Consider the following 49599-nt stretch of genomic DNA (forward strand, 5'->3'; position numbering starts at 1 on the left):
ACAACTTGCCGATGTGACCAATGGCCTGGCCATATTTCTGCGTGTCGCTAACGGCAAACGCGAAGCCTGCGCCTTTCAGCTCACCCTTGTCGCCAACCTGACCACCAGATTCCGCATAGAACGGAGTCTGATCCAGTACGACAACGGCATCCTGATCTGCGTTAATTGCGTCTACCGCTTTACCATCAACAAACAGCGCGGTCACTTTGCCGTTCAGTTCCAGGTGCTCGTAGCCTTTAAATTCAGAGGCGCCATCAACGCGAATCATCGCATTGTAGTCTGCGCCGAAGCCGCTGGCTTCACGCGCACGACGGCGCTGTTCTTCCATTGCAGCTTCAAAGCCCGCTTCATCAACCTTAATGTTACGCTCGCGGCAAACGTCTGCCGTCAGGTCAACCGGGAAACCGTAGGTGTCATACAGACGGAATGCGGTTTCGCCATCCAGCGTATCGCCAGACAGTTTTGCCAGTTCTTCGTCCAGCAGCGCCAGACCACGCTCCAGAGTACGCGCAAACTGCTCTTCTTCGGTTTTCAGAACCTGTTCAACCATAGCCTGCTGACGCTTCAGTTCTTCACCTGCAGAGCCCATGACGTCCACCAACGGACCAACCAGCTTGTAGAAGAAGGTATCCTTCGCGCCCAGCATGTTGCCATGACGTACCGCGCGACGAATGATACGGCGCAGCACATAGCCACGGTTTTCATTCGACGGCACAACGCCATCGGCAATCAGGAATGCACAAGAACGGATATGGTCGGCGATAACACGCAGAGACTTGTTGCTCAGATCGGTTGCGCCAGTGACTTTCGCCACGGATTCGATCAATGAGCGGAACAGGTCGATTTCATAGTTGGAGTTAACGTGTTGCAGCACGGCCGCAATACGCTCCAGACCCATACCGGTATCCACGGACGGTTTCGGCAGCGGTTCCATGGTGCCGTCAGCCTGACGGTTGAACTGCATGAAGACGATGTTCCAGATCTCAATGTAGCGATCCCCATCTTCTTCTGCGCTTCCCGGAGGTCCACCCCAGATATGGTCGCCGTGGTCGTAGAAAATTTCTGTGCATGGACCGCAAGGACCGGTATCACCCATCTGCCAGAAGTTGTCTGAAGCATAAGCCGCACCTTTGTTATCACCGATACGGATGATACGTTCGCGCGGAATACCGACTTCTTTTTCCCAGATTTCATAGGCTTCATCGTCAGTTTCATAGACGGTTACCCACAGACGCTCTTTTGGCAGGGCAAACCAGTTTTCACCGGTCAGTAGTTCCCATGCATATTGAATAGCGTCGTGTTTGAAGTAATCGCCGAAGCTGAAGTTGCCCAGCATTTCGAAGAAAGTGTGGTGACGTGCAGTGTAACCGACGTTTTCCAGGTCATTGTGCTTACCGCCCGCACGTACACAACGCTGCGAGGTGGTTGCGCGGGAATAATTACGCTTGTCGAGGCCAAGGAAAACATCCTTGAACTGGTTCATCCCGGCGTTGGTAAACAACAAAGTAGGGTCATTGTTCGGTACCAGGGAGCTGCTGGCAACTACCTGGTGTCCTTTACTATGGAAAAAATCGAGAAACGCCTGACGGATCTCAGCGGTGCTCTTGCTCATAATTATCCTGAAGAAATCAAGCTAACGAAATGTCATTACCAGCATCGGCACGCAAACTGCGCCTCTGGCAATCGAAAAGTGGGAATAAGATAAGTTTTCTTTACTGGGAAGTAAAATCCCGTATGCGGTCAATCGTCAAAATTTCGCCATATTGCCTGAATATCTTCCATCAGATAGCCGCGATAGAGCAAAAAACGCTGGACCTTTATCTTATCTGAAAAATCGACAGGTAAAGGTTTACCGTACTTCCGAATGGCCTGCTCGCGTGCAAGCACTGCCCAGTCAACTTCGCACTCACGCATGGCCCGCTCGATAGCTTCACGTGCGATCCCTTTTTGGTTTAATTCCTGGCGCACTCGGGCTGGTCCATAACCTTTGCGGCTACGGCTGGCGATAAACTGCCGCACGAAACGATCATCATCCAGATAACGACTTTCAATACACCAGGCGATGACCTTGTCGTAATCCTCCGGCGTGGCATCAATTTCTTCTGGTCCATTTTTCCCCATCACCGGAGCGGCCAGCTTGCGCCGCAGTTCCTGCTCGCTGTGGTCGCGCATCGCCAGAATACGTACGGCGCGGTCAAGCAGTCGGGAATAAGCAGAACGGCGGGAAGTTGCTTCTGTCATAGTAAGCCTTCAGAAATGAAAAAGGGCTGCATGATATGCAGCCCTTTACTATATGTGATTCACAACATGCGATTCAAAACAGATTATCAGAAATCTTCGTTCGTTTCTTTTACGTCTTCGCCGCTGTCATCAACGGAGAAATCAGGCGTTGAATCCTGGTTATTGAGCAGTAACTCACGTAATTTCTTCTCAATTTCTTTCGCAGTTGCCGGGTTCTCTTTCAGCCAGTTGGTCGCATTCGCTTTACCCTGACCGATTTTCTCACCGTTATAGCTGTACCATGCACCGGCTTTTTCAATCAGCTTCTCTTTCACGCCCAGGTCAACCAGTTCGCCGTAGAAGTTGATGCCTTCACCGTAGAGGATCTGGAATTCAGCCTGTTTGAACGGCGCTGCAATTTTGTTTTTCACAACCTTAACGCGAGTTTCGCTGCCGACCACGTTGTCGCCTTCTTTCACCGCGCCAATACGACGGATATCCAGACGAACAGACGCATAGAATTTCAGGGCGTTACCACCGGTGGTGGTTTCCGGGTTACCGAACATAACGCCAATCTTCATACGGATCTGGTTGATGAAAATCAGCAGCGTGTTGGACTGCTTCAGGTTACCGGCCAGCTTACGCATCGCCTGGCTCATCATACGCGCCGCAAGGCCCATGTGAGAGTCGCCAATCTCGCCTTCGATTTCTGCCTTCGGCGTCAATGCGGCAACGGAGTCGACAACGATAACGTCAACCGCACCGGAGCGCGCCAGCGCATCACAGATTTCCAGCGCTTGTTCACCGGTATCCGGCTGAGAACACAGCAGGTTGTCGATATCAACGCCAAGCTTACGGGCATAGACCGGATCCAGCGCGTGTTCCGCATCGATAAATGCACAGGTTTTACCTTCACGCTGCGCAGCGGCAATAACCTGCAGGGTCAGCGTTGTTTTACCGGAGGATTCAGGCCCGTAGATTTCGACGATACGGCCCATTGGCAGACCGCCCGCGCCCAGTGCGATATCCAGAGAAAGCGAACCGGTGGAGATAGTTTCCACATCCATGGAACGGTCTTCACCCAGGCGCATGATGGAGCCTTTACCGAATTGCTTTTCGATCTGACCCAGCGCTGCCGCCAACGCTTTCTGTTTGTTTTCGTCGATAGCCATTAATTACTCCTGTCATGCCGCTTTCGGGTTAAACCGCGAAACGTGGTAGATAATGTTCTGTTGAGGCAATTATACTGTATGCTCATACAGTATCAAGTATTTTGTAGAAATTGTTGCCACAGGGTTTGTAACGCGTAGACGGTCGCCTGTCGACGTACCGCGTCGCGATCGCCGCTGAAGCATTCCCGGCGGGTAATCCCCTCGCCGCTCACGCTGGCAAAGGCGAACCATACGGTACCCACGGGCTTTTCTTCACTGCCGCCATCCGGACCCGCAATACCGCTGATCGAGACCGCGAAATGCGCGCGGGCAGCTTTTAGCGCGCCAATCGCCATTTCCACCACCACTGGCTCGCTCACCGCCCCATGCTGGGCCAACGTCTCTTCGCGCACGCCAATCATCTGCGCTTTGGCTTCGTTGCTGTAGGTCACAAACCCACGCTCAAACCAGGCGGAGCTTCCGGCAATATCCGTAATCGCTTTGGCCACCCAGCCGCCGGTGCAGGATTCCGCCGTCGTAACGGTCGCCCCACGCGCTTTCAGCGCCAGGCCAACCTGCTCGCTTAACTGCATCAGTTCACTGTCAGTCATTTCAGCCTCTGTCAGTTAAAAAATATGCCGGACAAGATAGCACTTTCATAACCAATGTGGGGATGGAGAGAACGTTTTACGAGGGGGATTCCAAAAATTGCTCCGTTGCAGAAATAAGACCTGCCGGATGACGATGTCAGGGCATCTTATCCGGCCTACAAGCGATATCGTCCTGTAGGCCGGTGGAGCGGTTACTGCACGCGCGCCAGCGCGACCGCCTGACCCAGTTGCCACACGGCCATCGCGTAGTGGGTACTGTGGTTGTAGCGGGTGATGGTGTAGAAGTTCGGCAATCCATACCAGTACTGATAGGCGGTACCAATATCCAGGCGCAGCAGGCTGGCCTGCTGATGATTACCCAACGACTGCTGTGGCGTCAGACCCGCGGCAGCAAGCTGAGAAATGCTGTACTGGGTTTTAAAGCCGTTCGCCAGCCCTGGTGCCTGACCATTTGCCGGAACCGCGACCGTATCGCCTTTCACCCAGCCGTGGCCCTTGAAATAGTTCGCCACGCTACCGATGGCATCAACCGGATCCCACAGGTTAATGTGGCCATCACCATTAAAATCAACGGCATATTGTTTATAGGAAGACGGCATAAACTGGCCGTAACCCATCGCGCCGGCAAAAGAACCTTTCAAATCGAGCGGATCGTCGCTTTCATCTCGCGCCATCAGCAGGAAGGTTTCCAGTTCACCAGAGAAGTATTCCGCACGACGAGGATAGTTAAACGACAGCGTCGCCAGCGCATCCAGAATACGGGTTTTGCCCATCACGCGGCCCCAGCGCGTTTCAACGCCGATAATGCCAACGATAATTTCCGGCGGAACACCATATACCTGCCACGCACGGTTCAGCGCATCTTCATATTGATTCCAGAAGGCTACGCCATTTTGCACGTTGTCAGGCGTGATGAACTGTTTGCGGTAGCGCAGCCATGCGCCGTTAGGACCGGCTGGCGGTTGAGTTGTCGGTGCCTGGCGGTCCATCAAACGCAATACCGAGTCCAGACGCTTGGCCTGCGACAGGATCTCCTGCAACTGCTGGCGGTCAAAGCCGTGCTTGTTCACCATTTTCTCGATGAACTGCTGCGCGTTCGGATTATTGGCAAAATCACCGCCCGTTTGCATGACGTTGTGCTGTGGCTCAAGCAGGAAGCCGCCGGATGGCGCCCCCGTAGTCGTTTGAGTCTCTGAAGGTTTAGGTTTGCTGCTACAGGCAGCGAGCAGTACGAAAAGGGGGAGTAACGCTACATAACGACGCTTGAACATGAGACATCCATTAAACAAATTCAGCCTGGGAGAAGTATGGTAAAGCATCCTCCTCCATACAAGGAAGTAGTAGTCACTCTCCTTCACAGAATTTCCCCCCTCTTGCCCCCCCGGCCGGCACATTTGCGAACTCTTACGCACAACCTTTCAAATTAAAATATTTATCTTTCATTTTGAGATCAAAATAACACTTTTAAATCTTTCGATCTGATTAAAATTAGTTACCGTTTGGCAAGATAACTAAAAACCCTACAGGAGAGAATAATGATCGACACCATCACACTCGGTGCTGAGTGGTTTATCGGGTTGTTCCAGAAAGGCGGAGAGGTCTTTACCGGCATGGTAACCGGTATTCTGCCTCTGCTGATCAGTCTGCTGGTCATCATGAATGCGCTAATTAACTTTATCGGTCAGCAGCGCATTGAACGTTTTGCCCAGCGCTGCGCCGGAAACCCACTGTCCCGCTATCTGCTGCTGCCGTGCATCGGCACATTTGTATTTTGTAACCCGATGACGCTGAGTCTGGGTCGCTTTATGCCAGAAAAATACAAGCCCAGTTACTACGCCGCCGCCTCATACAGTTGCCATTCCATGAACGGCTTATTCCCACACATCAACCCTGGTGAACTGTTCGTCTATCTGGGGATCGCCAGCGGACTGACCACGCTGGGGCTTCCGCTTGGCCCGCTAGCGGTGAGCTATTTGCTGGTCGGTCTGGTGACCAACTTCTTCCGCGGCTGGGTGACTGATTTCACCACCGCCATCTTTGAGAAAAAAATGGGCATTCAACTTGAGCAGAAAGTGCATCTGGCGGGAGCAACATCATGACGCGTATTCGTATTGAAAAAGGCACCGGCGGCTGGGGCGGCCCGCTTGAACTAGATGCCGAACCGGGCAAGAAAATTGTCTATATCACCGCCGGAACTCGTCCCGCAATCGTCGACAGGATAGCAAGCCTGACCGGTTGGCAGGCTATTGATGGCTTCAAAGAAGGCGAGCCGCCGGAGAACGAAATTGGTGTGGCGATCATCGACTGCGGCGGCACGCTGCGCTGTGGGATCTATCCCAAACGCCGTATACCGACGGTGAATATTCACGCTACTGGTAAATCCGGCCCGCTGGCTCAGTACATTGTCGAAGATATCTATGTCTCTGGCGTGAAAGAAGAAAACATCACGATTGTCGGCGATGCATCCGCTGCGCCGCAACCTGCAAGCAGCACTATCGGTCGCGATTACGACACCAGTAAAAAGATTACCGAACAAAGCGACGGCCTGTTGGCAAAAGTGGGAATGGGCATGGGTTCAGCCGTTGCGGTTCTGTTCCAGTCCGGGCGCGACACCATCGATACCGTCCTGAAAACTATTCTGCCATTTATGGCGTTCGTCTCGGCACTGATCGGCATCATTATGGCTTCGGGTCTGGGAGACTGGATTGCCCATGGACTCGCGCCGCTGGCCAGCCATCCGTTGGGACTGGTTACTCTGGCGCTGATCTGCTCTTTCCCGCTGCTGTCGCCTTTCCTCGGCCCCGGTGCGGTTATCGCCCAGGTTATCGGCGTGCTGATCGGTGTACAGATTGGTCTGGGGAACATTCCTCCGCATCTGGCGCTACCTGCCCTGTTCGCCATTAACGCCCAGGCTGCATGTGACTTTATTCCGGTTGGATTGTCGCTGGCCGAAGCGCGTCAGGACACGGTCCGCGTCGGCGTGCCATCCGTACTGGTGAGCCGTTTTCTGACCGGCGCGCCTACCGTTCTCATCGCCTGGTTTGTTTCTGGCTTTATTTACCAATAAGGGGCACTCAAAAATGACCGTAATTTATCAAACCACCATTACCCGTATCGGCCAGAGCGCCCCGGATGCACTGTGCGACCAGATGCTGATTACCTTTCGTGAAGGCGCGCCAGCGGATATCGAAGAGTTTTGTTTCATCCATTGCCACGGGGAGCTGAACGGCTCTTTGCAAGCCGGGATCCAGTTTGAACTGGGCCAGCACCACTACCCGGTCACCGCCGTTGGCAGCGTTGCGGAACAAAACTTACGTGAACTCGGGCATATAACCCTGCGCTTTGACGGGCAGAGCGAAGCGGAATTCCCCGGCACTGTACACGTTGCGGGCCCCGTCCCGGACGGTATCGCCCCGGGCTGTATTTTGAAGTTTGTTGCTTAAGATTGAAGGAGATAAAAATGAATCAGGTTGCCGTTGTCATTGGTGGAGGCCAGACCCTGGGGGCATTCCTTTGCCGTGGGCTTGCGACAGAAGGATACCGCGTCGCGGTGGTGGATATTCAAAGCGATAAAGCTGCCAACGTCGCGCAAGAAATTAACGCCGAGTTTGGCGAAGGTACCGCGTACGGTTTTGGCGCAGATGCCACCAGCGAACAGAGCGTGCTGGCGCTGTCGCGCGGAGTGGATGAAATATTCGGTCGTGTCGATCTGCTGGTTTACAGCGCGGGTATCGCTAAAGCCGCGTTTATCAGCGACTTTCAGCTTGGGGATTTCGACCGCTCGCTGCAGGTCAATCTGGTCGGCTACTTCCTCTGTGCACGTGAATTTTCACGCCTGATGATCCGCGATGGCGTGCAGGGACGCATTATCCAGATCAACTCCAAATCAGGGAAAGTGGGCAGTAAACACAACTCAGGTTATAGCGCGGCAAAATTTGGCGGCGTGGGCCTAACCCAGTCGCTGGCGCTGGATCTGGCGGAATACGGGATTACCGTGCATTCGTTGATGCTCGGTAATCTGCTGAAATCACCGATGTTTCAGTCGTTATTGCCGCAATATGCGACCAAGCTGGGTCTTAAGCCAGACGAAGTTGAGCAGTATTACATTGATAAGGTTCCGCTCAAGCGCGGCTGCGATTATCAGGACGTACTGAACATGCTGCTGTTTTACGCCAGTCCAAAAGCCTCTTACTGCACCGGGCAGTCCATCAACGTGACCGGCGGTCAGGTGATGTTTTAATGTTGAATTGCCGGATGGCGGCTGCGCTTATCCGGCAAAATCAAAGGAGTACATAATGGTTTCCGCACTGATTACCGTCGCCGCTATCGCCTGGTGCCTGCAACTGGCGCTTGGTGGCTGGCAAATATCCCGCTTTAACCGGGCGTTTGATCAACTCTGTCAACGGGGTCGGGTTGGTGTTGGTCGCTCCGGTGGGCGTTTTAAACCGCGCGTGGTGGTGGCCATCGCGCTGGATGAGCAGCAGCGGGTGACCGATACGTTGTTTATGAAAGGTCTTACGGTATTCGCCCGACCAGGCAAAATTGCCACGATAATCGGCAAACATCTTGATGATTTACAGCCTGATGTGATCTTTCCCCATGATCCGTTAGCGCAGAATGCACTATCATTGGCGCTTAAACTGAAACATGGGTAATTTCGTTGTGAATGCTAATAGCTTGCGAAATTATCATTTTGCAACTTATTAAGTCAGGGTAATCACGCCTATGAAACCTCGTCAGCGTCAGGCTGCCATACTGGAGCATCTGCAAAAGCAGGGCAAATGCTCGGTTGAAGAACTGGCCCACTACTTTGACACGACCGGCACGACCATTCGCAAAGACCTGGTCATTCTGGAGAACGCTGGAACCGTCATTCGTACCTATGGCGGCGTAGTATTAAATAAAGACGAATCCGACCCGCCAATTGATCATAAAACGCTAATCAATACGCATAAAAAAGAGCAGATTGCCGAAGCCGCCGTCCGTTTTATACACGATGGCGACTCTATTATTCTGGATGCGGGTAGCACCGTATTGCAGATGGTGCCGATGCTCACCCGCTTTAGCAATATCACCGTCATGACCAACAGTCTGCACATTGTTAACGCCCTTTCGGAGCTCGACAACGAGCAAACTATCCTGATGCCCGGCGGGACCTTTCGCAAAAAATCTGCGTCATTTCACGGTCAGCTGGCAGAAAACGCCTTTGAGCAGTTCAGCTTTGATAAACTCTTCATGGGCACCGACGGCATTGACCTCAATGCCGGCGTGACCACCTTTAATGAGGTGTTTAGCGTCAGTAAAGCGATGTGCAATGCCGCTCGCGAAGTGATTCTGATGGCTGACTCGTCAAAATTTGGGCGCAAAAGCCCTAATGTTGTATGCAGTCTGGAAAGCGTCGACAAGCTGATTACCGATGCGGGCATCGACCCTGCGTTTCGTCAGGCGCTGGAAGCAAAAGGGATTGAAGTGATCATAACCGGAGAAACCAATGAGTGATGCACTACTGAACGCGGGCCGTCAGACGTTAATGCTGGAACTACAGGAAGCCAGCCGACTGCCAGAACGCCTGGGCGATGATTTTGTCCGCGCCGCCAATACGATTATCCACTGTGAAGGCAAAGTCATTGTCTCCGGTATTGGTAAATCAGGTCATATTGGCAAAAAAATTGCGGCGACCCTCGCCAGTACCGGCACACCCGCCTTTTTTGTGCATCCGGCGGAAGCGCTGCACGGCGACTTAGGGATGATCGAAAGCCGTGATGTCATGCTGTTTATCTCCTACTCCGGCGGTGCGAAAGAGCTGGATCTCATCATCCCACGCCTGGAAGACAAATCCGTCGCACTGCTGGCAATGACCGGAAAACCGACCTCACCGTTGGGTCTGGCAGCCAAAGCCGTGCTGGATATTTCCGTTGAGCGCGAAGCCTGTCCGATGCGCCTGGCACCGACGTCCAGCACCGTAAATACGTTGATGATGGGCGACGCGCTGGCGATCGCCGTAATGCAGGCGCGCGGCTTTAACGAAGAAGATTTTGCCCGCTCACATCCGGCAGGTGCGCTGGGCGCTCGTCTGTTGAATAAAGTGCATCATCTGATGCGCCGTGACGATGCCATACCTCAGGTGAAGCTCACCACCAGCGTGATGGACGCGATGCTGGAACTCAGCCGCACGGGTCTTGGCCTGGTCGCGGTCTGCGACGATCAGTCACTGGTGAAAGGGGTCTTTACCGACGGCGACCTGCGCCGCTGGCTGGTTGGCGGCGGAGCGCTTACCACCCAGGTTAGCGAAGCTATGACTCAGAATGGCATTACGCTACAGGCGCAGAGCCGCGCGATTGACGCCAAAGAGATCCTGATGAAGCGTAAAATCACTGCCGCACCGGTGGTCGATGAAAACGGTAAACTCACCGGTGCTATCAACCTGCAGGATTTTTATCAGGCCGGTATTATCTAATCCTTCAGACCCAGACGTTTCGCCAGCCGGTGCAGGTTGGCGACGTCTGTTTCCAGCGCCCGCGCACTTGCTGCCCAACTGTGATTATTTTGCACCAATGCCCGGCGGATCATCTCCCGCTGGAACGACTCTGTTGCTTCACGCAGATTGTGATGTTGCGGGATCTCCGCAACAACTTCCGCCGCCTGCGAAGCCGGACCTTCGTCCTGCAGGGCAAAATGCTGCGTCTCCAGCACCACTTCATCACCTGCCCTGGTAGCCCTTGCCAGAACAACCGCCCGGTGAATGGCATGTTCCAGCTCGCGCACATTTCCGGGCCAGCCGTAATTCAGCAGATGACTACGCGCGCCGGGGCTTAGCACCACGCGGGAAAGACCCAGCCGCAGTCGGCATTGCTCGCAAAAATAGCCGGCCAGCAGCACCACATCTTCGCCGCGCTCGCGAAGAGGCGGTACAGAAAGGGGGAAGACGCTCAGACGGTGGAACAAATCCGCGCGGAAATTCCCGGCCAGCACCTCTTCGCGTAAATCACGGTTCGTCGCCGCCAGCACCCGCACATCCACACGCAGGCTGCGATCGTCACCCACGCGCTGAATATCGCCGTACTGCAATACGCGCAGCAGCTTAGCCTGTAGCGCCAGCGAGAGTTCGCCTATCTCGTCGAGAAACAGCGTCCCATTGTCGGCCATTTCAAACTTACCGCTACGATTGCTGATAGCCCCGGTAAATGCGCCTTTTACGTGACCAAACAGCTCACTTTCGGCTACGGTTTCCGGCAACGCCGCACAGTTCAGATACACCAGTGGATTCACCGCGCGCGGCGAACCTTCATGGATAGCTTTAGCCACCAGCTCCTTCCCGGTACCTGTTTCGCCGCTAATCAGCACGTTGAGATCGGACCCCGCCACAATCTCAATTTCTTTTTTCAACTGCATCATATTGGGCGACAGGCCAATCATCTGGGTTTCCGTCACCTGCTCAAAAGCCGTTGATGAGCCTGGCAGCATATTCTGGCTTTCCAGTTGTTCAATCAGCAGCGCATTGCTCAGCGCGCCCGCCGCCAGCGCGGCAATCAGCCTAAGCTCCTCATCGCTGAAAATATCGAACTGATCGGGCTCCATGCCATCCAGGGTTAACGCACCAATCAAATTTTGACCGGCGAACAACGGCAGCCCAATACAGGCATGCACTTTCAGACTCTCCTGCCCCGGAATCAGACCATCATATGGGTCTGGCAAATCGCTGTCGGCAGGGAAACGAACCACGTCTCCGGCGCGGGCAATCGCCTCCAGACGCGGATGCCCTTCCAGAGTAAAGCGTCTGCCGAGAACATCCTGCGCCAGCCCATCGATCGCCAGCGGAATAAACTGTCGCGACTCGTAGCGCAGCAGTGCCGACGCGTCGCACTCCAGCACCTGACGCAAAGTGGTTATCAGACGTTGAAAACGATCCTGATGTCCAATACCGCTTTGTAATTCAATGGCGATGCCCGCCAGCACGTCTACGGAAAAGCTCATGACTACCTCATTGTCATTTTGACAATTTATATTGTCATATTGACAATAAAATTAATAGTCATTTTGACTACCACCTAATAAGCAGAAAACAATAAAACCATTAAAATCAATAAAATAAAAAGTTGGCACGCAACCTGCAATAAGCAAAACATCTTTTTTAGAAAAACGCTGAATTAATTACTGAGGTTGCTATGTCTATTCTGGTTAAAAATAACATTCATTGGGTTGGCCAACGTGACTGGGAAGTTCGTGATTTCCACGGGACTGAATACAAAACGCTGCGCGGCAGCAGCTACAACAGCTATCTCATCCGTGAAGAAAAAAATGTCCTGATCGATACAGTAGACCACAAGTTTAGCCGTGAATTCGTACAGAACCTGCGCAGTGAAATTGACCTCGCGGATATCGACTACATCATCATTAACCACGCGGAAGAAGACCATGCAGGGGCGCTGACTGAGCTGATGTCCTGCATCCCGGACACGCCGATTTACTGCACAGCCAACGCCATTGACTCCATCAACGGGCATCACCATCACCCGGAGTGGAATTTCAACGTGGTGAAAACCGGTGATTCACTGGACATTGGTAACGGCAAACAGCTGATCTTCGTTGAAACGCCAATGCTGCACTGGCCTGACAGCATGATGACCTACATGACCGGCGACGCGGTGCTGTTCAGTAACGACGCCTTCGGTCAGCACTACTGCGACGAACGTCTGTTTAACGACGAAGTTGACCAGACCGAACTGTTCGAACAGTGCCAGCGTTACTACGCCAATATCCTGACGCCGTTCAGCCGTCTTGTTACACCGAAAATCACTGAGATCCTCGGCTTCAACCTGCCGGTCGATATGATTGCTACTTCTCACGGCGTGGTATGGCGCGACAACCCAACGCAAATCGTTGAGATGTACCTGAAATGGGCGGCGGATTACCAGGAAGACCGCATCACCATTTTCTACGACACCATGTCCAACAATACCCGCATGATGGCGGACGCCATTGCCCAGGGCATCAACGAAGTTGACCCGAACGTGGCGGTGAAAATCTTTAACGTCGCCCGTAGCGATAAAAACGAAGTTCTGACTAACGTCTTCCGCTCTAAAGGCGTGCTGGTCGGTACTTCGACGATGAACAACGTGATGATGCCAAAAATCGCCGGTTTGGTGGAAGAGATGACCGGCCTGCGTTTTCGTAACAAACGCGCCAGCGCCTTTGGTTCACACGGCTGGAGCGGCGGTGCAGTAGACCGTTTGTCCACGCGTTTGCAGGATGCAGGTTTCGAAATGTCGCTGAGCCTGAAGGCGAAATGGCGTCCGGACCTGGATGCGCTGGAACTGTGCCGCCAGCACGGCCGTGAAATCGCTCGTCAGTGGGCACTTGCTCCGCTGCCGGAAGCAACCGTGAAAGCAGCTTCCAAAGAAGAAGAGTGCGCTTGCGCCGCTGCGGCTGCCGCCGATCTTGGCCCTAGCATGCAGTGCAGCGTGTGCCAGTGGATTTACGACCCAGCAAAAGGTGAACCGCTGCAGGATGTCGCGCCGGGTACACCGTGGAGCGACGTGCCGGATAACTTCCTGTGTCCAGAATGTTCATTAGGTAAAGACGTCTTCGACGTACTGGCAACGGAGGCAAAATGAGCCGCGGAATTGTCATTATTGGTTCGGGCTTCGCCGCCCGCCAGTTAGTCAAAAATATCCGTAAGCAGGATGCAAATGTCCCGCTGACCTTGATTGCTGCGGACAGCATGGATGAGTACAACAAGCCCGATCTCAGCCATGTTATCAGTCAGTCACAGCGTGCAGACGACCTCACCCGCCAGTCGGCGGGAGAGTTTGCCGAACAGTTTAATTTGCGCCTGTTCCCGCACACCTGGGTAACCGACATCGATGCTGATGCCCACGTAGTGAAAAGCCAGGATCAGCAGTGGCAGTACGACAAGCTGGTGCTGGCGACGGGCGCTTCAGCCTTTGTACCGCCGGTTACCGGACGTGAGTTAATGCTCACATTGAACAGCCAACAAGAGTATCGCGCTTGTGAAACACAGCTGCGTGACGCCCAGCGGGTGCTGATTGTCGGCGGCGGCTTGATTGGCAGTGAACTGGCGATGGATTTCTGTCGTGCCGGTAAAGCGGTGACGCTTATCGACAACGCCGCCAGCATTCTGGCTTCACTGATGCCGCCGGAAGTCAGCAGTCGCTTACAGCATCGTCTGACCGATATGGGCGTACACCTGCTGTTGAAATCACAGCTTCAGGGGGTGGAGAAAACGACGCCAGGTATTCGTGCCACGCTCGATCGTAGCCGCAGCGTGGAAGTCGATGCGGTGATCGCCGCCACCGGCTTACGCCCGGAGACCGCACTGGCGCGTCGCGCCGGATTGAACATCAATCGTGGTGTCTGCGTCGATAGCTACCTGCAAACCAGCCACCCGGATATTTATGCTCTCGGCGACTGTGCGGAGATTAACGGTCAGGTGCTCCCGTTCCTGCAGCCGATTCAGCTGAGCGCCATGTATCTGGCGAAAAACCTGCTCGGCAGCAATGCGCCATTGAAACTGCCAGCCATGCTGGTAAAAGTCAAAACGCCAGAACTGCCTCTGCATTTGGCCGGGGAAACCCAGCGCCGCGATCTGAACTGGCACATCGCCGCCGAAGCGCAGGGAATGGTCGCCAGAGGGATGAACGACGAAGGCCAGCTGTGTGCATTTGTCGTCAGTGAAGACCGCATGAAAGAGGCCTTTGCGCTGCTGAAAACGTTGCCCGTGTAAGTCTGTGATGCCGGATGGCGCCGCTTCGCGTCTTATCCGGCCTACGACCTGCCCGGCAACGCTGCTACTGATTTATTAACCTCACGCACATGGATGTGCGTTGCCACTTGTCGGTATGCCCCGACATGTTTTTCTTGCCCCGCCAGTCCCGGGGCTTTTTTTATTTTTGCGCCAACGCTCGCGCCGCGGCAATCACGCCCTGCCCCAATGACAACCCGCCGTCGCCAGCCGGTAAACGCTGCGGGAACAATAAGGTAAAATCACGCAGATAAAACGCCAGCCGTGCCGACAATAAGCGGTTATGCATCACGCCACCACTGAATACTAACGTCTTGATCCCGCGCACTTCAGCCTGCTTTCGCATCAGAGTGGCAAACCCACACGCCAGCGCGTCGTGAAACGCCCATGCCCTTTCTGCTGGTTTGGCCTGCCAGTTCAGCCATTGCTGCCAAAAAACCGCTAAGTCCAGCTGAGTGTCATCAAGCGGCAGCGTGACCGGATGATCAACACCATCACATTGCGATGCCATCGCCTCAAGCGCACAAGCCGCTTCACCTTCATAACTCAATGATTCCGGTGCACATTGCAACGCGGCGGCAACGGCATCAAACAGTCGTCCGCACGATGACGCCAGCGGAGCGTTAATTCCCCGTTCAATCGCGCGCACCAGCACGTTCCAGTTTTGATGTTGCAGCACCGATGTTTCCGGATAACGCTGCCAGTCAGGAACAAAACGCAGGCACTGCGCGAGCAGATTACGCCACGGCTGTTTTGCCGCCAGATCGCCGCCCGCCAGCGCTACCGCCGGTAAGCCGCCAAGGTATTCGCATTCACGATAGTTGACCCGCAAACACTCTCCACCCCACAGCGCGCCGTTTTCCCCCATACCGATACCGTCTAGCGTCAGGGCAATCACATCACCGCCATTGAGCGGCCAGCCGTGCTCCGCAAGACACGCAGCGGCATGCGCATGGTGATGCAGCACCGTTTCAGTTGGCAGCTCCATTTCACTGGCCCACTGACTGGAAACATAGCCAGGGTGTGCATCATGCACAATACGCTGCGGCATAAAGTCATAAATGTTCTGGATCAGGCGTAGCGCATCACGCCACTGTTGCTGAATGCCGTCATCGCTGAGATCGCCCAAATGCTGGCTGATAACCGCCTGCTCGCCGCGCACCAGACAGAAAGTATTTTTCAGATCCGCCCCTAAGCACAGCATTGGCGGCACGTCGCGAAATCCTGGCGGTAGTGCGACCGCATCTGGCACATATCCTCGGGAACGACGCAGCATTTCCCCACTGTCGCGCACCACGGAGTCATCCATCCGCTGCACAATTTCGCGATTATGCAGCAGGAAACCGTCGGCAATGTCGTGTAAATCTTCCAGCGCCTGGGCGTTGGTAATGGCCGGAGGCCTGCCGCTGAGGTTGCCAGAGGTCATCACCAGCGGACAATTCATCTCTTGTAAGAGCAAATGCTGTAACGGATTCGCTGGCAGCATGACGCCAACCTCCGTTAACCCTGGCGCAATACCCTCGCTCAATGCAGCGACATAGCGTTTCTGCACCAGCACGATCGGCGCAGCAGGGGTAGTCAGCAAACGACGAGCGGGTTCAGGCAATCCTTCATCAGAGGGCAGCATCACTGCCAGAGGTTTCGCCGGACGGTGTTTGCGCAGCCTGAGTAGCGCTACGGCGTTATCATTTCGCGCATCGCACACCAGATGAAACCCACCAATGCCTTTAACCGCCACAATACCGCCTGCTTTCAGCCGCGATACCGCCGCCTGCAGCGCCTCTTCTTTCTCCGCTCGCTCACCCGCACAGAACCACTCCAGATGAGGGCCGCATGCCGGACAAGCCACTGGCTGGGCGTGGAAGCGACGGTCGTACGGATCGCGATACTCTTTGTCACATTGCGCGCAGAGTGGGAATGATGCCATTACGGTAAACGGACGATCGTAGGGCATGGCGCGGATAATCGTAAAACGCGGACCACAGTGGGTGCAGTTGATAAAGGGGTATCGGTAACGACGTTCGCCGGGGGTGTTCATTTCTACAAGGCATTCGGGACAGGTCGCGGCGTCCGGAACGATTTGCGTATTCATCGTACCGCCAGCACTTTGACGAATCGAGAAATCGGCAGGCTGCTGCGTCCAGGCGAATGGTTCGCTTTCAACGCTGTCAATGCGCGCCAGCGGTGGGCAGTGTTGATGCAACTGCGCAATAAATTCCGCTGGATCTTCCTGTAAGCGCACAACCACACCGTCACCGTCGTTACACACATCGCCATGCAGTTGTAAGCGCTGCGCCAGTTGCCAGACGTAGGGGCGAAATCCGACGCCCTGTACCTTACCGCGAATACGCAGCTGTACGCCGGAGTGGTTGTTTATTGTCATTAAGTCGTTCCCGCAGTCATCTATCCCGGTTTGCCTGATAGCGCTACGCTTATCAGGCCTACGTGGATGCGAACAGTAGGCCGGATAAGGCGAAGCCGCCATCCGGCATAAGTACTACCGTATTTTACGCGGATTTTCAGATATCAGAACAGCAAAGATGCGGTGGAATCCAGCGCAGCGCGACGACGTTTTTCCGCGCTCAGTTGCTCAAGCTTATTGCGATCCACATAAATCAGCGCGTGAGTCGGGCACACTTCCATACAGGCAGGACCGGCCTCACGATGGTGGCACAGGTCGCACTTATTGGCTTCCGCTTTTTCTGCACGGACGTTCAGACCCGCGCCGCTGTTACGCACAACCGGACGCACGACCACTTCCATTGCGCCGTAAGGACAAGCCACAACGCAGGTTTTACACCCAATGCAACGTTCCTGCATTACGTGGACAAAGCCTTTATCACGGCTGATCGCACCGTTCGGGCAGACGTTAGCGCACGGCGCGTCTTCACACTGGCGGCACAGCGTCGCCGTGGAGACATTAACGCCTTTGATGACGTGAATGCGGGGTAAAAAGGTTTCAGGGGTCAGCGATGCGCAGTCCTGGTTATCCTGATGGGATACCACGCAGGCCACTTCACAGGTACGGCAACCAATGCATTTATTGGCGTCTGCAATGATGAAACGGTTCATCAATTTCTCCAGCAATGACAGAATATCTGCCGAAACATACACAAATCGTGCCAGAATTTAATTTGCTGTTATTAAAGGAATTTTGTTTTGAAGTACGCAAGAAGGGTGTGTCATCGTCACTAGTGACGATGACAAATGACAGCCGTCAGCGCGAAGCGGGAGGCGCAACTGAGTCGCGCGCAATGAGTTCACCGGTGAAAGTTTTTGGCGGCGTAAACGCCCCGTCACCCAACATAAAGATCAGGCGCCCAATCGTTTCCTGAATCATTTCTGTTACCGGAATTTTAACGCTGGAAAGCGCCGGAATAGTGTATGGCGCGAGGGCGATATCATCAAAGCCAATCACCGACACCTGTGCGGGAACGCTCACACCATGCCCGTGCAACTGCTTCATCGCGCCGATCGCCATATCGTCATTGCTGGCCACCAATGCGGTAAAATTGACCTTGCGCGAAAGCAAAGTATCCACACCCGCAGCGCCGCAGGCTGGCGTCCATTTCCCTTTAACAATCAGATCATTATTTAGCGCGAGACCATGATGTGCCAGCGCGTCTTTATAGCCTGAAAGTCGCCCCACGCCGGTTGGCGAATCCATCGAGCCGGTAATAAAACCAATCTCTTTATGCCCGGCGGCAATGAGCTGAGTAACGGCGTTAAAGCTGGTCTGCTTTTGATCGCACCATACGCTGTGGCTACTGTTTTTCCGCAGGCGTCGATTAAGCACCATAATCGGCTGGCTGTGGGCATCGATGATATCGTCTATCTCATCCACGCTGAGAAAACGCGGATAAATCATAATCGCGTCACAGCGCAGGTCGAGCAGGTACTGGATCGCCTGGCGCTCTTCCTCAGCGCTGTGCTTACCGTCAGCCAGTAACAGCTGGCGTCCTTTATCTTCCGCCATCCGCGCGGTATGAAACAGCAGCTCGCTGAAATAGACGCCGTGATAAAGGGTATTCGTTACCACCAGACCCAGCGTCTGCGTGGTTTTCGCCGCCAGACTGCGCGCCAGCAAATTTGGGCGGTAACCACTCTCTTTAATGGCCTGAAACACGCGGTCTTTGGTTTCCTGGCTGACATAGCCGTTTCCGGAAAGCACCCGGGAAACCGTCGCTTTCGACACCCCGGCACGCTTCGCCACCTCCAGCATCGTGGTCATATTACTCATCCCTTTTCTCTCAATGTGACGCAGTGTACTTCACCGTTTTGCCGCTGTCCTTGCTGCTAAATCACAGACGCTGACATCTGGTGATCGGAGTCACAATTACAAAAAATGATCAAAATTAAACCTTGATCAATTAATGCAATTTAAACATGATTTTGTGGAACCGGTTTCCCATCTGCGTTTCATCAACTCAGAAAAGCGACCCACGTAAACGGATAAAACATAACGTACTCTACTGATAAAACAGGATTAAATCCGATGTCCAAGAATTATGCGGCGCTGGCGCGCTCCGTTGTGACGGCTCTGGGAGGCGTCAACAACATCACAGCAGTGACCCACTGTATGACCCGTTTGCGTTTCGTTCTCAAAGATGACTCGCTGGTCGACAGTGCTACGCTGAAAACCCTCACTGGCGTGCTCGGCGTGGTGCGTAACGAGAACCAGTGTCAGGTGATTATCGGCAACACCGTTTCGCAGGCGTATCGTGAAGTGGTCAGCCTGTTGCCTGCCAACATGCAGCCTGCTGAGCCGCAAATCAAACCCCAACTGACGCTGAAGCGGATTGGCGCGGGGATCCTTGATGCGCTGATCGGCACTATGTCGCCGTTGATCCCGGCGATTATCGGCGGATCAATGCTCAAGCTGCTGGCGATGGTTCTGGAAATGACTGGCGTGCTGGTGAAAGGATCGTCCACGCTCACCATTCTGACCGTTATCGGTGACGGCGCATTCTTCTTCCTGCCGCTGATGGTCGCCGCGTCGGCCGCTATCAAATTCAAAACCAACATGTCGCAGGCTATCGCCATCGCGGGCGTACTGGTGCATCCCAGCTTTATCGACCTGATGGCGAAGGCCGCGCAGGGTGAGCACGTTGAGTTTGCCCTGATCCCGGTGACGGCGGTGAAATACACCTACACGGTGATCCCGGCGCTGGTCATGACCTGGTGCTTGTCATACATCGAACGTTGGGTCGATCGTATAACTCCGGCGGTGACCAAAAACTTCCTCAAACCGATGCTGATCGTGCTGATCGCCGCCCCGCTAGCCATCGTCATCATTGGCCCGATCGGTATCTGGATCGGTAGCGCGATTTCAGCGCTGGTCTATACCATCCACGGCTATCTCGGCTGGCTGTCGGTAGCCATTATGGGCGCGCTGTGGCCGCTGCTGGTAATGACCGGTATGCACCGTGTCTTTACGCCAACCATTATTCAGACCATTGCCGAAACCGGAAAAGAAGGCATGGTAATGCCATCGGAAATTGGCGCCAATTTGTCGTTAGGTGGTTCATCGCTGGCAGTGGCATGGAAAACCAAAAACCCGGAGCTGCGCCAGACGGCGTTAGCGGCCGCCGCCTCAGCCATCATGGCGGGCATTTCCGAACCCGCGCTGTATGGCGTGGCAATCCGCCTGAAACGTCCGCTGATTGCGAGCCTTATCAGCGGTTTTATCTGCGGTGCTGTTGCCGGAATGGCCGGGCTTGCAAGCCACTCCATGGCGGCTCCAGGTCTGTTCACCAGCGTCCAGTTTTTCGATCCGGCCAATCCGATGACCATCGTTTGGGTATTTGGCGTGATGGCGCTGGCGGTAGTGCTTTCTTTTGTACTAACGCTGATTCTCGGCTTTGAAGATATTCCTGTCGAAGATGCAGCCGCGCAGGCCAGAAAAAACCAGGCCGCACAACCGGGCAATATCAATGGAGCCAGCATTTGACTGGTATGAACTGAGGTTAATTATGTCTGTTTTTCCGCAAGGATTTTTATGGGGCGGCGCACTGGCCGCCAACCAGTCTGAAGGGGCATACCGGGAAGGCGGCAAAGGGCTGACTACCGTCGATATGATCCCCCACGGCACACACCGCATGCCCGTCAAACTGGGTCAGGAAAAGCGCTTTACGCTGCGGGATGACGAATTTTATCCCAGCCATCAGGCGATCGACTTTTATCATCGCTATAAAGCAGATATCGCGCTGATGGCGGAAATGGGGTTTACGGTTTTTCGTACTTCCATTGCCTGGAGCCGCCTCTACCCTAACGGCGACGAGCTGACGCCGAATGAAGACGGAATCGCGTTTTATCGGGCCGTGTTTGCCGAGTGTAAAAAATACGGTATTGAGCCATTAGTCACGCTGTGTCACTTCGATGTGCCTATGCATCTGGTCACTGAGTACGGCTCCTGGCGTAACCGCAAAATGGTGGAGTTCTTTACCCGCTACGCCCGTACCTGCTTCGAGGCCTTTGACGGTCTGGTGAAGTACTGGCTGACGTTCAACGAAATCAACATCATGCTGCACAGCCCCTTTTCAGGCGCCGGGCTGGTATTTGAAGAAGGTGAAAATCAGGATCAGGTGAAATATCAGTCCGCTCACCACGAACTGATAGCCAGCGCCCTTGCGACTAAAATAGCCCATGAAATTAATCCGCAAAACCTGGTCGGTTGTATGCTGGCTGGCGGTAATTTTTATCCTTACTCGTGTAAGCCGGAAGATGTGTGGGCCGCACTGGAAAAAGACCGTGAAAACCTGTTCTTTATTGATGTGCAGGCGCGCGGGGCCTACCCGGCTTACTCTGCCCGCGTGTTTCGCGAAAAAGGCGTGGTAATCGAAAAAGCCCCGGAAGACGACGACATCCTGAAAAACACCGTCGATTTCATCTCGTTCAGCTATTACGCATCGCGCTGCGCCTCCGCTGAAATGAACACGGGCAATACCAGTGCTGCCAACGTGGTGAAGTCGCTGCGTAATCCGTACATTGCCGCCAGCGAATGGGGCTGGGGAATCGATCCGCTCGGCCTGCGCATCACCATGAATATGATGTATGACCGCTACCAGAAACCGCTGTTTCTGGTGGAAAACGGGCTGGGAGCGAAAGATGAAATCGATGCTAACGGTGAGATCAATGACGACTATCGCATCAGCTATTTACGCGAACATATTCGCGCCATGGCAGACGCGATTGAAGATGGCGTGCCGCTGATGGGTTACACCACCTGGGGCTGTATCGATCTGGTTTCTGCCTCAACCGGTGAGATGAGCAAACGCTACGGTTTTGTGTATGTTGACCGCGATGATGCGGGCAACGGCACGCTGGCACGTACACGCAAGAAATCATTCTGGTGGTACAAAAAAGTCATCGCCAGTAACGGTGCCGATCTGGCATGACGGATCTGCCGGAGGGGGTTACAGCCTTCCGGCAAAAGTACATATTTTCATTTCATTTATTACATTCCGGATTTGGAATCGTCCTTCCAGTTTCACGTTTGCCCTCCCCCTTTTTTACTGGCATTTTATTCAGTAGTTTTTAATCCTGGCCATTCACCACAAGGAAGCGTGCATGTTTGATAAAAAGGGCAAAACAGCGGTGGCAATCACCAAACCGGTACGTCGCTTGAAAGTCAGCTATGTCAGAAAACGCCATGAAGATCCCAAAACGGGTTATACGCGACGAATCAGTCGTCACGCCTCGCTCACGCTGAACGGCGACTGGCTGGAACAAGCTGGATTTCCGACCGGTACGGCAGTGAATGTATCAGTGATGCAGGGGAAGTTAATTATTGAGCAGGCAATTGAATGACGAGGATACACTGGGAAAACAGGCCGGATGTCGTTCACATCCGGCACTGATATGGTTTACTCTTCTGGCGCTTCCAGCTCGGAGAATCCACCGTGTCCTTCCCAACCGGCTAATCGCTGATAGACGGTATCAACCGCATCTTTGATCGGATGTGTCATCGGGTAGTAAAAACCGACGATGTCCGGTTGAATGCCGAGGAAAATTACCTCACCAACATCGTCTTTCAGCTGATCTACCAGGTAGTTCAGCGGCATGTTGTGGGTGGTCATCATGAACATCTCGGCAATATCATCGGGATCGATAATGCGGATTTCGCCTGGGTTCAGCCCCATATCGGTGGCATCAACAATCAACAAACGTTGCGGGCGCAGCTCGCGGATGGCGACAATATCGTTCTCCGGCGCGCTACCGCCGTCGATGACAACCCAGTTGCCTTGAGGATTTGCAGCACACATTTCAGCCAGCAGCGGGCCCGCGCCGTCATCGCCCATCATGCTGTTACCCACACATAATAAAACGTCAGTCACGGTGTCTCCTCACCATCAGATAGATGGCGCTTTCCTGGTGTATGTCGTGCAGCATGCTAAGCATCAGCTTGCTCCACTCCTGCTGCTGCGGGGTCTGCACGGCACGCGCATCATCGAACGCGCGCGCCAGCATTTGCACATGGTTGAAATCGATAACGATCTCGCCGTATTTTGGCACGCCTTCCATTTTCCGGCGGGCTTCGCTTCCCTCAGCAAGGGTAGCAATCCATGCCAGATATTCGTCCCATGGACAAGTTAACGCCGCTTCCAGGCAATCGATGATCCCAAGGTGGTGACCAATCGCCAGGCTGTAATAGACAACCTGCTGCGCCTCAGCGGGCGTCGCATCGTTCTCATCAATAAACTTACGGCTCAGTTGACTGAACACCACCGTTTCACTCATCGGATACGCGCCTCTTCGACAACATGATTAAGATGCGTGACGATCTCGGTCAGACGCGGATCGTTTTCCGCTTCCAGCCAGCGCGCCACCTGATGCTCGCCCTGCCCTAACTGCGTCATATAGTCATCAGCAATCTGGCGACCATAGCGGTATCCCGCCAGACGGCGAGCCTCGCGATCCACTTTCACGCGCAGCGGCTGAACCATGTCCGGATGCAGAATTTCCGCCGGCTGTTCGTCCAGTTCACCCGGCGCACGCGCGTGAATTTTTTGCTCCAGCAGACCCAGCGCCATGGCAAAACCGTACAGCGTTGCCGCAGGCGTCGGCGGACAGCCAGGAATATACACGTCCACCGGTACGATTTTGTCCGTGCCGCCCCATACGCAGTATAAGTCGTGGAAGATACCGCCGCTGTTACCGCAGGCACCGTAAGAGATACAAATTTTCGGATCTGGCGCAGACTGCCAGGCACGCAGCGCCGGAGAGCGCATGGCACGAGTTACCGCGCCGGTAAACAGCAGAATATCCGCATGGCGCGGTGACGGTACGACTTTGATGCCAAAACGTTCGGCATCAAACAGCGGAGAAAGCGTGGCAAAGATTTCGATTTCGCAACCGTTGCAGCCGCCGCAGTCCACGCGGTAAACATACGCTGAACGCTTAATGCTTTTCAGCAGCGACGCTTTCATGCTGGCAATGGATTCATCCACCGTCATCGGTACCGGAATACCGTTGGCGTCACGTGGGCCTAATAAATTGCTCATCAGCTGGCCTCTTTCATATGGCGAGTCAGTTCAATACGGTCAGACGGCACCAGACATTTCTGGCGCTTACAGTCCGGGCAGGTCTCAAAGCTTTCACGGTGATTTTCCGCGCGGGTATCACCGTTGTGCTTAAGCAGCGCAATGGCGTAATCAATCTCTTTTTGCACCGCAAACGGACGGTTACATACGCGGCAATTGCACAGCCCAAAACGAGACTGCTGCAGGAAATCATCTTTCTTCAACACCGCCAGCTCATACTCCTGCGACAGCTTGATTGCCGCTGTCGGGCAGACTTCTTCGCAGCGGGCGCAGAAAATGCAGCGCCCAAGGTTGAACTGCCACGCCAGCTCATTGGTGACCAGATCAGTTTCTACCGTCAGCGCGTTCGACGGGCACGCATTCACACAGGCCGCACAGCCGATGCACTGCTGCGGATTATGTTCCGGTTTGCCACGGAAGTTTTTATCGACCGCAATCGGCTCCAGCGGATACGACGACGTCGGCGCCCCGGTTTTGATGACTTTTTTGATAAAGGTAAACATGGCGATTCCTTATTTCAGCGGCGAGTTTTTACGCTCGATGCTGTAGCGCTCAAGTTCTTTGTACGGCACGACTTTGCTCTTCTTCTTACGCACATCGACCACGGTCATACGGTCAGTACAGGAGTAGCAAGGATCGAGGCTACCGATAATCAGCGGGGCATCGGAAACGGTATTGCCACGCAGCATGTAGCGCAGCGTCGGCCAGTTGGCGTAGGTCGCCGCACGGCAGCGCCAGCGATACAGTTTCTGGTTGTCGCCGGTCATGCTCCAGTGGATGTCATCTCCACGCGGCGCTTCAGCAAAGCCCAGTGCGAAACGGTGAGGAATATAGGTAAAGCCTTCCACCATCAGCGGGCCGCCCGGCAGGTTATCCAGACCAAAGTCGATCATATTCAGCGCGGTGTAGACTTCATTGATACGGACTTTCAGGCGAGAAATAACGTCGCAGCCCTGCTCGCTGTGAACTTCCATCGGCAGCAGACCATAACCGACAAACGGGTGATCGGCGCGGGTGTCACGTGCGTGGCCGCTGGCGCGAACCATCGGGCCGACGTTACTGAAGTCACGGGCAATTTCCGGATCCAGACGACCAATACCAACCGTACGCTGTTCCATGTTCGGCGTGCTGAGCAGCATATCGACCAGTTCCTGCACGTCACGACGCATCTGCTGCGCCAGTTGACGGGTCTGGATCATATCTTCTTTCAGCAGGTCACGACGAATACCGCCGATCAGGTTCAAACCGTAGGTTTTACGTGCCCCAGTGAGGATCTCCGCCATCTTCATCGACGTTTCACGCACGCGGAAGAACTGCATAAAGCCGGAGTCAAAACCGGTGAAGTGACAGGCCAGGCCGAGGTTGAGCAGGTGCGAGTGCAGACGCTCAACTTCCAGCAGAATGGCGCGTATCATCTGCGCACGTTCCGGCACCACGATGCCCATCGCATTCTCAACGGAGGTGGTATAAGCGGTGCTATGCGCAAAGCCGCAGATGCCGCACACGCGATCCGACAGGAACGTCACTTCGTTATAACCCATACGGGTTTCCGCCAGTTTCTCCATGCCGCGGTGGACATAGAACAGACGGTAATCGGCGTCGATAATGTTCTCGCCGTCAACGAACAGGCGGAAGTGACCGGGTTCATCGGAGGTGACGTGCAACGGGCCAATCGGCACCACGTTATTTTTCTTGTCGCCCAGTTCGTTGATGAACTCGTAGGTTTCAGCATCGGTAGTCGGCGCCGGGCGCTGACGATAATCCATACTGTCTTTACGCAGCGGATAGAGTTCATCCGGCCAGTCATCCGGTAACACCAGACGGCGCTCATCCGGTAAACCAACCGGGATCAAACCGTACATGTCGCGCACTTCACGCTCGCCCCAGACCGCTGCTGGAACGCGCGGCGTGACGGACGGGAACTCCAGTTTATTGGCATCGACTTCAACGCGGACGGTTATCCAGCACTTGGTGCCTTGCTCCATCGACATCACGTAATAAACGGCGTAATGACCGCACAGCTGACGTTCGTCGTTACCAAACAGCACGGATAACCAGCCGCCCTGTTTGTAGTACAGGAACTCAACCACTTCCGGCAGGTAGTTCACCTTGACGGTGATCGTCAGCTGATCTTTGGTCTGCCAGGCTTCATCCAGCACCACGCCCGGAAAGGCCTGGTGCAGCGCAGCGAGATATTGTTGACCTAATTTTTCTTCAGACATGCTCAAACTCTCTTAAATCACGCCACCAGCAAGGAGACGAACGCTAAAAACGCAAACCCAAAACCGGCCCAGGTCACGCGTGAAGTGGCGCAAAAACGCAGACGCGCCATGCTGTTTTCGAACAGGGCGATGACCAGCACGCCGAGGACCAGCTTGACGACGGCAATCACCAGCGCCAGCAGCAGCCCACCGGCGGTGAAGGTTTCCATCTGTCCCCACGGCAGGAACACGCCAACGAACATTTGCAGAACGACCAGCTGTTTGAGGCTGATGCCCCATTTCAGCACGGCAAAACCGCTGCCGCTGTATTCAGTCAATGGACCTTCCTGCAACTCCTGCTCTGCTTCCGCCAGATCGAACGGCAGTTTGCCCATTTCGATAAAGGTGGCGAAAGCACAGGCGCACAGTGCCAGAATCAGCGGGATGCTGCGCGCAGCAGGCCAGTGGTAAATGGTATCGGCGATATTGCTGATATGGGTTGAACCCGCAACCTGTGCCGCTACCCACAGTCCCAGCAGCAAAATAGGTTCAACCAGCACGCCGAGCATCGCTTCACGGCTGGCGCCAATGGCGGTAAACGGGCTACCGGTATCCAGTCCCGCGATAGAGAAGAAGAAACGGGCGATGGCGAACAGGTAAATTAAGGTGATCAGATCGCCCAGTTGTGGCAGCGGCGAGCCAACGGTCACAACCGGCAACGCAGTGGCGATAGTCAGCATCACGCCCACCATCACAAACGGCGTCAGGCGGAAAACCCAGCTGGAATCCGCAGGCGCAATGCTCTGACGGCCCAGCAGTTTGATAATGTCGCGGTATTCCTGCAAAACGCCCGGACCGCGGCGATTGTGCAAACGCGCACGCGCCACGCGGGTAACACCGGACAGCAGCGGCGCAACGGCAAACAGCACCAGCGCCTGAATTAACGGATATAAAACACTCATTCTCAGGCTCCTCGTGAAACCACAATCACCACCAGCACCGCCAGCTCAATCAGCGCCAGGCGACGGAACAGCACCGGTGCAGCAGCATTCTGCCAGCCCGGAACCAGTGATACCGGGTTCAGCCATTTACGCAGTTTGAGTACCGGGGCAAAAGCTTCTTTCACCGGCATGGCAAAACCGTGCGCGGTAATCACCATTGACTGCTCGTGATCGTAACCACACACCCACGCCGCACCGCGTGAACGCGACGGCAGACGGTTGCCTTTGAAAATGGCCATGATGATGAACGGCAGCAGCGGACACGCGATCAGCAGCAGCGTGATCATTGGCTGAGAAACGGTGGTGTTCGCGGTTTCCAACGGCATCGGAACGGCAGAGGAGATCATCGGCAACAGCCACGGTGCCGCAACGCCGCCAATCACGCAGCAGATAGCCAGCGCGACGACGCTCACCCCCATCAGGATTGGCGCGCAGCAGGCATTTTCAGCTTCCTTCGTGCGCGGTGCGCCAAGGAACGTAACGCCATAGACTTTCGCCATACACATCACCGCCAGCGCGCCGGTAATTGCCAGCCCTACCGCCAGCAACGGTCCTAACAGGCTACCGACAAATGCGCCGCTATTGCCGAGCTTAAAGAAGGATTGGTAGATAACCCACTCACCGGCAAAACCGTTCAGCGGCGGCAGCGCGGCCATCGCCATCAGACCAACCAGCATCGCCAGCGAGATAACCGGCATACGTTTACCGATACCGCCCAGTTTTTCGATATCACGATGACCGGTACGGAACCAGATGCTGCCTGCACCCAGGAACAGAACGCTTTTGAACAGGCTGTGGTTAACCAGATGATACAGACCGCCGGTCAAACCCAGCGCAATCAGCGCCGGTTGATTCAGGGAAATTCCGGTCACGCCAGCGCCCAGACCCAGCAGAATAATGCCGATGTTTTCCAGCGTGTGGTACGCCAGCAGACGCTGGATGTTGTGCTCCATCAGCGCATACAGACCGCCAACAAACGCGGTGATCATGCCCAGCACCAGCAGCGTAATCCCCCACCACAGCGGCGCGTTACCGCCCAGCAACGACAGGGAGAGAATACCCAGCAGACCAACCTTCATGACGACGGTAGAGAACAGCGCCGCAGCCGGTGCGCTGGCATTGGCGTGTGCCTGTGGCACCCAACCGTGCAGCGGAATAATGCCGGCCAGCAGGCCAAAACCTGCCACGCCCAGCAGCCAGATGTCAGACCCGAGCGGCAGCTCCTGGGTGCGCAGGTCAAGAAGACGCAGCTCCAGAGTGCCGTAACGTTGCCACACCAGGTAGCAGGCGACCGCCAGCAGTAGCGTACCAATACGCCCCAGTGCAAACCACAGTTTGCCTTCTTTACTGCATCCGGTAAGGAACACGGCACACAGCGCCATGATTTCCGCCATCACCACCAGCGTACCGAGGTTGCTGGCAACCACCGCACATACCGCCGCGGCCATCAGCAGATTCACCAGCAGGCCGTTAGCTTTCACCTGCGGATGGCGATGCCAGTCAATGTTGTACAGGCTGACAAACAGACCGCACAGGCCCAGCGTAATCAGCCAGATAGCATTCAGCGGAGTAATTTGCAGACTGTGACCAATAAACGGCATCACGCCGCTCACCGCCAGCGCATTAGTCAGAACGTTAAAACCCGCGGCTGCCGTAAACAGGCTGCCGACCGCACCGCCAACTCCAGCAATCCAGCCGCTCAGCGATTTATGAAATGAAAACAGAAATGCCAGAACCGCAGCCGCTGTAAACCAGGCTACGCCGCTGTTAATCAGTGAAATTGCGCTCATTTTGCATCCCCACTCTGAGCCTGCTGAAACAAGGTGAGATCGCCGAAATCGGTATTGAAAGTCAGCTCACGCTTACGTTTGCTGGCGCGGGCGATATCCATGTTGCTCACCAGATGCAGGGCTTTGGTCGGACACATGCGCACGCAGGCAGGACCTTGCTCGTCAAAACTACACAGATCGCATTTCACCGCGATGGCACGAACGCCGGGAACCCAGTCCAACAGCGAACTCACGCGAGCAGGCGCTGGCGGAGCCGGAGGCGCTTTTGGCGTATTGGCGTTTGCCGGAATATGTAGCGGACGGCTACCGGAAAACTCTATCGCGCCAAACGGACAAGCGATCCCGCACAGTTTGCAGCTTACGCACAAGCTTTCGTTCAGCTGTACGGCGCCATCAACGCGGTTAATGGCATTAACCGGACACACGGTGGCGCAAGGCGCATCTTCACACTGGTGGCAAAGCTGCGGCGCGGATTCTTTTTCATTTAACATCACTTTCAGGCGCGGCATTGACTGCAGGCCATGCTGGCGATGTGTCTCTGAGCAGGCGGCTTCACAGGTGTGGCAGCCAATACAAAGAGTGGAGTCAGCAATTACAAAACGATTCACCAGGCATTCCTCAGGTGATAGTCATTTTTGACGAAAACATGTCTACCAAATGTCATTTCGACATTTTTCGACATGCCCATTCCCTAAAACGTCGTGATGCAGTATGTAGACCGCACCATGACAAAGTGGGCAGCACCCGAGGCTTAAGCCGGGCTATGTCCCTCAACCAGCTGGCTTAAATTCACCGGCATATTGTTCTCAACCGCGGTGTACAGGCTGTCGTAGACGGTGGCGATTTTTTCGAGATAGTGATCCAGCACCTGCTCGCGATCGCGGTTGCTAATACGCTCATCGACCTTACCGTCGATAGTCAATTCTGCCTGTGCAATCAGCTGTTTATCATCACCGTCTTTCGTTTCGACGTAGTATTCGATGGTATGGCTGTTAAAGCCGTCCGCCAGCGTGACGTAGATAGTGAAGTGTTCAAAAAGGACGAAGCAGAGATCCTTGTCCGGCGCGCAGCTCATCGCATGATGCAAACGCGCTTTTGACAGGGTGATCCCCTGAACCAGCGAGTTGCAGTAAATACGCCACTGGTCCTGTAGGCGACGATGCCGTTCAGCGATGTAATCGGCTTTTTCGCTTATTTCCCAAATAGTCATGTCAGGTTACCCGTTTAGCAGAGATGAACAGCCTTAAGCACATTTCATGCCAAAATTAAATCACTTAATTTTCATATAGATAAAAAATCAAAGGCGGGTGACGACATGTCATTTCGTCATCGTCGTCATTGTCACAAATGAAAAAAATCAACCTGGCATGCTTATTGCTTTTAATACGGCAACTTCACAGGAGGCGGTATGCACGAAATAACCCTCTGCCAACGGGCACTGGAATTGATTGAACAACAGGCCACGCAACACGGTGCTCAGCGAGTAACTGGGGTCTGGCTCAAAATTGGCGCATTTTCTTGCGTAGAAACCAGCGCTCTCTCCTTTTGTTTTGATCTGGTATGCCGCGGGACCCTTGCAGAAGGTTGTAAACTCCACCTCGAAGAACAAGAAGCCGAATGTTGGTGCGAATCTTGTCAGCAATACGTCACGTTACTGACGCAACGCGTGCGCCGATGTCCGCAATGCAACAGCGATATGCTGAGAATTGTGGCCGATGACGGCTTACAGATTCGACGTATTGAAATAGATGAAACTCCAGCGCCGGATGGCGACGCTTAAGCGTCTTATCCAGCCTACAGAAAGAGCTCGTTTGTAGGCCGGATAAGGCAACGCAGCCATCCGGCAACAGATGTATCGCAAGTAAAAAGATCAGGAGTGAGCGATGTGTACGACATGTGGTTGCGCTGAAGGCAACCTGTATATAGAGGGTGATGAGCATAATCCCCACTCGGCGTTTCGCAGCGCGCCATTTGCCCCAGCGGCTCGTCCGGCGCTGAATATTACCGGTGTGAAGACCTCAAATTTCACACCGAGCCAGACCGAAGAAGGCGATTTGCACTACGGTCACGGTGAGGCAGGAACCCACGCACCAGGTATGAGCCAACGCCGTATGCTGGAAGTGGAAATTGACGTACTGGACAAAAACAACCGCCTCGCCGAGCGCAACCGTGCCCGCTTTGCGGCCCGTCAGCATCTGGTGCTGAACCTTGTTTCAAGCCCGGGCTCTGGTAAAACCACCCTGCTGACCGAAACGCTGATGAAGCTGAAAGATAGCGTGCCGTGCGCCGTTATTGAAGGTGACCAGCAGACGGTGAACGATGCCGCCCGTATTCGCGCCACTGGCACACCCGCCATTCAGGTCAACACCGGTAAAGGTTGCCACCTTGACGCACAAATGATTGCTGACGCCGCGCCGCGTTTGCCGCTTGACGATAACGGTATTCTGTTCATTGAAAACGTCGGCAACCTGGTCTGCCCGGCCAGCTTCGACCTCGGCGAGCGCCATAAAGTGGCCGTGCTTTCAGTAACCGAAGGTGAAGACAAACCGCTGAAATACCCGCATATGTTTGCCGCCGCATCGCTGATGCTGCTCAACAAAGTGGATCTACTGCCGTACCTCAATTTTGACGTTGAAAAATGCATCGCCAGCGCCCGGGAAGTGAACCCGGGGATTGAGATTATCCTAATTTCCGCCACCAGTGGTGAAGGGATGGATCAATGGCTCTCCTGGCTGGAGACGCAGCGATGTGCATAGGTGTTCCGGGTCAAATCCGCACCATTGATGGCAACCAGGCCAAAGTCGACGTTTGCGGTATTCAGCGCGACGTTGACCTGACGCTGGTCGGTAGCTGTGATGAACATGGCCAACCGCGCCTCGGCCAGTGGGTGCTGGTCCACGTCGGTTTTGCCATGAGCATCATTAATGAAGCTGAAGCGCGCGATACGCTCGACGCGCTGCAAAACATGTTTGACGTTGAGCCGGATGTCGGCGCGTTGCTGTACGGCGAGGAAAAATAAATGCGTTTTGTTGACGAATACCGCGCACCAGAGCAGGTGATACAGTTGATAGAGCACCTATGTGAACGTGCCGCCCACCTCTCCTACACGGCTGAACGCCCGCTGCGGATCATGGAAGTTTGTGGTGGTCATACCCACGCTATCTTCAAATTCGGGCTCGACCAGTTGTTACCGGAAAACGTGGAGTTTATTCATGGTCCGGGTTGCCCGGTTTGCGTTCTGCCGATGGGCAGAATCGACAGCTGTGTAGAAATTGCCAGCCATCCAGAAGTGATTTTCTGCACCTTTGGCGACGCTATGCGCGTCCCGGGTAAGCAAGGCTCTCTGCTGCAAGCCAAGGCGCGCGGTGCGGATATCCGTATTGTCTATTCACCGATGGATGCACTGAAGCTGGCACAGGAAAACCCAACGCGTAAAGTGGTGTTCTTTGGCCTGGGTTTTGAAACCACAATGCCAACGACCGCTATCACCCTGCAACAGGCAAAGCAGCGTGACGTGCAGAACTTTTACTTTTTCTGCCAGCACATCACGCTTATCCCTACGCTGCGTAGCCTGCTGGAACAGCCGGACAACGGTATCGACGCCTTTTTAGCACCGGGCCACGTCAGCATGGTGATTGGCACCGACGCCTACAACTTCATTGCTTCAGATTTCCATCGCCCGCTGGTGGTCGCCGGTTTCGAACCGCTTGATCTCCTGCAAGGCGTAGTGATGTTAATTGAGCAGAAAATTGCAGCCCAAAGCCAGGTAGAAAACCAGTACCGCCGCGTGGTACCGGATGCCGGTAACGCGTTAGCGCAACAGGCCATTGCCGAGGTGTTCTGCGTCAATGGTGACAGCGAATGGCGCGGTCTGGGCGTTATCGAATCCTCTGGCGTTCACCTGACGCCGGACTATCAGCGCTTTGATGCCGAAGCACATTTCCAGCCAGCGCCGCAGCAGGTGTATGACGATCCGCGCGCGCGTTGTGGGGAAGTGCTGACGGGCAGATGTAAACCACATCAGTGCCCGTTATTTGGCAAAACGTGTAACCCGGAGACCGCGTTTGGCGCCCTGATGGTCTCCTCAGAAGGCGCATGTGCCGCCTGGTATCAGTATCGTCAGCAGGAGTGTGAAGCATGAACAGCGTACAACTCGCCCACGGTAGCGGCGGTCAGGCTATGCAGCAGTTGATCAACAGTCTGTTTATGGAGGCTTTCGCGAATCCGTGGCTGGCGGAACAAGAAGATCAAGCGCGTCTGGAACTGGCACAACTGGTGGCAGAAGGCGACCGTCTGGCGTTTTCAACTGACAGCTACGTTATCGATCCATTGTTCTTCCCCGGCGGCAATATCGGCAAGCTGGCCATCTGCGGTACGGCTAACGACGTGGCGGTCAGCGGAGCTATTCCACGCTACCTCTCCTGCGGTTTTATCCTCGAAGAGGGCCTGCCGATGGAGACACTGAAAACCGTTGTTAACAGCATGGCAGCAACCGCGCGCGAAGCAGGTATCGCCATCGTGACTGGCGATACCAAAGTCGTGCAGCGTGGTGCAGCAGACAAGCTGTTCATTAACACTGCCGGAATGGGGGCAATTCCCGCCAACATTCACTGGGGTGCACAGACTCTCAGTGTGGGTGATGTGCTGCTGGTAAGTGGCTCTCTTGGCGATCACGGCGCAACTATCCTTAACCTACGTGAACAGCTAGGTCTGGATGGCGAACTGGTCAGCGATTGCGCGGTATTAACGCCGCTTATCCAGACGCTGCGTGATATTCCTGGCGTGAAGGCGCTACGTGACGCCACCCGTGGCGGCGTGAATGCAGTCACGCATGAATTTGCCGCTGCATGCGGATTTGGTATTGAGCTGTCTGAAGCTGCCCTGCCCGTGAAGCCTGCGGTGCGTGGCGTTTGCGAGCTGCTGGGTCTGGATGCGCTCAACTTTGCTAACGAAGGCAAACTAGTGATTGCCGTTGAACGCCAGGCCGCTGAAACCGTACTTGCCGCGCTGCGCGCGCATCCGTTAGGGTGCGATGCTGCAATGATTGGTGAAGTGGTCGAACGCAAAGGTGTTCGTCTTGCCGGACTCTACGGCGTGAAACGAACCCTCGATTTACCACACGCCGAACCATTACCTCGTATATGCTAGCAGCCGGTTGGCAGCATACTGTAGGCCGGATAAGACGCATTAGCGTCAACATCCGGCGTTAATGCTGCATTATGCCTGATACCGCTTTGCTGATCGGGCCAACGGATTGTATATCCTGGCCAGTTCAGTGGCAGGCCATCCGGCAATAATTTACGACTTATACCTATAATTCATTTACCGTTTTCGCACCGTTCTGCGGTGCTTTCCCTGGAAAAGCAATATGTCGTATACACCGATGAGTGACCTCGGACAGCAAGGCCTGTTCGATATTACTCGTACATTATTACAGCAGCCCGATCTCCCGTCTCTTAGCGAGGCGCTTTCGCAGCTGGTCAAGCGTTCAGCGCTGGCCGACTGCGCGGCTATTGTCTTATGGCAGGCACAAACGCAACGTGCGCGTTATTTTGCAACGCGTGAAAATGGTAAACCCATCGATTATGAAGACGAAACGGTGCTGGCACATGGTCCGGTACGCCGTATTTTGTCTCGCCCTGATGCGTTGCACTGCAACTATCATGAGTTTACGGAAACATGGCCACAATTGGCTTCAGGTGGACTGTATTCTGAATTTGGCCACTACTGCCTGCTGCCGCTGGCGGCAGATGGGCGCATCTTTGGCGGTTGCGAATTCATCCGTAACGAAGACCGTCCGTGGAGTGAAAAAGAATATAACCGTCTACAGACCTTCACTCAGATAGTCGGCGTCGTTGCTGAACAAATTCAAAGCAGAGTCAGCAACAACGTCGATTACGATCTGCTGTGTCGTGAGCGTGACAACTTTCGCATCCTGGTCGCCATCACCAATGCCGTGCTCTCCCGACTGGATATTGATGAGCTGGTCAGCGAAGTCGCCAAAGAGATCCACCACTACTTCGACATCGATGCCATCAGCATCGTGTTACGCAGCGATCGCAAAAATAAACTCAGTATCTATTCCACCCACTATCTGGATGAACATCATCCGGCACACGAACAGAGTGAAGTGGACGAAGCGGGAACGCTCTCTGAACGGGTCTTCAAAAGCAAAGAGATGCTGCTGATTAACCTGAGCGAACGTGACATCCTTGCCCCTTACGAACGGATGCTGTTCGAAACCTGGGGCAACCAGCTACAAACCCTGTGTCTGCTACCGCTGATGTCCGGCAATACTATGCTCGGCGTACTCAAACTGGCACAGTGCGAAGAGAAAGTTTTCACTACCGCCAACCTCAAGCTATTGCGCCAGATTGCCGAGCGTGTGGCAATTGCTGTGGATAACGCCCTCGCCTATCAGGAGATCCACCGCCTGAAGGAACGTCTGGTCGATGAAAACCTGGCGTTGACTGAACAACTCAACAACGTAGAGAGTGAGTTCGGCGAAATCATTGGTCGCAGCGAAGCGATGTACAGCGTACTCAAGCAGGTCGAAATGGTGGCGCAAAGCGACAGCACCGTCTTGATTCTGGGTGAGACCGGAACGGGTAAAGAGCTGATCGCACGAGCCATTCACAACCTGAGCGGACGTAACGCCCGTCGGATGGTGAAGATGAACTGCGCGGCAATGCCTGCCGGATTACTGGAAAGCGATCTGTTTGGTCACGAGCGTGGCGCGTTTACCGGTGCCAGCACGCAGCGGATTGGTCGTTTCGAGCTGGCAGATAAAAGTTCGCTGTTCCTCGATGAAGTTGGCGATATGCCGCTGGAGCTTCAGCCTAAGCTACTGCGGGTTCTGCAAGAGCAGGAATTTGAACGCCTGGGCAGTAATAAGCTGATCCAGACCGACGTGCGCTTGATCGCCGCGACCAACCGCGATCTGAAGAAGATGGTTGCCGATCGCGAATTTCGTAACGATCTGTATTACCGACTGAACGTCTTCCCGATCCATCTGCCGCCGCTGCGTGAGCGCCCGGAAGATATTCCGCTGCTGGTAAAAGCCTTCACCTTTAAAATTGCTCGTCGGATGGGACGCAATATCGACAGTATTCCCGCCGAGGCTCTGCGCACGCTGAGCTGTATGGAATGGCCGGGTAACGTGCGTGAGCTGGAAAACGTGGTGGAACGTGCGGTTCTGCTTACCCGAGGCAACGTACTGCAACTGTCCCTTCCGGATATTGCCCCTTTGACGCCGTCTACGCCTCCGGTGGCAACCGAAGTTGCACAGGACGGTGAAGATGAATACCAGTTGATTATGCGCGTACTGAAAGAAACCAACGGGGTGGTTGCCGGTCCCAAAGGCGCGGCACAAAGGCTGGGGCTGAAACGTACAACGTTACTCTCACGCATGAAGAGATTGGGTATTGATAAGGATGCACTGGTTTAGCTAGTGTGGCTATACTGGGTGATATCTCAACGAAAGGAGGCAGTATGGCGGTATCAGCACGTAATCAATTAACCGGTACGGTGAGCGCAGTCGCTACGGGCGCAGTGAATGATGAAGTTGAACTGACGCTGGCTGGCGGCGCAAAACTGGTCGCGATTGTAACCCATAGCAGCCAGCAGGCGCTGGGTCTGGCGAAAGGGAAAGAAGCAATTGCTCTGATTAAAGCGCCATGGGTGACGCTGGCAACTGAAGACTGTGGTCTGAAGTTCTCTGCGCGCAACCAGTTTGCTGGCAGTGTTTCCCAGGTCACAGAAGGCGCAGTCAACGCCACCGTACATATCAAAACTGACGCAGGCTTCGAGATTGTTGCCGTCGTCACCAACGAAAGTCAGCAAGAGATGAAACTGAGTCAGGGAAGCCGTGTTGTTGCGCTGATCAAAGCCTCAGCTATTCTGATTGCCACCAAAGCGTAATCGCCATTCATCACCGCATGGCTAAGTTGCCCGATGGCGCAATGCGCATCGGGCCTACGCGGCAGATGCACTTATTCTCGTAGGCCAGATAAGGCGCAGCCGCCATCCGGCGCACAGCGACCTTATTTTTTCCGCTGGTACTTCTCGGGTAACTCCGGCACTGGACGTTTGTCATCAATCAGGTGACGTACGGTCAGAATCGGGTGACGCCAGAGCATTCTCGGCCCAGCCCAACGCATAATTTGCTTCATCTCTTCGCGTTTAGCCGGTTGATAACAGTGCACTGGACACTGTTTACAGGCCGGTTTTTCCTCACCAAATACGCACTTGTCGAGGCGCTTTTGCGCATAGGCAAATAACGCATCGTAATGCCCCGGCTCGTCTGAAGCCTGCGGGCACTGGCTCTCGTAGAGCGAAATCATTCTCTGGATCGTCATTTTTTCACGTGCAATGCGTTTGCCGGACATGATGCCTCCACAATTAAGTTGCATAAATAATACACCTTAATCATGAAGGCAACCAAGACCCGAGTACCGCTTACTCGTCACAACGGCTAAATTGCCCTGCGTTTATAAGGACGGTAGTGTGGTAACCAAAAGTTATCTTTTATGCTTTGCAACAGCGCGTCGTCGCTCATCTTCTCTGCCACGCCCGACAGCTGCGCTGCCTTACCGACCTCAAAGGCAATGCTGCGGGTCACCTCACCGATTGTCCCAATCTCCGGCAACAGAGCGCCTTCCCCGATACGCACTAACGGGGAAGCATCGGCCAGCGCACGGCTTGCCGCCATCAGCATAGCCTCTGTTACGCGTGTCGCGCCACTGGCGATGGCCCCCAGACCGATGGCCGGGAAAACATACACGTTATTGCACTGCGCCACCGGAATGGAGCGTCCATTAAATTCAACCGCATCGCAGGGACTGCCGGTCGCGATGATGGCCTGCCCTTCGGTCCAGCGAATGATATCTTCTGGTCGCGCTTCCATTCTCGAAGTGGGATTCGACAACGGCATAACGATCGGGCGGCCGCAGTATTGGTACATCGTGCTAATGACTTCCTGCGAGAACAATCCAGCCTGACCCGACACACCCAGCATCACCGTGGGTTTGGCATTGTGGATAACCTCCAGTAGCGACGGTGCCAGCCCCTCATACTGCCAGTCAGATACAGCCTCGGGAGACTGCGCCAGCGGTTGCTGGAAATCAGCTAAGGCATTATTGGTGGTCATCACCAGACCGTCGCGATCCACCATAAAAATGGTCCGTCTGGCTTCGGCCTCGCTCATTCCTTCACTGATGCGGCAGGCAATAATATGCCGGGCGATCCCACATCCTGCAGCACCCGCCCCCACAATTACGATTGATTGCTGACGGAAGTCACGACCGCTGCCTCGGCAGGCCGCAACCAGAGTCGCCAGAGCCACCGACGCCGTGCCCTGAATGTCATCGTTAAAACAGCACATCTCATCGCGATAACGGTCCAGCAGCGGCACCGCAGTATGCTGGGCAAAATCTTCAAACTGCAGCAGAACGTTAGGCCAGCGCCGTTTTACGGCAGCAATAAACATTCCAATAAATGCGAAGTAGTCTTCACCAGTTATGCGCGGATGTCGCCAGCCGATATAGCGCGGATCGTCAAGCAGTCGCGTATTGTTCGTACCGACATCCAGTAGAATAGGTAGCGTATTCGCCGGATTTACCCCGCCACAGACGGTATAGAGCGACAGTTTCCCGATAGGAATCCCCATACCGCCAACGCCCTGGTCACCTAGCCCCAGAATGCGCTCACCATCGGTGACGACGATGACCTTGATATCGTGCCGTGGTATATCATGCAAAATATCGTCAATACGATCACGATCGGGCCAGGAGATAAAGACACCGCGTGCACGACGATATATCCACGAGAATTTTTCACAGGCGGCCCCGACTACCGGGGTATAAACGATGGGCAGCATCTCTGGAAGATGCTTTTTCAACAGGTAATAAAATAACGTTTCGTTAGTATCCTGGATATTACGCAGGTAAATATGTCGAGCGTTGTGGGATTCAGCCTCAAGATATTGTTGATACGCCCGTTCGGCTTGTTCATCAATATTCTCAATGGCACAAGGCAGTAGCCCACTCAGGTTAAAGTCATGCCTTTCTTGCTGCGTGAAGCTGCTTCCCTTGTTTAATAACGGAGATTCAAGCAGTAACTTCCCCGTAAACGGGACGTATAAAACATCGTTTGTCACGTTGCCATCCATAAATTACAACCAGATAAAAAATAAGAGCCTGCATTAGCAGGCTCCCGGGATTCAAATCAGGACATAGTTGGCAACCAGCATCGCCGCGATACCGGCCAGCGCTGGAAGCAGCGTTCTTCTGACGATCATAAACGGCGAACATTCTCCTGCTTTACTCACCGCAATAATGATTCCAGCCACCGGAGACATTGAGCGCCCCATTCCCGCCATTAACTGCATAGGCAGGATCATATTAACGGCGCTCTCACCAAATTTTGCCGCAATGGAGGGGGCCAGGCCGGAGAAGGAGAAAAAGGCGGCAACACCAGAGCCTGTCAGGACGGCGGTGACGCCCACCAGCGCGGTCATCACCAGCGTCATACTGGTAAAGCCCAGTCCTGCGTTTTGCACTGACTGTAACAGGTAGTCCACCGCGCCAATTTTCTGCAGCCCCTGGGCATAGATATCCGCACACACCAGCAAGGAAACGATGCTGGTAAACATGCTGCCCATCCCTTTGAAAAAGACCTGTATTCCTTTGCAACAGCTTTTGAAATCCCGAGTAGCCACCAGTTCAAAGAAAAATGCGACGACAGCGCCAAGGATCATCGCCGTGACCACGTCTATTTTGATGGACTTGATAACCAAAGGGCTAAAGACCAGCACCAGTACGACAGGCAGGACGGGTAACAGCGCGTAAATAGCGGGTACCTTTCGGCCTTCTTCTTCCGCTTGCGCCACGCTTTGCGCTCCCGGTACGAAGCCATCTTTTTTGTCGAAATACTTCGCGGTAAAGTAAATCACCACCGCAACGGCCAGCATCACCACCACCGCCACCGGCATCTGGTAATGCGCAAAGTAGATCGCGCTTTCCATGCCAGCATGTTTAGCCGCCAGATTCGCAGTACCTACCGCGGGCCCTAGATCCATAAACGCGCACAGACCAATCATCGCGGCCGCAGAGGCTTTACTGACCCCCAGACGAACCAGAACCGGGAAGAATGTCACCAACAGCAACATCGCCAGCCCCGCTGCACTTGAAATTGCCACATGCAGAAGCTGTGCGCAGATATACCCCAGCGCAAGGATCAGGTAAGGCGCTTTAATCACCTGCAGCGGTCGAATGCACATATTGACCATCGCATTCGACGCTTTAATGTGATCCATATAGCTGGCAAATCCACCCGCAGCCATGATGATAAGACCAATACCTGCAATTTGTGTGGTGAGCGATTCTTTTGCAAAGCTAAAGATATCCAACCAGGTTGACCCCGTGGATTTTGCTTTATCGTAGAGAATGCTGTTTTCAGGATAAAACAGTACGGTAATGGTCAATAATGCCAGTCCTGCGAGTAATAAAACAGTTTGCGGCTGATAATTTTTCACAATTAACCATGCAGCAATAACTGTTATCACTATTGCTATAATAAACGCCGTCATAATAACAATTCCTATGCCATACAAATCGGGTAGGATTACCTGTCATATCATCATAGCTTATATAGGATAGTAAAAAATCACCCCCATATATAAGCAGCTATAATATGTACGTAAATCTATCGTATTACATACTCAAATATTGAGATTTAATTGTAATGGGTTGTGTGGTTGTAAAATACGGGAAAGGTGTTTTCCCACCTCTTTTTGTGAGTAAGATCGCAACTACATCTGAATGTAGTCGCAGACCTCAGAAAAGGCTGGGTGCGGGTTTCCAACATATTCATTCTATGATTGACGTCGAAAGTGTATTACCCTATAACAACGTTGATATACAATAGTCATCGGGTGTTATCCATGTACAAAAAAAACACGTTAAGTCTGGATGAGTATAACTTACTTACTCTTAATATGGGTGATCTAACTGAATCTGAGTGCCGACTCAATGAGTACATTAATAAACACTTCAATGAACTTCCCTATCATGGCATTGTTGACCTCTCGCAAAATGCGATGGTAAGCAAAGCAACCATTGGCCGATTTTTAAATAAGATTGGGTTTACGGGTTACGCCGCTTTTCGCAAAGCATTAGACATTACGCTGTCAAAAAATAAAATATCCGCACCTTTTGAGAAAAACATCAAACTACGTAACAATCCCAGCATTACCACTGAAAGTATCGTTACTGATTTCACCCATAAAGTATCAGAATTATTTAATCAATTTAAAAATAATATCGATATTGAAAGCCTTAATGCGTTTATCGATCTGGTACTGAACAATCAACGTCATATTTATGTCGTCGGCCCGTCATCATCTCATGCAATGGCAACGCATTTTTGTACACTGCTAAAGTACTTTCGCAGTGACATCACCCTGTTACCGACGGACATCAGCGAACTCCCCAAATGTCTCATCAATATTGAGGAAGAGGATGTCCTGATTGTGTTCTCCTACTATCGATTTAATCGGGTTGCCCTCAATATTGCAAAGTGGTTCAGAAAAAAGAATGCCGTCGTGGTACTGGTTACCAATTCAGAAGCGAACCCTTACGGCAAGTTCTGCGATCTGCAGTTTGTTCTTCCCAGCGACGTACAGTCCATTTTTCAAAGCCGTATACTCGGCTTCTTTTTTATCGAACTCATATTGCATTTGGCTTACGAGAAAGGAGATAACGAGGGGAATTTTGCCCAACTGGAGGAATTATTTGTCTTTTTCGAAACGTTTTCTGCATCAGCACACAACACTTAGCTCCGCCAGCCGCCAGAAGTATTCTGGCTCCTGGCAACATGACGAATCAAGCTATTTCTGCGGTTTTCACGCGATCGAACTCAGCTATAGTTTCAGCGATTAGCGCGTCGTTAGCCCCGATATATGACAGCGGCTCGCAGGCAGCGGTAATTTCCTCTACAGACAATGATGCGCGGATTTCCGGGCTAGCCTGCACGATCTCCATGAAGCTGTGCTCTCCAGTTGCATGCTTTAGCAGGTTTTTCACTAAGTTATAGGCGGACTCTCTGCCAATTTTGGCGGCAAGTTTCATCGTCAGTGATTCCGACATAATAAAGTGCTTTGAGCAATCGAAATTAGCACGCATCTTCTCTTCATTAATGATGAGATGCGAAAGCAGATTCTTTGCGCGTGTCAGGCTGGTCGATAAAGCATTTGAGGCCTCCGGGAGGATTGTCCAGTTTAATACCCTCATTGAGGCGGCTCGCACATCCTGTTGATCCAGCATGGCCGGAGCGCCAGACGCATACATCCATCCCATCCTTGCCAGCGTTTGCATCATGTTACTGGCGCGCGGATTAACCTTGTGCGGCATCGTGCTCGACCCTCCGCCACCTTCTCCCTCAAGCACTTCAGCAATCGGCGTGCGTCCCATTGTTTCGACATCGTTGGCCAGACGACATAGCGTGCCGTGAACAAGGGCAAAAAACTGCACAACTTCAACAACCGCATCCTGGCTGGCATTATTAATGCCGCAGGGTACGTTCAGACCCAGTGCCAACATCAGTCGTTCACGTGTTTCCATTCCCTGCTCGCCTACGGAGGCCAAATTACCTACCGCGCCGCCAAAGAGCCCGGTTACAGCTCGCGGGTACAGCTGCTGAAGTCTTATCAGATGGCGGTTAATCTCTGCCAGATAACTGCAAACATGCAGCCCCCACGTTGTCGCAGAAGCATCCACTGAATTGGTGCGAGCAACCATCACCGTTCGGGTATGACGTATTGCCATCGCTTTCATCGCTTCGCCAACATCGAGCAATTGCTCGCGCAGCAGCTGCAACGTTTGTTGCAGTCTCATCGCCATGCCAGAGTCCAGCAGGTCCTGGGTAGTGCATCCCCAGTGCAGATACTGACTTACTAACGGTGTGCCGCAAGCAGAGATCTGATCGATCAGCGGTTTTATCGCCATACCAACCGTCTGTGTTTCCTGTGCCAGGGCTGGCCAATCTATCTGTATTTCCCTGCACGTTTTTTCAATTTCGACGGCGGCTTGCTCAGGGATAATGCCCAGCTCGCCTTGCACGCGAGCGACTGTTGCCTCAAACCGCAACCAACACCGCAGCAGATTGTCGTCAGACCATATTTCCCGCATCCGCCCCTGGGTGAACAATGAAGAATAAAGATCAGAATCAAATACCGTTGTTTGCTTACCGAACATACAGCGCCTCTCCGGCCAATGAATGCGTCATAATCGAAATGTGATTAATCAATTTTGCAGGATCTGTTTTCCAGATTATAGGGGAAAATAGTATTCCCACCCCAAAAACGGCTATGAGAATACAATATTCCCATTTTCATTTTTTCCATCAAGTAGAAATGCGATGTACTTCACAGTAATTTGCGAATTACATTCCAAACAGGCGTAATATTTCAACAAAAATGCACATTAAATATAAGAACCATTAATACAATAGTGAAATTAGTGATATTTATGCGTGAATAATCACATTTCATTACGAGAAAAAATAATTCCCATACCGCTGACATTCCTTTTCCACAAACAATTATCCCGCTGTGAACTTTATTTTATGGTCAGGAAACTAATGCTGGTTTGAGGGATGACATGAAGCTAAAAAACTATTCACTAATATTACTAATGGGTATGAGTTCCTCGGCGTTCGCCTTAAATGTCTATAATAAGGATGGAAATACGCTGGATATCTATGGCCGCGTTGAGGGAAAAATAGCAAGTGGCCAGAATTCATTTGCTGGCAGTGAAAGCCGAAGCGATCTGGGTGGCCGTGTAGGTATTTACCTCACCCGAGATCTGGATATTCTGCCAGATACCAAAATCGTGGGTCGCCTGGAATGGCAGGTACGTACCGAAAAAAATGATAACAATACCGGTGAAAGCGATATGGAGGCCCGTTATTCCTATGTCGGTCTGTCAAATAAAACATGGGGTGAACTGATCACCGGGAGAACCAAAAACCCGTTATATCAGGTAATGAAAATGACCGATAAGTACAAAAACTTCACTCCCAATATCTACAGCTATGGCATTACAACCATTGATGATTCATACCAGTTCAACCGACAGGATGGCACCGTTCAGTGGAACGCCAAATTTGCCGGAAATGAAATTCAGCTGGCATGGGTTTCCGGTAATGGCAACAGCGATAACGAAGCCCTGGATTACGGCGCGATGGCCAGCTATCGTAAGTCTTTCAAATTTGGTGATTTTAGAATTACACCAGCACTCGCGGCCAGTCGTTACAAACGACAGGATGGCGTAGTGACCACCGATGGGCGTAATCAAAACGATCAAATTATGGGAGGATTACAACTCAGCTATAAAGCCTATGAAGTCGCGGTAACCGCATTGCGTACTTCTATTTCTCGCGATAACAAAAGTGATAATAATTATAAAGGGATGGATTCACTTATTTCCTACAAATTTGGCACCGTCAAGGTTCTCACCGGATATAGTTTTCTAAATGAAGATGGTAAAGATATCGCTGAAAAAGAAGACTGGCGTGCTGAAGCGCAATTAACATTAGCTGAGGATACGTGGTTATCATTTACTTACGATAAAGAATTCGCCAGTAAGAACAAAAAAACCAATGATGATGCGCTCATCGTTGGACTCCGTTACGACTTCTAAGAGATAATCGATGAAAAAGATAACTTTACTTGCTGCAGCAACGGCCCTGGCACTGAGCAGTATCTGCGCTCACGCGGATACGTTATTAGCGCCTTCCGCACATGCTAAAATGGATGGCGAGAATAAAATCGTCGCGCTTTATGGAAACTCGTTCACGTTCTATAATAATAATATCAATACCCGATTACGGGATTTGACGCAGTCTTTATTGCCTGACCATGCCAAAGGCTATAAATATCGGGGGATCACGATTTCCAGCGGTCATTTAGGCTGGCAAATTGAGAATATGCGCTACCAGAACACGTTACAGAAATGGGATGTAGTGGTATTACAGGGGAACTCCACAGAAACAATTTCAAAGAAAGAAAGTACCCGGCAAAATTTCGTTGACTCTGCAACCCAAATGGCTGAGATGGCGCATAAAGCAGGTGCAAAAGTTGTCTATTTCATGACCTGGCCGAAGAAAGCTAAACCCGAAGATAGCCAAAAGCTGGCGGATGCTTATATCTCGATTGCGCAGAAAACGGGGGGATATGTGGCTCCGGTAGGTCTTGCTTTCGAGAAAGCGCGCAAGACCCATCCGGAAATCAACCTGTATTATCATGATGGTGTCCACCCTTCTATTTCTGGAACGTATCTCGCCGCTTGCGTATTCTTCGCCACCCTGTATAACCAGTCTCCGGTCGGCGGCGCGCTTCCTGTTGATACGGACATGACCCCTGCCACCGCCAAAGCGTTACAACAGGTAGCATGGGAAACCGTTACTGAGTTCCAAAAGTCATAATCACCGGGTTATTCATCCCCAACACGCCGGCAATCGTGCCGGCGTAAAATACATTATCCCCCGTCTATTCCTTAGCAACCTACGCAAATAAGAATTATTTTCATTTGTTTATGCCATGTGCTATATAACATAGCAAAGGCTATATTCGATGATAAATTAACCACTTTGTTGCGAGGGATACTATGCCGCATCTGCCCCATCTGAAGTCATTTCTCCTTGCCAGCGTGTTAACAGCGCTGACGCTGTCACCCGCCTGGGCGAAAGAAAAATTCAAAGTGGTAACCACCTTTACGGTGATTGCCGATATGGCAAGCAATGTGGCAGGCGACGCGGTGGACGTTAGTTCTATCACCAAACCGGGTGCTGAAATTCACGAATATCAACCAACTCCAGGCGATATTAAACGGGCGCAAGGCGCACAGCTTATTCTCTCCAACGGCCTTAACCTCGAACTATGGTTTGCCCGCTTCTACCAAAATTTGTCCGGCGTACCGGAAGTGATGGTCTCAAACGGCGTGCAACCAATGGGCATCAGCGAAGGGCCGTACAACGGTAAACCAAACCCGCACGCCTGGATGTCAGCGGAGAACGCGCTTATCTACGTGGATAACATTCGTGATGCGCTGATCAAATACGATCCGGACAATGCCGCAACTTACCAGAATAATGCACAGAATTATAAAGCGAAAATCCAGCAGACTCTGGCGCCACTGCATACAGAACTGGCAAAGCTCCCTGCTGATAAACGCTGGCTGGTCACCAGCGAAGGCGCATTCTCTTATTTAGCTCGAGATAACAATCTCAAGGAGCTGTATCTGTGGCCGATCAATGCCGATCAGCAAGGTACGCCCAAGCAGGTACGCAAGGTTATCGATGCCATCAGAGCGCATCATATCCCAACGGTATTTAGCGAAAGCACCGTGTCCGACAAACCTGCGCGTCAGGTTGCCCGTGAGTCTGGCGCACATTACGGCGGCGTGCTGTATGTCGATTCGCTCAGTGCAGCCGACGGTCCGGTACCGACCTATCTGGATTTACTGCGCGTCACCACGCAAACCATTGTTAACGGCATCAACAAGGGTCTGGAGAGCCAACCATGAGTCACTCTGCGATTACCGTAAATCAGGTTACGGTGACGTATCGCAACGGTCATACCGCATTGCGGGACGCCACTTTTCAGGTTCCGGGCGGCTCAATTGCCGCTCTGGTCGGCGTAAACGGTTCAGGAAAATCAACGCTTTTTAAAGCGCTGATGGGTTTTGTCCGCCTGGCGCAGGGGGAAATCTCAATTCTGCAACAGCCGGTAAATAAGGCGCTCAAACAGAATCTGATCGCCTATGTCCCCCAGTCAGAAGAGGTGGACTGGTCGTTTCCGGTACTGGTGGAAGATGTGGTGATGATGGGACGCTTTGGCCATATGGGCTGGCTGCGTCGACCAAAACAAATTGACCACGCCTGCGTAGATGCGGCGCTGGCGCGGGTTGATATGCTGGATTATCGCCATCGTCAGATAGGTGAACTGTCCGGTGGGCAGAAAAAGCGTGTTTTTCTGGCAAGGGCCATCGCACAGGACGGACAGGTTATTTTACTGGATGAACCCTTTACCGGTGTGGATGTAAAAACCGAGGCCCGGATCATCGACCTGCTGCGTGAACTGCGTGATGAGGGTCGAACCATGCTGGTCTCTACCCATAATTTGGGATCCGTCACTGAGTTTTGTGATTACACGGTGATGATTAAGGGCACGGTGCTGGCAAGTGGCCCCACCGAAACCACCTTTACCCCCGAGAATCTTGAACTGGCATTCAGCGGCGTACTGCGTCACGTTGCGCTGAGCGGCGGTGAACAGCACGTGATTACCGATGATGAACGCCCGTTTATTTCGCGACGCACGGCAAACGAGGGGGAATAACCATGAACTGGCTAACGGAGCCGTTTGGCTACCAGTACATGCTCAACGCCATGTGGGTCTCGGCGATGGTCGGCGGCCTGTGTGCGTTTCTCTCCTGCTATCTGATGCTCAAAGGCTGGTCGCTGATTGGCGATGCGCTGTCGCATTCTATCGTTCCGGGCGTGGCAGGCGCTTATATGTTAGGGCTTCCCTTCGCGCTTGGCGCATTCCTTTCCGGCGGACTGGCGGCGGGCAGTATGCTGTTTCTTAATCAACGTTCGCGCCTGAAGGAAGATGCGATTATCGGACTGATTTTTTCGTCTTTTTTCGGTATCGGGCTGTTTATGGTGTCGCTCAATCCGATGTCGGTGAACATTCAGACCATTATTCTCGGCAACGTGCTGGCGATTGCGCCAGAAGATATTCTACAACTGGCCATCATCGGGGTTATTTCGCTAACCATCCTGTTTTTGAAGTGGAAAGATCTGATGGTGGTTTTTTTTGATGAAAACCACGCGCGCTCTATCGGTCTGAACCCGGGCCGGTTGAAGCTGTTATTTTTTACGCTGCTCTCCGTTTCCACAGTCGCCGCGCTGCAAACCGTCGGCGCATTTCTGGTGATTTGCCTGGTGGTTACGCCAGGTGCAACGGCCTGGCTGCTGACCGATCGTTTTCCACGCCTGCTCACTATCGCCGTAGCTATTGGCAGCCTGACCAGCTTTTTCGGCGCCTGGCTGAGCTACTGGCTGGACGGTGCAACCGGCGGAATTATTGTCGTTCTGCAAACGCTGCTGTTCCTGCTGGCATTTGTCTTCGCGCCAAAACACGGTCTGCTGGCGAATCGCCGCCGCGCCCGTCTGGTGAACAAGGAGTCAGTATGATCTTAACAACGCTGCTGGAACCCTTTCAGTTTGGTTTTATGGTCAATGCGCTGGTCATCTCCACCATTGTCGCCGTGCCCTGCGCGCTGCTGTCTGTATTTTTAGTACTCAAAGGCTGGGCTCTGATGGGCGATGCAATGAGCCACGCGGTTTTCCCGGGAATTGTACTGGCGTGGATTGCGGGCATCCCACTGGCAATTGGCGCATTTATCGCCGGGCTGTTCTGTGCGGTGGCGACGGGTTATCTCGACGATAACAGCCGCATCAAACGCGATACCCTGATGGGAATCGTCTTTTCCGGCATGTTTGGTGCAGGACTGGTGCTGTACGTCTCTATCCAGTCAGAGGTCCATCTCGATCATATTCTGTTCGGCGACATGCTGGGCGTATCGTTCAGCGACATCATACAAACCGCGGTTATTACGCTTGGGATAGCGCTTATTATTGGGCTTAAGTGGAAAGATCTGCTGCTGCATGCGTTCGACCCGCATCAGGCAAAGGCCAGTGGGCTTAACACTGCACTGCTACATTACGGCCTGCTGTGCATGATCGCCCTGACGATTGTCGCCACGCTAAAATCAGTAGGGATTATTTTGTCGATCTCCTTACTGATTGCGCCTGGCGCCATTGCGATTTTAATGACGCGGAAATTTTCCCACGCCTTGTGGCTGGCGGTGATTATGTCGGTCGTTACCTCGTTTATGGGCGTGTACCTGTCTTTTTTCATCGACAGTGCACCGGCCCCCACCATCGTCGTACTATTTTCACTACTGTTTGTGATGACCTTTATTTATTCCACCCTGCGCGACCGTCGTTTAGAACGGCGACGCCAGCAATACGACCTCTAACGGAGTGGGCAGTGATATGCCCACTATCGTTATTAGAATACGTAATGACAATATTCCCAGCGTCCTGAACAAATGCCCCGTTCTGAAACCATGCCATATTTACCAGCGCTATTTAATAATCAGATAGTCACTATCACATTAGGGTAATGACTCCAACTTATTGATAGTGTTTTATGTTCAGATAATGCCCGATGACTTTGTCATGCAGCTCCACCGATT

The 49599-nt window shown here is 53.2% G+C and carries 49 protein-coding genes (1 of these 49 running past the window's edge); 26 read left to right on the forward strand and 23 right to left on the reverse strand.

The features are described 5' to 3' along the window. From alaS to mltB, 5 genes are all read right to left on the reverse strand, one after another. Nucleotides 1–1612: the 5' portion of an alanine--tRNA ligase gene (gene alaS / locus OGX92_RS15555; protein WP_286586762.1), read on the reverse strand. Its footprint begins 1016 nt before the window's first position; 1612 of the gene's 2628 nt are visible here — the first part of the coding sequence; its start codon is at nt 1610–1612; its stop codon lies beyond the left edge, outside the window. Between the two features lie 128 nt (nt 1613–1740). Then, nucleotides 1741–2241, reverse strand: a complete 501-nt coding sequence (recX, locus tag OGX92_RS15560) for a recombination regulator RecX (protein WP_267440858.1) — start codon at nt 2239–2241, stop codon at nt 1741–1743. An 86-nt stretch (nt 2242–2327) separates the two neighbouring features. Next, the gene (gene recA / locus OGX92_RS15565) at nt 2328–3392 is read right to left on the reverse strand and encodes a recombinase RecA (RefSeq protein WP_003037330.1); all 1065 of its coding nucleotides are present in this window, start codon (nt 3390–3392) and stop codon (nt 2328–2330) included. A gap of 92 nt (nt 3393–3484) precedes the next feature. Continuing rightward, on the reverse strand, nt 3485–3982 hold the full coding sequence (gene pncC / locus OGX92_RS15570) for a nicotinamide-nucleotide amidase (RefSeq protein ID WP_003825955.1): 498 nt from the start codon (nt 3980–3982) through the stop codon (nt 3485–3487). A 191-nt stretch (nt 3983–4173) separates the two neighbouring features. Then, complete coding sequence (gene mltB / locus OGX92_RS15575; protein ID WP_286586767.1) at nt 4174–5253, reverse strand: lytic murein transglycosylase B; 1080 nt, start codon at nt 5251–5253, stop codon at nt 4174–4176. A gap of 264 nt (nt 5254–5517) precedes the next feature. Here mltB and srlA point away from each other — a divergent pair, with 264 nt between their 5' ends. The 7 genes from srlA to gutQ all read left to right on the forward strand — a co-directional run bounded on the left by srlA (nt 5518) and on the right by gutQ (nt 10439). Beyond that, a complete protein-coding gene (srlA, locus tag OGX92_RS15580) occupies nt 5518–6081 on the forward strand; it encodes a PTS glucitol/sorbitol transporter subunit IIC (RefSeq protein ID WP_003825953.1) in 564 nt (187 codons plus the stop codon). Continuing rightward, nucleotides 6078–7049, forward strand: a complete 972-nt coding sequence (gene srlE / locus OGX92_RS15585; protein WP_063940975.1) for a PTS glucitol/sorbitol transporter subunit IIB — start codon at nt 6078–6080, stop codon at nt 7047–7049. The genes srlA and srlE overlap by 4 nt, the downstream gene beginning before the upstream one ends. A gap of 13 nt (nt 7050–7062) precedes the next feature. Next, a complete protein-coding gene (srlB, locus tag OGX92_RS15590; protein ID WP_063940974.1) occupies nt 7063–7425 on the forward strand; it encodes a PTS glucitol/sorbitol transporter subunit IIA in 363 nt (120 codons plus the stop codon). Between the two features lie 17 nt (nt 7426–7442). Further along, the gene (gene srlD / locus OGX92_RS15595; RefSeq protein WP_003037345.1) at nt 7443–8222 is read left to right on the forward strand and encodes a sorbitol-6-phosphate dehydrogenase; all 780 of its coding nucleotides are present in this window, start codon (nt 7443–7445) and stop codon (nt 8220–8222) included. 55 nt (nt 8223–8277) lie between these two features. Continuing rightward, complete coding sequence (gene gutM, locus OGX92_RS15600; protein WP_063940973.1) at nt 8278–8637, forward strand: transcriptional regulator GutM; 360 nt, start codon at nt 8278–8280, stop codon at nt 8635–8637. A gap of 70 nt (nt 8638–8707) precedes the next feature. Beyond that, nucleotides 8708–9481 carry a glucitol operon DNA-binding transcriptional repressor SrlR gene (gene srlR / locus OGX92_RS15605; RefSeq protein WP_003037350.1) on the forward strand — a complete coding sequence of 258 codons (774 nt, stop codon included), beginning with the start codon at nt 8708–8710 and terminating at the stop codon, nt 9479–9481. After that, nucleotides 9474–10439 carry an arabinose-5-phosphate isomerase GutQ gene (gene gutQ / locus OGX92_RS15610; RefSeq protein ID WP_003825938.1) on the forward strand — a complete coding sequence of 322 codons (966 nt, stop codon included), beginning with the start codon at nt 9474–9476 and terminating at the stop codon, nt 10437–10439. The genes srlR and gutQ overlap by 8 nt, the downstream gene beginning before the upstream one ends. Here gutQ and norR read toward each other — a convergent pair. Continuing rightward, nucleotides 10436–11956 carry a nitric oxide reductase transcriptional regulator NorR gene (gene norR / locus OGX92_RS15615; protein WP_191222227.1) on the reverse strand — a complete coding sequence of 507 codons (1521 nt, stop codon included), beginning with the start codon at nt 11954–11956 and terminating at the stop codon, nt 10436–10438. The two genes, gutQ and norR, sit on opposite strands and share 4 nt — an antisense overlap. Before the next feature lie 191 nt (nt 11957–12147). On the opposite strand from norR, the gene norV reads away from it, so the two are divergent. Continuing rightward, nucleotides 12148–13596: an anaerobic nitric oxide reductase flavorubredoxin gene (gene norV / locus OGX92_RS15620; RefSeq protein WP_003825935.1), complete on the forward strand. Its 1449-nt coding sequence runs from the start codon at nt 12148–12150 to the stop codon at nt 13594–13596. After that, nucleotides 13593–14726, forward strand: coding sequence for an NADH:flavorubredoxin reductase NorW (gene norW, locus OGX92_RS15625; protein ID WP_286586769.1), 1134 nt, complete (start codon nt 13593–13595; stop codon nt 14724–14726). Before norV ends, norW begins: the two co-directional genes overlap by 4 nt. A 160-nt stretch (nt 14727–14886) precedes the next feature. Here norW and hypF read toward each other — a convergent pair whose 3' ends face one another. The 3 genes from hypF to OGX92_RS15640 all read right to left on the reverse strand — a co-directional run bounded on the left by hypF (nt 14887) and on the right by OGX92_RS15640 (nt 18975). Next, nucleotides 14887–17127 carry a carbamoyltransferase HypF gene (hypF, locus tag OGX92_RS15630; protein ID WP_286586772.1) on the reverse strand — a complete coding sequence of 747 codons (2241 nt, stop codon included), beginning with the start codon at nt 17125–17127 and terminating at the stop codon, nt 14887–14889. A 143-nt stretch (nt 17128–17270) separates the two neighbouring features. Continuing rightward, the gene (gene hydN, locus OGX92_RS15635) at nt 17271–17816 is read right to left on the reverse strand and encodes an electron transport protein HydN (RefSeq protein ID WP_003037366.1); all 546 of its coding nucleotides are present in this window, start codon (nt 17814–17816) and stop codon (nt 17271–17273) included. A gap of 145 nt (nt 17817–17961) precedes the next feature. Next, nucleotides 17962–18975, reverse strand: coding sequence for a LacI family DNA-binding transcriptional regulator (locus OGX92_RS15640; RefSeq protein WP_286586774.1), 1014 nt, complete (start codon nt 18973–18975; stop codon nt 17962–17964). Nucleotides 18976–19239: 264 nt separating this feature from the next. Here OGX92_RS15640 and ascF point away from each other — a divergent pair, with 264 nt between their 5' ends. The 3 genes from ascF (at nt 19240) to OGX92_RS15655 (ending at nt 22553) form a co-directional block, all read left to right on the forward strand. Beyond that, nucleotides 19240–20694: a PTS cellobiose/arbutin/salicin transporter subunit IIBC gene (ascF, locus tag OGX92_RS15645; protein WP_286586776.1), complete on the forward strand. Its 1455-nt coding sequence runs from the start codon at nt 19240–19242 to the stop codon at nt 20692–20694. A gap of 22 nt (nt 20695–20716) precedes the next feature. Further along, the gene (locus OGX92_RS15650) at nt 20717–22141 is read left to right on the forward strand and encodes a 6-phospho-beta-glucosidase (protein WP_286586788.1); all 1425 of its coding nucleotides are present in this window, start codon (nt 20717–20719) and stop codon (nt 22139–22141) included. 172 nt (nt 22142–22313) lie between these two features. Beyond that, complete coding sequence (locus OGX92_RS15655; protein WP_008785630.1) at nt 22314–22553, forward strand: SymE family type I addiction module toxin; 240 nt, start codon at nt 22314–22316, stop codon at nt 22551–22553. A gap of 56 nt (nt 22554–22609) precedes the next feature. On the opposite strand, the gene hycI is transcribed toward OGX92_RS15655, so the two are convergent. The 9 genes from hycI to hycA form a co-directional block, all read right to left on the reverse strand. Continuing rightward, nucleotides 22610–23080 (reverse strand): hydrogenase maturation peptidase HycI, encoded by a 471-nt coding sequence (gene hycI / locus OGX92_RS15660; RefSeq protein WP_149334875.1) that lies wholly within the window; start codon nt 23078–23080, stop codon nt 22610–22612. Beyond that, the gene (locus OGX92_RS15665; RefSeq protein WP_003037385.1) at nt 23073–23483 is read right to left on the reverse strand and encodes a formate hydrogenlyase maturation HycH family protein; all 411 of its coding nucleotides are present in this window, start codon (nt 23481–23483) and stop codon (nt 23073–23075) included. The genes hycI and OGX92_RS15665 overlap by 8 nt, the downstream gene beginning before the upstream one ends. Next, nucleotides 23480–24247, reverse strand: coding sequence for a formate hydrogenlyase subunit HycG (gene hycG / locus OGX92_RS15670; RefSeq protein WP_003037388.1), 768 nt, complete (start codon nt 24245–24247; stop codon nt 23480–23482). Before hycG ends, OGX92_RS15665 begins: the two co-directional genes overlap by 4 nt. Continuing rightward, on the reverse strand, nt 24247–24789 hold the full coding sequence (locus OGX92_RS15675) for a formate hydrogenlyase complex iron-sulfur subunit (protein ID WP_286586778.1): 543 nt from the start codon (nt 24787–24789) through the stop codon (nt 24247–24249). Before OGX92_RS15675 ends, hycG begins: the two co-directional genes overlap by 1 nt. A 9-nt stretch (nt 24790–24798) precedes the next feature. Continuing rightward, nucleotides 24799–26508, reverse strand: a complete 1710-nt coding sequence (gene hycE, locus OGX92_RS15680) for a formate hydrogenlyase subunit HycE (protein WP_003037393.1) — start codon at nt 26506–26508, stop codon at nt 24799–24801. 17 nt (nt 26509–26525) lie between these two features. Beyond that, on the reverse strand, nt 26526–27449 hold the full coding sequence (locus tag OGX92_RS15685) for a respiratory chain complex I subunit 1 family protein (RefSeq protein ID WP_003825914.1): 924 nt from the start codon (nt 27447–27449) through the stop codon (nt 26526–26528). Nucleotides 27450–27451: 2 nt separating this feature from the next. Further along, nucleotides 27452–29278, reverse strand: a complete 1827-nt coding sequence (gene hycC / locus OGX92_RS15690) for a formate hydrogenlyase subunit 3 (protein ID WP_286586780.1) — start codon at nt 29276–29278, stop codon at nt 27452–27454. Further along, on the reverse strand, nt 29275–29886 hold the full coding sequence (gene hycB / locus OGX92_RS15695) for a formate hydrogenlyase subunit HycB (protein ID WP_003825909.1): 612 nt from the start codon (nt 29884–29886) through the stop codon (nt 29275–29277). Before hycB ends, hycC begins: the two co-directional genes overlap by 4 nt. A 143-nt stretch (nt 29887–30029) precedes the next feature. Continuing rightward, nucleotides 30030–30488, reverse strand: coding sequence for a formate hydrogenlyase regulator HycA (gene hycA, locus OGX92_RS15700; protein WP_003825906.1), 459 nt, complete (start codon nt 30486–30488; stop codon nt 30030–30032). A 198-nt stretch (nt 30489–30686) separates the two neighbouring features. Here hycA and hypA point away from each other — a divergent pair, with 198 nt between their 5' ends. The 7 genes from hypA (at nt 30687) to OGX92_RS15735 (ending at nt 37198) form a co-directional block, all read left to right on the forward strand. Beyond that, nucleotides 30687–31058, forward strand: a complete 372-nt coding sequence (hypA, locus tag OGX92_RS15705; RefSeq protein WP_003825904.1) for a hydrogenase maturation nickel metallochaperone HypA — start codon at nt 30687–30689, stop codon at nt 31056–31058. Between the two features lie 103 nt (nt 31059–31161). Continuing rightward, nucleotides 31162–32034, forward strand: a complete 873-nt coding sequence (gene hypB, locus OGX92_RS15710; RefSeq protein WP_003037409.1) for a hydrogenase nickel incorporation protein HypB — start codon at nt 31162–31164, stop codon at nt 32032–32034. Then, nucleotides 32025–32297: a hydrogenase 3 maturation protein HypC gene (gene hypC, locus OGX92_RS15715; protein WP_003037411.1), complete on the forward strand. Its 273-nt coding sequence runs from the start codon at nt 32025–32027 to the stop codon at nt 32295–32297. Before hypB ends, hypC begins: the two co-directional genes overlap by 10 nt. Further along, nucleotides 32298–33419: a hydrogenase formation protein HypD gene (gene hypD, locus OGX92_RS15720; RefSeq protein WP_286586783.1), complete on the forward strand. Its 1122-nt coding sequence runs from the start codon at nt 32298–32300 to the stop codon at nt 33417–33419. Beyond that, nucleotides 33416–34426, forward strand: coding sequence for a hydrogenase maturation carbamoyl dehydratase HypE (gene hypE, locus OGX92_RS15725; RefSeq protein ID WP_003825897.1), 1011 nt, complete (start codon nt 33416–33418; stop codon nt 34424–34426). The genes hypD and hypE overlap by 4 nt, the downstream gene beginning before the upstream one ends. Nucleotides 34427–34646: 220 nt before the next feature. Then, nucleotides 34647–36725, forward strand: coding sequence for a formate hydrogenlyase transcriptional activator FlhA (flhA, locus tag OGX92_RS15730; protein ID WP_032944751.1), 2079 nt, complete (start codon nt 34647–34649; stop codon nt 36723–36725). A gap of 44 nt (nt 36726–36769) precedes the next feature. Further along, on the forward strand, nt 36770–37198 hold the full coding sequence (locus OGX92_RS15735; protein ID WP_003825890.1) for a TOBE domain-containing protein: 429 nt from the start codon (nt 36770–36772) through the stop codon (nt 37196–37198). A 122-nt stretch (nt 37199–37320) separates the two neighbouring features. Here OGX92_RS15735 and OGX92_RS15740 read toward each other — a convergent pair whose 3' ends face one another. From OGX92_RS15740 to dcuC, 3 genes are all read right to left on the reverse strand, one after another. Continuing rightward, nucleotides 37321–37665, reverse strand: coding sequence for a nitrous oxide-stimulated promoter family protein (locus tag OGX92_RS15740; RefSeq protein ID WP_003825888.1), 345 nt, complete (start codon nt 37663–37665; stop codon nt 37321–37323). Between the two features lie 86 nt (nt 37666–37751). Further along, nucleotides 37752–39446, reverse strand: coding sequence for an NAD-dependent malic enzyme (locus OGX92_RS15745; RefSeq protein ID WP_125112824.1), 1695 nt, complete (start codon nt 39444–39446; stop codon nt 37752–37754). Between the two features lie 51 nt (nt 39447–39497). Next, entirely contained in the window at nt 39498–40865 is a 1368-nt protein-coding gene (gene dcuC, locus OGX92_RS15750) for a C4-dicarboxylate transporter DcuC (protein WP_003825883.1), read from the reverse strand. A 354-nt stretch (nt 40866–41219) separates the two neighbouring features. Between dcuC and OGX92_RS15755 the strand changes: the two genes are divergently transcribed. Beyond that, nucleotides 41220–42113 (forward strand): MurR/RpiR family transcriptional regulator, encoded by an 894-nt coding sequence (locus OGX92_RS15755; protein ID WP_003825882.1) that lies wholly within the window; start codon nt 41220–41222, stop codon nt 42111–42113. A 46-nt stretch (nt 42114–42159) separates the two neighbouring features. Here the strand turns inward: OGX92_RS15755 and OGX92_RS15760 are convergent, their stop codons facing one another. Beyond that, complete coding sequence (locus tag OGX92_RS15760; RefSeq protein ID WP_125112825.1) at nt 42160–43530, reverse strand: class-II fumarase/aspartase family protein; 1371 nt, start codon at nt 43528–43530, stop codon at nt 42160–42162. A 405-nt stretch (nt 43531–43935) separates the two neighbouring features. On the opposite strand from OGX92_RS15760, the gene OGX92_RS15765 reads away from it, so the two are divergent. The 6 genes from OGX92_RS15765 (at nt 43936) to sitD (ending at nt 49380) form a co-directional block, all read left to right on the forward strand. After that, complete coding sequence (locus OGX92_RS15765; protein WP_125112826.1) at nt 43936–44976, forward strand: porin; 1041 nt, start codon at nt 43936–43938, stop codon at nt 44974–44976. Nucleotides 44977–44986: 10 nt separating this feature from the next. Beyond that, nucleotides 44987–45760, forward strand: a complete 774-nt coding sequence (locus OGX92_RS15770) for an SGNH/GDSL hydrolase family protein (RefSeq protein ID WP_003825874.1) — start codon at nt 44987–44989, stop codon at nt 45758–45760. Nucleotides 45761–45942: 182 nt separating this feature from the next. Continuing rightward, nucleotides 45943–46860 (forward strand): metal ABC transporter substrate-binding protein, encoded by a 918-nt coding sequence (locus OGX92_RS15775; RefSeq protein ID WP_286586785.1) that lies wholly within the window; start codon nt 45943–45945, stop codon nt 46858–46860. Continuing rightward, complete coding sequence (sitB, locus tag OGX92_RS15780; RefSeq protein WP_003825870.1) at nt 46857–47672, forward strand: iron/manganese ABC transporter ATP-binding protein SitB; 816 nt, start codon at nt 46857–46859, stop codon at nt 47670–47672. Before OGX92_RS15775 ends, sitB begins: the two co-directional genes overlap by 4 nt. Before the next feature lie 2 nt (nt 47673–47674). Beyond that, nucleotides 47675–48532, forward strand: a complete 858-nt coding sequence (sitC, locus tag OGX92_RS15785; protein WP_008785642.1) for an iron/manganese ABC transporter permease subunit SitC — start codon at nt 47675–47677, stop codon at nt 48530–48532. Then, nucleotides 48529–49380: an iron/manganese ABC transporter permease subunit SitD gene (gene sitD, locus OGX92_RS15790; protein ID WP_032944764.1), complete on the forward strand. Its 852-nt coding sequence runs from the start codon at nt 48529–48531 to the stop codon at nt 49378–49380. The genes sitC and sitD overlap by 4 nt, the downstream gene beginning before the upstream one ends. A gap of 157 nt (nt 49381–49537) precedes the next feature. On the opposite strand, the gene OGX92_RS23485 is transcribed toward sitD, so the two are convergent. Continuing rightward, nucleotides 49538–49599: IS1 family transposase (locus OGX92_RS23485; RefSeq protein WP_071528444.1), on the reverse strand; the 62-nt coding region annotated here is incomplete at its 5' end.

The sequence above is a fragment of the Citrobacter sp. Cpo089 genome, from assembly GCF_030332695.1.
Taxonomy (GTDB): Bacteria; Pseudomonadota; Gammaproteobacteria; order Enterobacterales; family Enterobacteriaceae; genus Citrobacter; species Citrobacter portucalensis.

Coding starts and splice junctions, on each gene's coding strand:
- recX (WP_267440858.1), bottom strand. CDS start 2,241: ATGACAGAAGCAACTTCCCGCCGTTCTGCTTATTCCCGACTGCTTGAC.
- recA (WP_003037330.1), bottom strand. CDS start 3,392: ATGGCTATCGACGAAAACAAACAGAAAGCGTTGGCGGCAGCGCTGGGT.
- pncC (WP_003825955.1), bottom strand. CDS start 3,982: ATGACTGACAGTGAACTGATGCAGTTAAGCGAGCAGGTTGGCCTGGCG.
- mltB (WP_286586767.1), bottom strand. CDS start 5,253: ATGTTCAAGCGTCGTTATGTAGCGTTACTCCCCCTTTTCGTACTGCTC.
- srlA (WP_003825953.1), top strand. CDS start 5,518: ATGATCGACACCATCACACTCGGTGCTGAGTGGTTTATCGGGTTGTTC.
- srlE (WP_063940975.1), top strand. CDS start 6,078: ATGACGCGTATTCGTATTGAAAAAGGCACCGGCGGCTGGGGCGGCCCG.
- srlB (WP_063940974.1), top strand. CDS start 7,063: ATGACCGTAATTTATCAAACCACCATTACCCGTATCGGCCAGAGCGCC.
- srlD (WP_003037345.1), top strand. CDS start 7,443: ATGAATCAGGTTGCCGTTGTCATTGGTGGAGGCCAGACCCTGGGGGCA.
- gutM (WP_063940973.1), top strand. CDS start 8,278: ATGGTTTCCGCACTGATTACCGTCGCCGCTATCGCCTGGTGCCTGCAA.
- srlR (WP_003037350.1), top strand. CDS start 8,708: ATGAAACCTCGTCAGCGTCAGGCTGCCATACTGGAGCATCTGCAAAAG.
- gutQ (WP_003825938.1), top strand. CDS start 9,474: ATGAGTGATGCACTACTGAACGCGGGCCGTCAGACGTTAATGCTGGAA.
- norR (WP_191222227.1), bottom strand. CDS start 11,956: ATGAGCTTTTCCGTAGACGTGCTGGCGGGCATCGCCATTGAATTACAA.
- norV (WP_003825935.1), top strand. CDS start 12,148: ATGTCTATTCTGGTTAAAAATAACATTCATTGGGTTGGCCAACGTGAC.
- norW (WP_286586769.1), top strand. CDS start 13,593: ATGAGCCGCGGAATTGTCATTATTGGTTCGGGCTTCGCCGCCCGCCAG.
- hypF (WP_286586772.1), bottom strand. CDS start 17,127: ATGACAATAAACAACCACTCCGGCGTACAGCTGCGTATTCGCGGTAAG.
- hydN (WP_003037366.1), bottom strand. CDS start 17,816: ATGAACCGTTTCATCATTGCAGACGCCAATAAATGCATTGGTTGCCGT.
- OGX92_RS15640 (WP_286586774.1), bottom strand. CDS start 18,975: ATGACCACGATGCTGGAGGTGGCGAAGCGTGCCGGGGTGTCGAAAGCG.
- ascF (WP_286586776.1), top strand. CDS start 19,240: ATGTCCAAGAATTATGCGGCGCTGGCGCGCTCCGTTGTGACGGCTCTG.
- OGX92_RS15650 (WP_286586788.1), top strand. CDS start 20,717: ATGTCTGTTTTTCCGCAAGGATTTTTATGGGGCGGCGCACTGGCCGCC.
- OGX92_RS15655 (WP_008785630.1), top strand. CDS start 22,314: ATGTTTGATAAAAAGGGCAAAACAGCGGTGGCAATCACCAAACCGGTA.
- OGX92_RS15665 (WP_003037385.1), bottom strand. CDS start 23,483: ATGAGTGAAACGGTGGTGTTCAGTCAACTGAGCCGTAAGTTTATTGAT.
- hycG (WP_003037388.1), bottom strand. CDS start 24,247: ATGAGCAATTTATTAGGCCCACGTGACGCCAACGGTATTCCGGTACCG.
- OGX92_RS15675 (WP_286586778.1), bottom strand. CDS start 24,789: ATGTTTACCTTTATCAAAAAAGTCATCAAAACCGGGGCGCCGACGTCG.
- hycE (WP_003037393.1), bottom strand. CDS start 26,508: ATGTCTGAAGAAAAATTAGGTCAACAATATCTCGCTGCGCTGCACCAG.
- OGX92_RS15685 (WP_003825914.1), bottom strand. CDS start 27,449: ATGAGTGTTTTATATCCGTTAATTCAGGCGCTGGTGCTGTTTGCCGTT.
- hycC (WP_286586780.1), bottom strand. CDS start 29,278: ATGAGCGCAATTTCACTGATTAACAGCGGCGTAGCCTGGTTTACAGCG.
- hycA (WP_003825906.1), bottom strand. CDS start 30,488: ATGACTATTTGGGAAATAAGCGAAAAAGCCGATTACATCGCTGAACGG.
- hypA (WP_003825904.1), top strand. CDS start 30,687: ATGCACGAAATAACCCTCTGCCAACGGGCACTGGAATTGATTGAACAA.
- hypB (WP_003037409.1), top strand. CDS start 31,162: ATGTGTACGACATGTGGTTGCGCTGAAGGCAACCTGTATATAGAGGGT.
- hypC (WP_003037411.1), top strand. CDS start 32,025: ATGTGCATAGGTGTTCCGGGTCAAATCCGCACCATTGATGGCAACCAG.
- hypD (WP_286586783.1), top strand. CDS start 32,298: ATGCGTTTTGTTGACGAATACCGCGCACCAGAGCAGGTGATACAGTTG.
- hypE (WP_003825897.1), top strand. CDS start 33,416: ATGAACAGCGTACAACTCGCCCACGGTAGCGGCGGTCAGGCTATGCAG.
- flhA (WP_032944751.1), top strand. CDS start 34,647: ATGTCGTATACACCGATGAGTGACCTCGGACAGCAAGGCCTGTTCGAT.
- OGX92_RS15735 (WP_003825890.1), top strand. CDS start 36,770: ATGGCGGTATCAGCACGTAATCAATTAACCGGTACGGTGAGCGCAGTC.
- OGX92_RS15740 (WP_003825888.1), bottom strand. CDS start 37,665: ATGTCCGGCAAACGCATTGCACGTGAAAAAATGACGATCCAGAGAATG.
- OGX92_RS15745 (WP_125112824.1), bottom strand. CDS start 39,446: ATGGATGGCAACGTGACAAACGATGTTTTATACGTCCCGTTTACGGGG.
- dcuC (WP_003825883.1), bottom strand. CDS start 40,865: ATGACGGCGTTTATTATAGCAATAGTGATAACAGTTATTGCTGCATGG.
- OGX92_RS15755 (WP_003825882.1), top strand. CDS start 41,220: ATGTACAAAAAAAACACGTTAAGTCTGGATGAGTATAACTTACTTACT.
- OGX92_RS15760 (WP_125112825.1), bottom strand. CDS start 43,530: ATGTTCGGTAAGCAAACAACGGTATTTGATTCTGATCTTTATTCTTCA.
- OGX92_RS15765 (WP_125112826.1), top strand. CDS start 43,936: ATGAAGCTAAAAAACTATTCACTAATATTACTAATGGGTATGAGTTCC.
- OGX92_RS15770 (WP_003825874.1), top strand. CDS start 44,987: ATGAAAAAGATAACTTTACTTGCTGCAGCAACGGCCCTGGCACTGAGC.
- OGX92_RS15775 (WP_286586785.1), top strand. CDS start 45,943: ATGCCGCATCTGCCCCATCTGAAGTCATTTCTCCTTGCCAGCGTGTTA.
- sitB (WP_003825870.1), top strand. CDS start 46,857: ATGAGTCACTCTGCGATTACCGTAAATCAGGTTACGGTGACGTATCGC.
- sitC (WP_008785642.1), top strand. CDS start 47,675: ATGAACTGGCTAACGGAGCCGTTTGGCTACCAGTACATGCTCAACGCC.
- sitD (WP_032944764.1), top strand. CDS start 48,529: ATGATCTTAACAACGCTGCTGGAACCCTTTCAGTTTGGTTTTATGGTC.